53 protein-coding genes, 1 pseudogene and 1 riboswitch (1 of these 55 cut by a window edge) are annotated in these 43377 nt (G+C 61.8%); of the genes and pseudogenes, 34 read left to right on the top strand and 20 right to left on the bottom strand.

The features are described 5' to 3' along the window. Positions 1 to 53 precede the first annotated feature (53 nt). Together HY26_RS04690 and hpf are read right to left on the bottom strand one after the other, a co-directional pair. Positions 54 to 524, bottom strand: a complete 471-nt coding sequence (locus HY26_RS04690) for a PTS sugar transporter subunit IIA (protein WP_034761436.1) — start codon at positions 522 to 524, stop codon at positions 54 to 56. Between the two features lie 23 nt (positions 525 to 547). Beyond that, positions 548 to 1141, bottom strand: coding sequence for a ribosome hibernation-promoting factor, HPF/YfiA family (gene hpf, locus HY26_RS04685; protein ID WP_034761439.1), 594 nt, complete (start codon positions 1139 to 1141; stop codon positions 548 to 550). A 247-nt stretch (positions 1142 to 1388) separates the two neighbouring features. On the opposite strand from hpf, the gene HY26_RS04680 reads away from it, so the two are divergent. The 4 genes and pseudogenes from HY26_RS04680 (at position 1389) to HY26_RS04670 (ending at position 5458) form a co-directional block, all read left to right on the top strand. Next, positions 1389 to 1808 (top strand): PAS domain S-box protein, encoded by a 420-nt coding sequence (locus tag HY26_RS04680; RefSeq protein WP_112073042.1) that lies wholly within the window; start codon positions 1389 to 1391, stop codon positions 1806 to 1808. 18 nt (positions 1809 to 1826) lie between these two features. Next, a pseudogene (locus HY26_RS19350) lies at positions 1827 to 2564 on the top strand (PAS domain-containing protein); the annotation flags it as partial. Next, positions 2562 to 5102, top strand: coding sequence for a PAS domain S-box protein (locus HY26_RS19345; protein WP_370453436.1), 2541 nt, complete (start codon positions 2562 to 2564; stop codon positions 5100 to 5102). The pseudogene HY26_RS19350 and the gene HY26_RS19345, both read left to right, overlap by 3 nt. After that, on the top strand, positions 5099 to 5458 hold the full coding sequence (locus tag HY26_RS04670) for a response regulator (RefSeq protein WP_034761443.1): 360 nt from the start codon (positions 5099 to 5101) through the stop codon (positions 5456 to 5458). Before HY26_RS19345 ends, HY26_RS04670 begins: the two co-directional genes overlap by 4 nt. A 3-nt stretch (positions 5459 to 5461) precedes the next feature. Here HY26_RS04670 and pspF read toward each other — a convergent pair whose 3' ends face one another. Further along, a complete protein-coding gene (gene pspF / locus HY26_RS04665; protein WP_112073040.1) occupies positions 5462 to 6562 on the bottom strand; it encodes a phage shock protein operon transcriptional activator in 1101 nt (366 codons plus the stop codon). A 208-nt stretch (positions 6563 to 6770) separates the two neighbouring features. On the opposite strand from pspF, the gene HY26_RS19340 reads away from it, so the two are divergent. From HY26_RS19340 to HY26_RS04645, 5 genes are all read left to right on the top strand, one after another. Then, positions 6771 to 6902 (top strand): hypothetical protein, encoded by a 132-nt coding sequence (locus HY26_RS19340; RefSeq protein WP_255342720.1) that lies wholly within the window; start codon positions 6771 to 6773, stop codon positions 6900 to 6902. Positions 6903 to 6930: 28 nt separating this feature from the next. Further along, positions 6931 to 7611, top strand: a complete 681-nt coding sequence (gene pspA / locus HY26_RS04660; protein ID WP_034761444.1) for a phage shock protein PspA — start codon at positions 6931 to 6933, stop codon at positions 7609 to 7611. Between the two features lie 114 nt (positions 7612 to 7725). Next, entirely contained in the window at positions 7726 to 7983 is a 258-nt protein-coding gene (gene pspB, locus HY26_RS04655; RefSeq protein ID WP_034761446.1) for an envelope stress response membrane protein PspB, read from the top strand. Positions 7984 to 7994: 11 nt separating this feature from the next. Continuing rightward, positions 7995 to 8447 carry an envelope stress response membrane protein PspC gene (gene pspC, locus HY26_RS04650; protein ID WP_051599512.1) on the top strand — a complete coding sequence of 151 codons (453 nt, stop codon included), beginning with the start codon at positions 7995 to 7997 and terminating at the stop codon, positions 8445 to 8447. 63 nt (positions 8448 to 8510) lie between these two features. Then, entirely contained in the window at positions 8511 to 8720 is a 210-nt protein-coding gene (locus HY26_RS04645) for a hypothetical protein (RefSeq protein WP_034761447.1), read from the top strand. Here HY26_RS04645 and mnmD read toward each other — a convergent pair. Further along, positions 8700 to 10556, bottom strand: coding sequence for a tRNA (5-methylaminomethyl-2-thiouridine)(34)-methyltransferase MnmD (gene mnmD / locus HY26_RS04640; protein WP_112073039.1), 1857 nt, complete (start codon positions 10554 to 10556; stop codon positions 8700 to 8702). The genes HY26_RS04645 and mnmD overlap by 21 nt on opposite strands. Positions 10557 to 10702: 146 nt before the next feature. On the opposite strand from mnmD, the gene HY26_RS04635 reads away from it, so the two are divergent. From HY26_RS04635 to HY26_RS04620, 4 genes are all read left to right on the top strand, one after another. Then, positions 10703 to 10879, top strand: coding sequence for a CsbD family protein (locus tag HY26_RS04635; protein WP_065382698.1), 177 nt, complete (start codon positions 10703 to 10705; stop codon positions 10877 to 10879). A gap of 102 nt (positions 10880 to 10981) precedes the next feature. Next, the gene (locus tag HY26_RS04630; RefSeq protein ID WP_034761451.1) at positions 10982 to 11269 is read left to right on the top strand and encodes a GNAT family N-acetyltransferase; all 288 of its coding nucleotides are present in this window, start codon (positions 10982 to 10984) and stop codon (positions 11267 to 11269) included. Then, positions 11266 to 11541 carry a GNAT family N-acetyltransferase gene (locus HY26_RS04625; protein ID WP_034761454.1) on the top strand — a complete coding sequence of 92 codons (276 nt, stop codon included), beginning with the start codon at positions 11266 to 11268 and terminating at the stop codon, positions 11539 to 11541. The genes HY26_RS04630 and HY26_RS04625 overlap by 4 nt, the downstream gene beginning before the upstream one ends. After that, a complete protein-coding gene (locus tag HY26_RS04620; protein WP_034762356.1) occupies positions 11538 to 11987 on the top strand; it encodes a YcgN family cysteine cluster protein in 450 nt (149 codons plus the stop codon). Before HY26_RS04625 ends, HY26_RS04620 begins: the two co-directional genes overlap by 4 nt. Here HY26_RS04620 and HY26_RS04615 read toward each other — a convergent pair. After that, positions 11984 to 13198, bottom strand: coding sequence for an acyltransferase family protein (locus HY26_RS04615; RefSeq protein ID WP_112073038.1), 1215 nt, complete (start codon positions 13196 to 13198; stop codon positions 11984 to 11986). The genes HY26_RS04620 and HY26_RS04615 overlap by 4 nt on opposite strands. A gap of 78 nt (positions 13199 to 13276) precedes the next feature. Between HY26_RS04615 and HY26_RS04610 the strand changes: the two genes are divergently transcribed. Beyond that, a complete protein-coding gene (locus tag HY26_RS04610; RefSeq protein ID WP_112073037.1) occupies positions 13277 to 14176 on the top strand; it encodes a tyrosine recombinase XerC in 900 nt (299 codons plus the stop codon). Positions 14177 to 14270: 94 nt separating this feature from the next. After that, on the top strand, positions 14271 to 14795 hold the full coding sequence (locus HY26_RS04605) for a rhodanese-like domain-containing protein (RefSeq protein WP_158531420.1): 525 nt from the start codon (positions 14271 to 14273) through the stop codon (positions 14793 to 14795). 12 nt (positions 14796 to 14807) lie between these two features. Here the strand turns inward: HY26_RS04605 and HY26_RS04600 are convergent, their stop codons facing one another. Then, entirely contained in the window at positions 14808 to 15746 is a 939-nt protein-coding gene (locus HY26_RS04600; protein ID WP_112073035.1) for a nitronate monooxygenase family protein, read from the bottom strand. A 93-nt stretch (positions 15747 to 15839) separates the two neighbouring features. Between HY26_RS04600 and HY26_RS04595 the strand changes: the two genes are divergently transcribed. Beyond that, positions 15840 to 16292 (top strand): GNAT family N-acetyltransferase, encoded by a 453-nt coding sequence (locus HY26_RS04595; RefSeq protein ID WP_034761462.1) that lies wholly within the window; start codon positions 15840 to 15842, stop codon positions 16290 to 16292. On the opposite strand, the gene HY26_RS04590 is transcribed toward HY26_RS04595, so the two are convergent. Together HY26_RS04590 and HY26_RS04585 are read right to left on the bottom strand one after the other, a co-directional pair. After that, a complete protein-coding gene (locus tag HY26_RS04590) occupies positions 16289 to 17080 on the bottom strand; it encodes a DUF2189 domain-containing protein (RefSeq protein ID WP_112073034.1) in 792 nt (263 codons plus the stop codon). The two genes, HY26_RS04595 and HY26_RS04590, sit on opposite strands and share 4 nt — an antisense overlap. Before the next feature lie 176 nt (positions 17081 to 17256). Continuing rightward, a complete protein-coding gene (locus HY26_RS04585; protein ID WP_233351538.1) occupies positions 17257 to 17874 on the bottom strand; it encodes an NAD(P)H-dependent oxidoreductase in 618 nt (205 codons plus the stop codon). Between the two features lie 55 nt (positions 17875 to 17929). Continuing rightward, a riboswitch (SAM riboswitch) is annotated at positions 17930 to 18008 on the top strand. 74 nt (positions 18009 to 18082) lie between these two features. Between HY26_RS04585 and metA the strand changes: the two genes are divergently transcribed. The 5 genes from metA to HY26_RS04560 are packed head-to-tail and all read left to right on the top strand — an operon-like array spanning position 18083 to position 21153. Further along, positions 18083 to 19003, top strand: coding sequence for a homoserine O-succinyltransferase (metA, locus tag HY26_RS04580; protein ID WP_034761466.1), 921 nt, complete (start codon positions 18083 to 18085; stop codon positions 19001 to 19003). A gap of 3 nt (positions 19004 to 19006) precedes the next feature. After that, positions 19007 to 19402: a VOC family protein gene (locus HY26_RS04575; protein ID WP_112073033.1), complete on the top strand. Its 396-nt coding sequence runs from the start codon at positions 19007 to 19009 to the stop codon at positions 19400 to 19402. Positions 19403 to 19419: 17 nt separating this feature from the next. Continuing rightward, the gene (locus tag HY26_RS04570; RefSeq protein WP_051599514.1) at positions 19420 to 20313 is read left to right on the top strand and encodes a lysophospholipid acyltransferase family protein; all 894 of its coding nucleotides are present in this window, start codon (positions 19420 to 19422) and stop codon (positions 20311 to 20313) included. Positions 20314 to 20371: 58 nt separating this feature from the next. Next, the gene (locus HY26_RS04565) at positions 20372 to 20692 is read left to right on the top strand and encodes an acyl-CoA dehydrogenase family protein (RefSeq protein WP_034761471.1); all 321 of its coding nucleotides are present in this window, start codon (positions 20372 to 20374) and stop codon (positions 20690 to 20692) included. A 5-nt stretch (positions 20693 to 20697) separates the two neighbouring features. After that, positions 20698 to 21153: a YaiI/YqxD family protein gene (locus HY26_RS04560; RefSeq protein WP_112073044.1), complete on the top strand. Its 456-nt coding sequence runs from the start codon at positions 20698 to 20700 to the stop codon at positions 21151 to 21153. On the opposite strand, the gene HY26_RS04555 is transcribed toward HY26_RS04560, so the two are convergent. Continuing rightward, the gene (locus HY26_RS04555; RefSeq protein WP_233348569.1) at positions 21150 to 22166 is read right to left on the bottom strand and encodes an LD-carboxypeptidase; all 1017 of its coding nucleotides are present in this window, start codon (positions 22164 to 22166) and stop codon (positions 21150 to 21152) included. The genes HY26_RS04560 and HY26_RS04555 overlap by 4 nt on opposite strands. A gap of 245 nt (positions 22167 to 22411) precedes the next feature. On the opposite strand from HY26_RS04555, the gene HY26_RS04550 reads away from it, so the two are divergent. Together HY26_RS04550 and HY26_RS04545 are read left to right on the top strand one after the other, a co-directional pair. Next, positions 22412 to 23011: a TetR/AcrR family transcriptional regulator gene (locus HY26_RS04550; RefSeq protein WP_034761473.1), complete on the top strand. Its 600-nt coding sequence runs from the start codon at positions 22412 to 22414 to the stop codon at positions 23009 to 23011. Positions 23012 to 23015: 4 nt separating this feature from the next. Beyond that, complete coding sequence (locus HY26_RS04545) at positions 23016 to 23915, top strand: SDR family oxidoreductase (protein WP_112073032.1); 900 nt, start codon at positions 23016 to 23018, stop codon at positions 23913 to 23915. A gap of 79 nt (positions 23916 to 23994) precedes the next feature. Here the strand turns inward: HY26_RS04545 and HY26_RS04540 are convergent, their stop codons facing one another. Further along, entirely contained in the window at positions 23995 to 24396 is a 402-nt protein-coding gene (locus HY26_RS04540) for a PaaI family thioesterase (RefSeq protein ID WP_034761485.1), read from the bottom strand. Between the two features lie 154 nt (positions 24397 to 24550). On the opposite strand from HY26_RS04540, the gene HY26_RS04535 reads away from it, so the two are divergent. The 5 genes from HY26_RS04535 to rpoN all read left to right on the top strand — a co-directional run bounded on the left by HY26_RS04535 (position 24551) and on the right by rpoN (position 28792). Then, positions 24551 to 25165, top strand: coding sequence for a ribonuclease D (locus HY26_RS04535; RefSeq protein WP_034761489.1), 615 nt, complete (start codon positions 24551 to 24553; stop codon positions 25163 to 25165). 85 nt (positions 25166 to 25250) lie between these two features. Next, positions 25251 to 25940 (top strand): LPS export ABC transporter periplasmic protein LptC, encoded by a 690-nt coding sequence (gene lptC / locus HY26_RS04530; protein WP_051599515.1) that lies wholly within the window; start codon positions 25251 to 25253, stop codon positions 25938 to 25940. Continuing rightward, positions 25927 to 26454 (top strand): LptA/OstA family protein, encoded by a 528-nt coding sequence (locus tag HY26_RS04525; RefSeq protein WP_112073031.1) that lies wholly within the window; start codon positions 25927 to 25929, stop codon positions 26452 to 26454. The genes lptC and HY26_RS04525 overlap by 14 nt, the downstream gene beginning before the upstream one ends. A gap of 94 nt (positions 26455 to 26548) precedes the next feature. Further along, positions 26549 to 27283 carry an LPS export ABC transporter ATP-binding protein gene (gene lptB / locus HY26_RS04520; RefSeq protein ID WP_034761495.1) on the top strand — a complete coding sequence of 245 codons (735 nt, stop codon included), beginning with the start codon at positions 26549 to 26551 and terminating at the stop codon, positions 27281 to 27283. A gap of 18 nt (positions 27284 to 27301) precedes the next feature. Continuing rightward, positions 27302 to 28792 carry an RNA polymerase factor sigma-54 gene (gene rpoN, locus HY26_RS04515; protein WP_034761497.1) on the top strand — a complete coding sequence of 497 codons (1491 nt, stop codon included), beginning with the start codon at positions 27302 to 27304 and terminating at the stop codon, positions 28790 to 28792. Positions 28793 to 28803: 11 nt separating this feature from the next. Here the strand turns inward: rpoN and HY26_RS04510 are convergent, their stop codons facing one another. Next, a complete protein-coding gene (locus HY26_RS04510; RefSeq protein WP_051599516.1) occupies positions 28804 to 29274 on the bottom strand; it encodes a nucleoside deaminase in 471 nt (156 codons plus the stop codon). A 46-nt stretch (positions 29275 to 29320) separates the two neighbouring features. Then, complete coding sequence (locus tag HY26_RS04505) at positions 29321 to 30001, bottom strand: FMN-dependent NADH-azoreductase (RefSeq protein WP_112073030.1); 681 nt, start codon at positions 29999 to 30001, stop codon at positions 29321 to 29323. Positions 30002 to 30244: 243 nt separating this feature from the next. Here HY26_RS04505 and HY26_RS04500 point away from each other — a divergent pair, with 243 nt between their 5' ends. Beyond that, positions 30245 to 31105, top strand: coding sequence for a LysR substrate-binding domain-containing protein (locus tag HY26_RS04500; protein WP_158531419.1), 861 nt, complete (start codon positions 30245 to 30247; stop codon positions 31103 to 31105). Between the two features lie 95 nt (positions 31106 to 31200). Here HY26_RS04500 and HY26_RS04495 read toward each other — a convergent pair whose 3' ends face one another. The 5 genes from HY26_RS04495 to HY26_RS04475 all read right to left on the bottom strand — a co-directional run bounded on the left by HY26_RS04495 (position 31201) and on the right by HY26_RS04475 (position 35870). After that, positions 31201 to 31998 carry a S1/P1 nuclease gene (locus HY26_RS04495; RefSeq protein ID WP_112073028.1) on the bottom strand — a complete coding sequence of 266 codons (798 nt, stop codon included), beginning with the start codon at positions 31996 to 31998 and terminating at the stop codon, positions 31201 to 31203. A gap of 52 nt (positions 31999 to 32050) precedes the next feature. Then, positions 32051 to 32902, bottom strand: a complete 852-nt coding sequence (locus HY26_RS04490) for a ribokinase (protein ID WP_112073027.1) — start codon at positions 32900 to 32902, stop codon at positions 32051 to 32053. Then, the gene (locus tag HY26_RS04485) at positions 32899 to 33822 is read right to left on the bottom strand and encodes a nucleoside hydrolase (protein ID WP_112073026.1); all 924 of its coding nucleotides are present in this window, start codon (positions 33820 to 33822) and stop codon (positions 32899 to 32901) included. Before HY26_RS04485 ends, HY26_RS04490 begins: the two co-directional genes overlap by 4 nt. Continuing rightward, the gene (locus tag HY26_RS04480; protein WP_112073025.1) at positions 33819 to 34352 is read right to left on the bottom strand and encodes a thioesterase family protein; all 534 of its coding nucleotides are present in this window, start codon (positions 34350 to 34352) and stop codon (positions 33819 to 33821) included. The genes HY26_RS04485 and HY26_RS04480 overlap by 4 nt, the downstream gene beginning before the upstream one ends. Before the next feature lie 327 nt (positions 34353 to 34679). Further along, a complete protein-coding gene (locus tag HY26_RS04475) occupies positions 34680 to 35870 on the bottom strand; it encodes a hypothetical protein (protein ID WP_112073024.1) in 1191 nt (396 codons plus the stop codon). Between the two features lie 280 nt (positions 35871 to 36150). Here HY26_RS04475 and HY26_RS04470 point away from each other — a divergent pair, with 280 nt between their 5' ends. From HY26_RS04470 to HY26_RS04460, 3 genes are all read left to right on the top strand, one after another. Further along, complete coding sequence (locus HY26_RS04470; RefSeq protein ID WP_034761525.1) at positions 36151 to 37044, top strand: stearoyl-CoA 9-desaturase; 894 nt, start codon at positions 36151 to 36153, stop codon at positions 37042 to 37044. A 195-nt stretch (positions 37045 to 37239) separates the two neighbouring features. Continuing rightward, positions 37240 to 37935: a vWA domain-containing protein gene (locus HY26_RS04465; protein ID WP_051599517.1), complete on the top strand. Its 696-nt coding sequence runs from the start codon at positions 37240 to 37242 to the stop codon at positions 37933 to 37935. Positions 37936 to 38123: 188 nt separating this feature from the next. Next, positions 38124 to 38882 (top strand): vWA domain-containing protein, encoded by a 759-nt coding sequence (locus HY26_RS04460; RefSeq protein WP_112073023.1) that lies wholly within the window; start codon positions 38124 to 38126, stop codon positions 38880 to 38882. 120 nt (positions 38883 to 39002) lie between these two features. Here the strand turns inward: HY26_RS04460 and HY26_RS04455 are convergent, their stop codons facing one another. Further along, positions 39003 to 39551 carry a hypothetical protein gene (locus tag HY26_RS04455; protein ID WP_112073022.1) on the bottom strand — a complete coding sequence of 183 codons (549 nt, stop codon included), beginning with the start codon at positions 39549 to 39551 and terminating at the stop codon, positions 39003 to 39005. Positions 39552 to 39666: 115 nt separating this feature from the next. Here HY26_RS04455 and HY26_RS04450 point away from each other — a divergent pair, with 115 nt between their 5' ends. Together HY26_RS04450 and HY26_RS04445 are read left to right on the top strand one after the other, a co-directional pair. Continuing rightward, a complete protein-coding gene (locus HY26_RS04450) occupies positions 39667 to 40098 on the top strand; it encodes a universal stress protein (protein WP_112073021.1) in 432 nt (143 codons plus the stop codon). Between the two features lie 220 nt (positions 40099 to 40318). Continuing rightward, positions 40319 to 41371: an aspartate-semialdehyde dehydrogenase gene (locus HY26_RS04445; protein ID WP_112073020.1), complete on the top strand. Its 1053-nt coding sequence runs from the start codon at positions 40319 to 40321 to the stop codon at positions 41369 to 41371. A 62-nt stretch (positions 41372 to 41433) separates the two neighbouring features. Here HY26_RS04445 and HY26_RS04440 read toward each other — a convergent pair whose 3' ends face one another. Both HY26_RS04440 and HY26_RS04435 read right to left on the bottom strand, forming a co-directional pair. Continuing rightward, positions 41434 to 42609, bottom strand: a complete 1176-nt coding sequence (locus HY26_RS04440) for an acetyl-CoA C-acetyltransferase (RefSeq protein WP_034761542.1) — start codon at positions 42607 to 42609, stop codon at positions 41434 to 41436. A gap of 96 nt (positions 42610 to 42705) precedes the next feature. Then, positions 42706 to 43377 carry the 3' portion of a glutathione S-transferase family protein gene (locus HY26_RS04435; protein ID WP_158531418.1) on the bottom strand. Its footprint extends 417 nt past the window's final position, so the window shows 672 of its 1089 coding nt (coding positions 418-1089); its start codon lies off the right edge, out of view — the gene reads right to left on this strand; it ends in the stop codon at positions 42706 to 42708.

Raw genomic sequence — 43377 nt, 5'->3', positions numbered from 1 at the left:
AAAAAACCCCGCCGATTGGACCGGCGGGTTTCTGGTTCAGGTGCCTGGCCGGGTCAGACCGAAGGCTCGGCGGCTTCCCGGCAGACCACAGCGCGCACGTCTTCTTCGGTGTGCGCAGCGCGCAAGGCGTCGCGTACGGCGCCCTGGCGGAAGACGCGGGAGACCTGGGCCAGGGCGCGGAGGTGGTCCGCACCAGCTGATTTGGGCGCCAGCAGCATGAAGATCAGGTCGCAGGGTCGCTCGTCGATGGCCTCGAAATCAACGCCATGGTCAAGCCGCAGGAAACCGCCCACCGGCTTCTCGAGGCCCTCAATGCGCGCATGCGGGATGGCAACGCCCTCCCCAACGCCGGTTGAGCCCAGCCGTTCGCGTTCCATCACGGCGTCCTCGATCTGGCGTGCGCCAAGGCCGGTCGCCTCGGCCAGGCCTTCTGCCAGAGCGTGTATCGCCTGTTTGCGGCTCGTCGCGTCAAACGACGGCAGGATAACCCCGCCTTCAAGCAGGGAACTCAGATCGGTCGCCATGTAACTCGCTTCCGTTGGCCGCCTCAGTTTCTGGAGGCGTCTGCTGGATCCACCCAACCAATGTGCCCGTCCGGGCGGCGGTACACCATATTCAGGCGTCCATGGCCAGCATTTCTGAACATGAGTGCCGGAACTTCCTGCAGTTCCAGCTGCATTACTGCCTCGGAAACGCTCATTGTCCGAATGTGAACAGCGGTTTCGGCGACGGTCAGCGGGGCGTCGTCAGAAGCCTCCGGGAGCTCTTCATCCGTTTCGGCATCGTATGCATTTACCTGGATAACAGACTCCGCCGCCGGTTCGACGGGCATGGTGGTGTTGCCTGCATGATGGTCTTTCAGGCGGCGCTTGTAGCGGCGCACGCGCTTTTCCATCTTGTCCAGGCTGTCTTCCAGCGCCGCATAGGGGTCGCCCGCCTTGCCGGTCGATTGCAGAATGATGCCCGAGGGCAGGTGGACGTTGCAGTCCACTTCCACGAACGGGCCCTGCTGGGATACGAAAACGCGGGCATCGCCAGTTCGATTGAAATACTTACTGACCGCCGCCTCCAGCCCCGTTTCGATCCGGCCCCGAAGAGCTTCACCGAGATCCATATGCTTGCCAGTAATCTGTATCTGCACGAGCGGTCTCCTTCTTTATGGCTCGCCATTATGGCGCAGAAAATCGCACGACGCGACTCCTACTGAAGAGATGGGCGAGACTTGGGCGGGCAAAAAGAGGGTGCGGCGTTACAAACCGTCAATTCGCGTCTCAGGTGTGCATGCCCCGGAAAATTTCCCGATTTGACAGGTGCGCCGGGACATCTCACCATTTAACCAATGACTCATTCGTGGCGGGCTAAGCAATTCGAATAAAGTGTGATCGTTCATGAACAGGTCCACCGCCCAGCGGATCGATGACTCGTCCCTTCCTCCTCTCGATGAAGAAGGAATGACGAACCCGTTGGCATATGGCGCGGTCGGCATTGCCCACATCGATTCTGACGGCACGATCCTGCGGTGCAATCTGCGTTTCGCCGAAATGCTGGGTTACAAGCCGGAAGAACTCGCCGGCATGCACACCGATGCCGTCACCGATGCCGATGATCTCGAGCTGCAGATCATGCTGTTCCGGGAGATGCTCGCTGGGAAGCGGCGCTCCTTCCAGATGAACAAGCGCTATGTCCACAAGGATGGCAGCATCGTCTGGGCAATCCTCACTGTGGGCTGTGCGCGTGACGCGGATGGCCGGGTTGAGCATTTTGTCGCGATCATCAGCGACGTCACGGAGAAGCATAATGCGTCCTAGGCGCTCGCCGAGAGCGAAGCGCGTTTCCGTGCGACATTTGAAAATGCAGCCGTCGGGATGGCGCTCGTCGGGACGGATGGGTCCTGGCTGAGAGTGAACCAGCGGGTTTGCGACATTGTCGGGTACAAACCCCATGAGTTGATGAAGCTCACCTTCCAGGACATTACCCATCCGGACGATCTCAATATCGATCTCGGCCTCCTGCAGGAGACCATCGACGGCAAGCGCGATACCTATTCTATGGACAAGCGCTACTTCCACAAGGATGGCAGCCTGGTCTGGGCAAAGCTCACCGTGGGCTGTGTCCGTAATGAAGCCGGGGAAGTCGACTATTTCATCTCGGTGATCGAGGACATCACCAGCGAGAAACGCAAGGATGACGCACTTCATCAGAGTGAAGAGCGTTTCCGCGCCACATTCGAGAATGCCGCCATCGGGATGGCCCAGGTTGCTCCGGATGGAACCTGGATACATGTAAACCGTAAAGTCTGCGAAATCCTCGGCTATTCGGAAGCTGAGCTGATGCAGTGCAATTTTCAGTCTCTGACCTATCCGGAAGACCTTCCACTGGGCGTCAGTCAGATGCAGGAAATGTTCGCCGGCAAGCGCAGCTCGATGCAGATTGAGAAGCGTTATGTCCACAAGGATGGCAGCATTGTCTGGGCCAACCTTACCGTCGCCTGTGTGCGCAACAAGGCGGGCAGTGTCGATTACATGATCTCGGTGATCGAGGACATCACCGAGAAAAAGCAAATGCGCCAGGAACTGACGGCAAGCGAAGCGCGCTTTGGGGCGGTTCAGCAAACCATGCCGGACGGTTTCATGATTTTCAAAAGCGTCCGGAACGAAAGCGGTCAGATCGAGGATTTTGCGTGTGAATATGGAAACCCTGCTTCCAGCGAGCTTCTGTCGATAGACCCCAAAGACATGCCCGGTCACCGGATGTTGGTGCGGAATCCCTTGAACATCGATGTCGGATTGTTCGACATCTACTGCAGTGTCGTGAATACGGGGCGAACGGCACAGGGTGAGCTCAAGTTTCCATTCATGGACGGCACCTCCAAATGGTTCCGCTATTCGATCGTGAAAGTCGATGACGGGTTTGCGGTCACGTTTTCGGATGTCAGCACGGAGAAGAAGTCAGAAGCGGAGCTGCGGAAAAGCGAGGCGCGTTTCAGAGCGGTCCAGCAGACCATGCCGGACGGCTTCATGATTTTCAGCAGTATCCGGAACGAAGACGGGGCGATCGAAGACTTTTATTGTGAATACGGGAATCCGGCGGCCCAGAAAATCCTGTCCATCGAACCTGAAGAAATCCCTGGCTACAAGATGCTCGAGCGGGATGCCAACAGCGTACAGCTTGGTCTGTTCGACTTGTATCGCGATGTGGTGGAAACAGGGGAGACAGCTCAGGGAGAGTTGAAAATCCCGTTCCGGAGCGGCGCTATACGCTGGTTCCGCTATTCGATTGTCAAAGTCGAGGATGGATTCGCGGTCGCATTTTCTGATGTCAGCGATGCCAAGGAAGCCGAGATCCGGCTTCGCGAAAGCGAGGAACGCTTCCGGGCGGCCCAGCAGACGACGCCTGACGGCTTCGTGATGTTCCGATGTGTTTACGACGATCAGAACAATATCGCTGATTTCGTTTGTGTGTATGAAAATCCTGCGGCGGCGGCGATCATCAATCTTGCCGGTCAGAAACTTGTCGGGCGGACCATGCTGACCGGTGCGCCGCCGGATATGCGGCGTCCTCTGTTCGATGCTTACGCCAGTCTGGTGGAGACAGGCGAGCCATTGGATACGGAAATGTTCTTCCCGATTACCAATGATGGTCTCTGGCTCCGGATAGCTGCAGTCAGGATCGAGAATGGCGTCGCCGTAACCTACTCTGACATTACGGACCGCAAGAATGCAGAACTGAAACTGAGGGAAAGCGAAGCTCGTCTCCGCGCGTTCCACCAAACGACGCCGGATGGCTTTGTAATTTTCAGCAGCATTCGGGATGCTTCCGGCAGGATAACGGATTTCCAGTTTGTCTATGCCAACCCAGCGGCTGTGCGCTTGTCCGGTCTGGAATTGGAAGATCTTTCGAAATTGACCATGTTGAAGGGGGCGCCTCGACTGAAAAATATAGGTGCGTTCAGACACTTTATCGATGTTGTTGAGGGGGGCGAAGCCTGGCGCGGAGAATTCTTCTATCCGTTTGAACGTACCAGTGGCGTCTGGTACAGTGTCACTGCGGCCAAGGTCGATGATGGTGTCGCCATATCGTATACGGATATTTCAAAGCAGAAGGAGTCCGAAGCCAAGCTGCGGGAGCAAGAGGCGCGCGCCCGCGCCATCCTGAACAGCCTGATCTCTTTTGTCACGCTGCTGACACCGGATGGCATCATCCTCGACGTCAACGCCGCGGCGCTGGCCACCGCGAACCTCGACGCGTCTGATGTTGTCGGGAAACATTTCTGGGATACCTATTGGTGGTCCCATGATGCCGATGCCCGCGAGGAGCTGCGCCGGTGTGTCCTGAGGGCGGCCAAGGGAGAGCGCGTTCTTCATGACACCACTGTTCGGGTTTTGGGGGATGAGCGTATTGCAGTCGCAAACCTGCTCGCACCAGTCGTGGATGAAGTTGGCGTCGTGACAAATGTTGTTGCCTCCGGATTCGATATTTCCGACCGCAAGAAGGCCGAGCAGCATCGGGAGATGTTGGTGGGGGAACTCAGCCATCGGGTGAAAAACTCTCTGGCAACCGTTCAGACCATTGCCTCGCACTCGCTGCGTGAAGCGTCCGATCTGGACTCCTTCCGGGAGACGTTCGTCGGCCGGCTTATGGCGATTTCCAAATGCCATGACCTGCTGATCAGTTCGACGCGGAGCGACGCCGATATTTCCCAGCTCGTGCGTGATCAGGTGCTGCCGTATTCCCAGGGCGGCGTCGATCAGCAGGTGACGATGTCCGGGCCCCCATTGATGCTTGGGCCAGAAGCGGCGCACACATTCGGCCTCATCCTGCACGAACTGGCGACCAACGCGGCAAAGTATGGCGCTCTGTCGACAGACGAGGGGCGCCTCGATATCCGATGGCGGCGCGGCTCCGATCCGTCGATTGCAGACGCAGAGTTGACCTGGGTGGAGACGGGGGGGCCGCCTGTGGAGTCGCCGAAGCGCCGGGGTTTCGGCAGTGTGCTGATTGAGCAAAGCCTGTCTCATGCGCTCGGCGGGCAGGCGAAGATTGAATACCGCCCGGAAGGCCTTTGGGCCGAGTTCAGGTTCCGCAGGAGGGGGCAATCATGAGTTGTGATGAGGGTGTAATTCTCCTCGTTGAAGATGAGTTCCTGATTGCACTGGATGTGCAGATGCGCCTGCAGGAGGCGGGCTACAAGGTCCTCGATCCGGTTGCCAGTGTAGAAGATGCAATGGCCGCGCTGGACAAAACGCAGGTCTGCGCGGCGATCCTGGACATGAATATCAGCGGATCGACATCACTCCCTATTGCCCAGCGGCTGGAAAGCGAAGGCAAGCCTTTTATCTTCCTGTCAGGCAATGACACGTTCCACCTTCGGGAACGGTATCCACATCACATGGTGATGACCAAGCCGATCAATTACGAACAGCTGATCGGCGCGGTCAGGCAGATCTGCGGCGGCTGACGCTTACATTGCCGGGCGGGGGGTGCCGCTGAGGGGCGTGCCTTCCTCATCGTCTTTCGGTTTGCCGGGCTTTTTTCCGTAGTCGTGCTTTTTCAGGAGACCGCGGAACTGGTGATAGGTCAGACCCAGTGCATCGGCAGCCTGGCCCTGATGTCCCTTCGCCCAACTGAGCGCCTCATCGATCAACCGCATTTCAAAGGCTGCGACCTGCGCCTGGAAGTCGGCTGTGACCGATGGGTCGATCCTGCCGGGATCGCTCACCTGCAGGGAGGGGGATTTTGGCGCTGGAACCGGCTTTCCAGGTGATTTTTGTGGCCGCCAGGGGGATTCGAACGGATCCAGCGCTGCGGGGTCGAACACGACCGGCTCTCCCGGTGTCATGACCATGGAGCGATGGGTCAGCCGTTGGGCGAAGTTTCGCAACTCGCGCACATTGCCCGGCCAGTCATGCGCTTCGATCGCGGCAATGGCGGACGGCGCGAAGCCTGGAAAATCCTGACCCATTTCAATCGCCATCCGGCGGGCAAAGAAGTCCGCCAGCAGACTGGCATCGCCGCGCCGGGCGCGCAGCGGGGGCAGCGTAATCACGTCGAAGGCCAGGCGGTCGAGCAGGTCAGACCGGAACTCGCCAGCCTCTGCCATGGCGGGCAGGTCGGCATTCGTGGCGGCAATGATGCGCACATTGGTTGTCAGCACGCGTGAGCCGCCAAGGCGCTGGAATTCGCCATACTCGACCACGCGCAGCAATTTTTCCTGCACCTGCTGGGACGCCGTGGCGATCTCATCGAGGAAGATCGTCCCGCCATCTGCGAGTTCGAACCGGCCCTTGCGCTGCTCGGTCGCGCCCGTGAACGCACCGCGCTCATGCCCGAACAATTCACTGTCGAGCAGCGTTTCCGAAAGGGCGGCGCAGTTCACCTTGATAAAGGGGCCTTCCCACCGCTTCGACAGGAAGTGAAGGCGTTCGCCGATCAGCTCCTTACCGGTGCCACGTTCTCCGATGATGAGAATTGGGCGCTCCAGCGGTGCAACGCGGGAGACATGCTCCTGCGCACTGAGCCAGGCCGGGGACTCCCCGATCAGCTGTGTATTCTGATCAATCATTTCGTCAAAATAGCCAAAAAGGAATAATTAATCGACTAAAAAATTAGTAGAAATCGCTAAAATGTATTGCGTGTTAAGGCCCGGAAAACTTTTTTATCTATTAAAAACAAGAAGTTACAAAATTAATTTTGGTCTGGCACGGTCCTTGAAATGTGGGAAGAGCTCAGAGCGACGGGCGTTGCTCGAAACCAGAAGGACGAAACAAAACATGGAAGACCGTTACACCCGCTCAGAAGCCCGATCGGACACAGGCCGTTTTGGCCGGTGGCTGTCGACCCGTTCCGCAGAGACCTGGATGTTCTTTGCCGCGGGCGTCTTCCTCGGCGGTTTCTTCTTCTAATCCTCCCCTGACACGAAAGGACACCACAATGGGTCTGTTCTCCCGCCTCGGTGACATCATCAACTCGAACATCAACTCGATGCTCGACAATGCCGAGAACCCCGAAAAAATCGCGCGCCTGATCATTCAGGAAATGGAAGACACGCTGGTCGAGGTCCGCACCGCGGCTGCCCGTGCCATGGCCGACAAGAAGGAAATGGAACGTGACGTCGCCCACTTCACCACCGTGCGTGACGACTGGGCCAACAAGGCCGAGCTCGCCATTGACAAGGGCCGTGAAGACCTTGCCCGCGGCGCCCTGATCGCCAAGCAGAAGGCCGAAGCCGAAATCGACCGCCGCAAGAACGCGATGGCCGCTGCCGAGGAAGCCTTCGAAAAGCGCCAGGACGACCTGGCGAAACTTCAGGCCAAGCTCGACGAAGCCAAGGCAAAGCATCGTGCCCTGATGATGCGCCGCGAAGCTGCCGAACAGCGGATCCGCATGCGCAGCCAGGTCTATGACGGCCGGGTCGACGAAGCGCTTGCCCGCTATGGCAATATCGAGCGCAAGGTCGACGAGATGGAAGCCTATGCCGACCAGATCCGCGGCTCGGAGCCGACGCTCGAAGCCCAGTTCGCTGCCCTTGAGCAGGACGAAAGCATCGAGAAGGAACTCGCCGCCCTGAAGGCGAAGCGTTCCAAGTCGTCCGCCAAGAAGTCGGAGGGCTGATCACATGCTGTTTTCGCTCGCCTGCCTCGCCGGCTTCCTGACGGTGGTTTGCACGCCTGGCCTGGTGGCCATGGAACTTGAAGACCGCCGCGCCAAGAAAAATGAGGCCGCCTGATGCCCGAAGAAGTATTCGCCATTGCCATCGTCAGCATCATTTTCATCGGCTTTCCCGCCGTCATGTTCCACTACATTACCCAGTGGCGGAAACAGAAAACCCTGATGCCGGACGATGAGCGGATGATGGAAGATCTCTGGCGCTCCGCCAAAGCGATGGAGCGCCGGATCGAAACGCTCGAACGCCTGCTCGAAGCAGGGGAGGCGGAGGAACACCGTTCGCCGCCCCGCCGCTCCCGCCCCACTTTTGACGACTGAGGAATAAATAGATGTCCCGCCACTCCCGCCCATACCGCGATGCCGTTCACGGCGAAGACCGGATTTATGGCTCCCCCAATCCCAAGCGCTTTTACCGCTCCCGCGAAGACAAGGTCATCGCCGGTGTTTGCGGCGGCCTTGCCGAACGCTTCGGCTGGGAACCTGTCCTGGTCCGCGTCCTGGCCGTGCTTGCCTTCTTCTTCGTGATGGGGCCGCTCGCCCTGATCGCGTACGTCACCATCTGGATGATCACGCCGCGCCGCCCTTTTGGTCTGGCGTCGGTCTCTCCTGATGAAGACGCTTTCTGGCGCAACGTTTCAGACCGGCCGCGCGTCACCTTTGGCAATCTCAAATACACCTTCATGGACATGGACGAACGTCTTCGGAATATCGAGCGCAAGGTCACCTCGGATGAGTGGCGCCTGCGCAAGGAATTCCGTGACCTCGAACAGGGCAATAACTGATCCGTACAAAAATAAATAACGGCGGAAATACTAACTGACAGACTCCGGTAAAGGAACGGAACAATGAGTAAGGGGACCTATCTGACCAGCAACTGGCTGATTTTCGCGATTACACTGATTGTCGTGGTGGCCATGGTCGGGTTTTCAATGATGCAAGGCCATATGGCCTTCGAAATGGCGGGGCTGGAATTGTCTTTCACCCCGCATGAAGATGGCGGCCTGCGCCTGGCGGTTATCCGCACGGCCGATGCGCTAGGTGCGACCTCGCTTTAACGCCCGCAGCAGCAGCCGCGTCGGGGCAATCGCTTCCAGTGCGGACCGGCTGGCCGGGGCAGGTGCGCCGCAGAGGCGGGCGGCGAGCACAGACCCGGCCCAAGGCCCCCAGGTGAACCCGCGGGCGCCAAAGCCTGACGAAATGAAAACACGTTCCAGTAAAGGGGCGTCCGCATCAGCCGGGCGCCCCTTCCGCATTCCGGCGAAGGTTTCGAGGAAGGCATCGTGATCGGGCACTGCGCCGATCAGTGGCAGGCGGTCCGAAGTGGTCGCCCGCAGGCTGGCGCGTGAGACGATATCTGCGTTTGCGGTATCCCGGATCCAATAGGGAGAGAGCGTTTCGACGCCTTTCAAATTCTCCTCACGCGCAGCATCTGACGTGAAGGGCAACGTATCCGGCGCAACCTTGTCGAAGGTCGCGCCCCAGAGCCGTTTCGGGCCGAGCGCAAGGGCATAGGTGCCGCTTGCCATGGCAAACGGCGGCACATCGGCAGGGCCTTCGGTGAAATCGACCTGGCCCATGCGCGCCTCAAGGCCCAGCCACGGCAGCATGCCGCCCACTGCCATGCCATTGGCGAGGATGATCGCATCGAACGCGGCGCCATTCACGGTCCGGGCCGCCAGATCGACCTCCGGTGCGGCGCCATAGTGTTGTTCAACGCCCTCGAGCAGGGAAGGGATGAGTTTTGCCGGCTCCACGATCAGGGCGCGCTTGTGGAGGACGCCGCCGCCGGAAAGCGCTTCCAAGTCTTCCAGCGGCAAGGGTGGGTCGGCCAGCAATTTTTCGAACCGGGCAGTTTCTGCGTCATCTTTCGGAACCTGCCGGACGTCCGTTTCCGTGACACCCGGCCGTCCGGCATACATGTGCCGCGCGGCGAGGTAGGCATCGACCAGCAGCCGGGCCTGCGCCGTGTCACCGGCATCGAGCCGGGGCATGACGAGGCCCATCGGATTGCCGCTGCCGCCGCTGGCCGGGCCGTCTTCGGGGTCAAAAATCACCGGGTCTGCTCCGAGTTGCGCCAGCGCATGGGCCGCGCTTGCCCCGGCGATGCCGGCGCCGAGAATGGCGACGCGGTTTGTGCGGGGCAGGGGACGGCTGAGGCCGTAAACATCGGGCTCTGGGCTGGGCGGCGTCGCAAGACGGGCTTCCAAGCGCTCTCTTTTGCGGCCATGACCGGGTGCTTTGGCCACGGAAAAGCCGGCCTCGGCCAACCCGCGGCGCACGGCGCCTGCGACCGTGAAAGTTGCGGCCGGTGTACCCGGTACGCTGCGTTCACTTATCCATTTGAACAGGTCTGGCGCCCACATCGCCTCATTCTTCGCCGGGCTGAACCCGTCGAGAAACCAGGCATCGGCATGGTAAATGCTGTCCGGCAAAGACTCAGAGATATCAGCGAGGTGGAGGGTAAGCGTCACGCCGTCTTCCGGCCAGATGAAGTGGCGGACGCCGCGTACAGGACCCGGCCAGACCGCAATCAGCCGCTCCGACAGGTCCGCCAGCTCCGGCCAGGCAGACAGGGCCCGTGCAGCGTCCTCGCGAGCCAGCGGGAAGCCCTCATAGCTGACAAAATGCAGGAATGCGGTCGGGGAGGGCCGGGTTTCGCGCCAGAGATCCCACGCTGCGAGGAAGTTCAGCCCGGTTCCGAAACCGGTTTCGGCGATTGTGAAAGTTTCCCGCCCGCTCCAGGCCTCTGGCAGACTGCAGCCGGCGAGGAAAACGGCGCGCGTTTCACCCAATCCGTCCCCGGCGGTGAAATAGACATCGCCGGCTGCCCGGGCGACCGGCGTACCGTCGTCCTTCCAGTCGATTTCGGGCTGAGTCAGCAGGCGGGTCATCGACCGCTGGCCTAGCCTCGCGCGCGCGCATTGAGAAGAGGGCGGCGCAGGTCTTTCCCGCTGTCTGAAAGAATCTCGGACCTTTTCCCGCCCTCGCACGTTGATTGAGTGACCGCACAAATGCGGCAGACGAAAGGAGACGCACAATGGATAAGGAACATGTGAAAAGCGCCACCAAGAAGGCTGAAGGTACGCTCAAGGAAGCTGCCGGTAAGGCCGTCGGCGACAAAAGCCTCGAAATGAAAGGCAAGATGGACAAGGCCGAAGGCGAAGTCCGCGATAAAGTCGGCGATGCGAAGGATGCCGTGAAAAAGGTTTCGTAAGCCAATCCGGTTTTCAGCAAGCCGTCCGGAGATCCCGGGCGGCTTTCGCTTGCGTGGAAGGTTTCCGCCGCCCAGATAGGGGAGGCAGAGCAGGAGACAGTCATGGAAGCCTTCGATATCCGGAAGGAAGACGGCAAAACCGGCGGGCGCTATGTCACTGTCGTGGACGGCCATGAAGCTGAAATGACCTATTCCAAGGCCGGCACGTCCCGCATCATCATCGACCATACGGGGGTGCCGAAAGCGCTTGGCGGGCGCGGTGTCGGCGTGGCACTGGTGCAGCGCGCGGTGGAAGACGCCCGGGCGGCGGGCCTGAAAATCATCCCCCTCTGCCCCTTTGCGAAGGCGCAGATCGAGAAACACAAGGAATGGCAGGACGTTCTGGCATGAGCGAGATCACCCACGACCAAAACATGATGCGCTACTCATTTTTCGAGAATGGCATCGAAGCCTATCTCACCTATGAGCGCCCCCGCGCCGGCCATGTGCACATCACGCACACGATCGTGCCTGGCCCGCTGGGCGGCCGGGGTCTCGGCAAGCGGCTCGTCGAGGCGGCCATGGCCGATATCATCGCCAGCGGCGAGACAGTCTCATCCAGCTGCTGGTTCGCCACGGCACTGATCGAGAAAACGCCGCAATGGTCGGCCGCGCAGGCATGAGCGAACCGTTCTGGAAACAGAAAACGCTGGATCAGATGTCACGCGAGGAGTGGGAATCGCTCTGCGACGGCTGCGCCAAATGCTGCCTGCTGAAACTGGAGGACGAGGACACAGGCGAGATCGCCTATACGAAGCTGCATTGCAGGCTGCTCGACGGGCAGGCCTGTGCCTGCATCGACTATGAGAATCGCAAGAAGATCGTCGAGGATTGCGTGATCCTGACCCCGCAGAATGTGGCCGAGATCAAATGGATGCCGCAGACCTGTGCCTACCGCCTCGTGCTGGAAGGCAAGGATTTGCCGGACTGGCACTACCTCGTCTGCGGGGACCGCAACCGTGTCCACACAACCGGCAATTCCGTCCGGGGCCGGACCGTGTCGGAAGACACGGTCTTTGACGAGGACCCGGAAGACTGGATTGTCGACTGGGAGGGCAACCCGCCCTAGCGCCCCATCGTCGGCAGCTGGCTGGACTTTGTATCGTGATGCAGGATCGGCCCGGTCAGGAACCGCACAATTTGCGGAGTGCTGTCATCAACAATCCAACGGTAGGTACGCGCCATCCAATGGTCTGATTTCAGGGCCTTCATGTCCCGGAACCGGGAGTAGCCATAAGACATCAGCAGGATGACGACCATCGAGACGAAGAACTGTGTGAAGGCAGGTCCTGGCGTGTCGCCCTTCAGCGCCACGATGTAGAGATAGGCATTGCCATAGGCGAAGGTGAACAGGCTGGTGCGGCCGAAGATCATCCAGATGGAGTCCCGGGCCGTCTTCGCAATGCTGCGGATTATGCCGAACACGTCGATAAACAGGACCGTCGCAGCCACACCCGTCAGCAGGTAAAGCGGGTGATTGGCATTACGCAGGAAGGTCCGGGTTTGCGGATCTGCCATGTTGTAGCCGGCAAACACCATCCAGCCGAGGCAAACCAGAGCCAGAGCCACATAGGCGGTGCGCACACGCCAGCCCGGGCCCGACAGAAGGGCTTCTTTTCCAGGGCGAGCCTGCATGACTTTGCCGATGACCATGCCGGCGACAACAAAGCCCAGTCCGTGGATCACCGAAGGGCCGGTGTGCGTGAACAGGTTACCGCCATAGACGAAGGACGAAATGCTTTCGGCGCCCGGGAAAGTGCCAATCGGTCCGAGTTGTGAGATGAAAGGGAAGGATGCGTGAATGACCGCGACCGTCAGGACAAGCGGCCAGAGGCCGATGCGGGCGCTGGTCCGTACCAGCAGCGGTGCCAGGAACAGCTGGGCGGCGTAGAAGCGCAGAATGTCGGTATAAGGGGTGTCGCCCATGAACAGGCTGCAGCGGACGAAGTAAGCCAGAGAATAACCGTTCGCCAGGCAGAAAACGGCGCAGGTAAAGGCGTAAAGGATCCAGCACTGAAGGGCGCGGGTCCACAGGCGCTGGGTCGTTTCCGTTTCAAGGCCGGAGGCGTATTTGCGGGTATAGACCAGCTGAAGCATCGTTCCGAACAGGCAGAAGAACACCGGTGCGGAGATGGAAAGGAAGATGCGGAGCGCATCGATTCCGGGAATACCGTGTCCAATCCGCGCTGCGGCCATCGCATGGCCCATCATCACGAAGAAGATTGCTACTGACCGGGCAAGGTCAATTCCGAGATAACGCATCGTTTCCGCCTCATTCATTAGATCGGGGAGGCAAAGCAAGTTCCGGACCAGCTGCAATGAAACGCATGGTTAAGCGGCCTCTGCAATGATTGCCGGATGGAAACGCTACCTGCCTTTGTCGATTATCTCGCCCATGAGCGCCGCATGGCGGCCAAGACGGTGGACGCCTACCGCTCTGATCTGGCGGAATTCTTCAATTTCCTGCGCCATCACATGGGAGAAGAGCCGACTCCGAAGCTGCTGGGGGAGCTGAAAGCGCGCGATATCCGTGCCCATATCGCCCAGCGCCGCCGCGACGGCCTGTCGGATGCTTCGGTGGCCCGGCTGCTCTCTTCCATCAAGGCGCTGTACCGCTGGCTGAACCGGGCGTTCGACATCGAGAATGCGGAAGTCGCCTATTTGCAGGGCCCCAAACGCCCGAAGCGCCTGCCGCGACCTGTCTCGGCTGAGGCGGCAAAAGACATGATCGACGAGGCGGCCGACGATCCGGATGTTGCGCCCTGGATCAATGCGCGCGATGCGGCCGTGCTGTCGCTGCTGTACGGAGCCGGCCTGCGTATCTCCGAGGCGCTCAGCCTGACCGGTGCGGACGTACCCGCGCCTGAACGCCTGCGCATCACAGGCAAGGGCGGCAAGGTGCGGATCGTACCGCTGATTCCGGCGGTGCGGCAGGCAATCGATGCCTATGCGGAGCAATGCCCCTATGCCCTGACGCGGACGCAACCCCTGTTCCGGGGCGCGAAAGGCGGCGCACTCAACCCGCGCCTGATCCAGGGCCTTGTGCAGCGTCTGCGCGGCCTGCTGGGCCTGCCGGACACGGCGACCCCGCACGCCTTGCGCCATGCCTTCGCCACGCATCTCCTCGCCGCTGGGGCAGACCTCCGCGCGATCCAGACGCTGCTTGGTCACGCATCCCTCTCGACCACACAGGTCTATACCGGTGTCGATGCCAGCCGCCTGCGCGAGGTGCATGCGGCAGCCCATCCGCGGGCCTGAAGCAATCCAAACTCCCCACAAGGGGCCTGTCATGCCCATTTTCCTGCCTCAATTGCGAGCGATGGTTCACAGAACAGGAACTGGGAGACACGTCATGGGCGTGAAGCGGAACACAGTCATCGGCCTCCTGACCATTGCGGCCTTCATTGGTTGCGGCCTTGCGGCGAATGCGCAGGAAAGAGACTCCTTCATCGATTATGACGGCTTCCTTGGCGTCTCCGAAGAAGTTGCGGCCTATCGCCAGCTGCACCTCGTCCCGCTCGTTGAGTTCAACGAGATGAAGGATGAACCGGACACGATCATCCTCGATTCGCGCAGCGCCGAAGCCTATGCGATGGGACATATCGAAGGCGCGATCAATGTGAATTTCTCCGACTTCACCGAAGAGAAACTCGCCGCCGTGATCCCGTCAAAGGACACACGCATCCTGATCTACTGCAACAACAATTTCGAAGACGATATCGCTCCCGTCATGCTGAAGAGTGCGCCGCTGGCCCTAAATGTGCCGACCTTCATCAATCTCTACGGCTATGGCTACAGGAACGTCTTTGAGCTGAAGGGTATGCATTCACTGGAGGATCCGGAGATCCACTGGGTCAGCGACCTGCAGGCCCCGTAGGCACTCGCCCCGTCAGCGGGGCAGGGCGTCTACGACGCGGTGGTATTCCGCAATCGTCTCCTCGAAGATCTGCGCGATGGGCTTCACCTCCTTGATGCGCCCGGCGACCTGACCGGTCAGGGCGATCCCTGCCTCAAGGTTCCCGCCGAAATACACGTCCTGCGTTCCCGCAAATTCCCCGAAAATATTCTCCACACCTTCCTTCTGGATGCGGCTCGTCCGTTCCGTGCGCAGCGCGCGCAGGGCCGGGCCGGGGCCCGAGCGGTTGAGGAACACCGTGTCGGTGGAATCGGCGTCCACAATCGCGTCCTTCCAGTTCTGGTGCACCGGGCTTTCAGCCGATGACAGGATGCGCGTGCCCATCAGCACGCCTTCGGCGCCGAGGCAGAAGGCTGCCGCCATCGTCCGCCCGTCCATGATGCCGCCGGCGGCGACCACCGGCACGTCTACCGCCTCGCAGACCTGCGGGATCAGCACCATGGAAGCGACATCCTTCGGATTCTTGAAGCCGCCGCCTTCGCCGCCTTCCACGATCAGCCCGTCCACGCCTGCCTCGATGGCGCGCATCGCGCCCTGCAGCGACGGCACGACGTGAAACACGGTCAGGCCGGCCTCTTTCAGCATGCCGGTATATTTCATCGGGTCGCCCGCAGACGTGGTGACGAACTTGATGCCCTGGTCGATCACGAACTGGACGATGTCCGGATCGCGGACAAAGGCCTGCGCAACGTTCACGCCGAACGGCTTTTCCGTCAGCGTTTTCATCTTCTTGATCTCTTCGCGCACGGCATCGAGATCCCCGGAGGAGGTTTCGATGATGCCCATGCCCCCGGCATTCGATACGGCGGAGGACAAATGCGACCGGGCAATCCAGCCCATGGCGGCCTGGATGATGGGTTTCTCGATGCCCAGCATTTCGGTGATGCGGGTGTGGACAGGCTTTGCGCTCATATTTGTTTCCTCCTCCAGGGCAGAGAAGGCGGGAACGGGCCGTCCGGCAAGCCCTCGCCTAGCGTCAGAACACAATTACGTTAGATTGGCCCCATGATTCTGCGCGAACCCAAACCCGATGAACTCGCCGCCCTGTCCGGTCTTTGCCTGCGGTCAAAGGCGCATTGGGGCTATTCCGGCGACATGCTGAAGGCCTTCGAAAGGGAGCTGACCGTCACGCCAGAAGACCTTGCCGAAGACGCCATCATGCTGGCCGAGGACAAGCGCGGCATCGCGGGCCTCGTGCAGCTCTCGAAACAGGGCGACGACGCCGTGCTGGAAAAGCTGTTCGTGGAACCCGACCGGCTGGGCGAGGGGACAGGCAAGCTGCTCTATGTCTGGGCCTGCCGCGTCGCGCGGGACAATGGCGCGAAGAACCTTCTGATCGACTCAGACCCCGACGCCGCCGCCTTCTACGAAGGCCTCGGCGCCGTCCGCAGCGGCACGGCGGAGTCCGCCTCCATCCCGGGCCGCCAATTGCCCCGCCTGGTGCACCCATTGGGTTAGCCGGCTGCGGCGAGATCCCCGGCGGAGGATGGGACAAGGTCCCGGTATGCCCGCCAGCTGGCGAGGCCGATCACCGGGAAAGTGACGATCAGGCCGACAAAGCCTGTCGCGATGCCCAATACAGTCAGTGCCACGATGATGATGCCCCAGAGCAGCATCGGCAGAAAATTCCTTGCTACCGAGCGCAGGCTGGTGAGCGTTGCGACGAACACGTTCGCCTCCGTGTTCAGCAGCATGGGCGCCGAAACCACGATCAGGGAGAAAGCGAGAAAGGCGATGACACCACCGATGATCGTGCCGGTCATTACCATGTTGTGGCCTTCCGGATCGAACAGCATGAAATCCACGAGTGCCGGCAGCGTCTTGTGGAACTTGTGCGTTGACAGCCCATAGACCAGGTGCGCCATCTCCACCCAGACCGAATAGACCAGGAACAGTGCGAAGCCGAGGACGAACAGGTCCTGCCGAAGGGCCGAGCGCACGAACAGGATATCGCCCATCCGCGGGCGTTCGCCGCGCTCCAGTGTCCGACCGGTCTGGTACAGACCCATGGCCAGGATGGGGGCCACCAGCATGAAGCCGGCCGCCACCACGAAAAGGAACCGGATTGCCCCGGCCTGGTAGAGCGCAGCTGTCAGGCCGACGCTCGCCGCGACAAGGATCGCCCCGTAGGTAAGACTCGGTCCCAAGGATTTCCGGAAATCCGACCATCCGCCAGCCAGCCACCGAAACGGTGCAGACAGGCCGACGGTATTGACGTCCGGCAGACCGGTTGCAGCCTGCGTCATGTTTTCCTCCCAAACCGCCATGTTGCCCGGCGGATGAAGCAACGTTAGGGCTGCCGCGCGTGGATGGAAAGACCAATGATAATCGGCCTCTTGCCCCCTGACCGGCTGGAGAGAAGACAGGCAGGCTGCTCTATGTCTGGGCCTGCCGCATCTTGTGCATCCGCGGGGCTGGGACTCTAACTTCCGAAATCTGAAGCATGTGCTTTCAGGTGCGCATCGAACCGGTCGAAGTCCGCCGCGATCTGCGGGGCCTTGCTGACATCGTGCGCCGCAAAAGTCGGCAGGGGCGACAAGGCGAAGAAAGCGAAATTGATGTGCACCGGGGCCAGCAGTTCATCGAGGCTTCGGCCGGCGAACAGGGGCTGGGTCGGATCATTGAATGCCGCACGGGGCGCATTCAGCGTGACCGACAACATGTAGCGTTTGCCTTCAAGTTTTCCGCCGGAGCCATACTGCTGTGAAGGGTCTTTCCGCGTGCGTCCGTCGCCGCGGGCAAGGCGCCCGTCCATACCGGCCGTATAGACCTCATCGAGATACCGCTTCAGCGACCAGGGCAGGCCCATTGAATTCAGCGGGAATTGCAGGAAGATCAGGTCAGCCCAGAGCTGGTTTTCGACTTCACGCTCCAGGTCCCACGGCTCTGCCGTGCGCACCTGCCGGACGGTCGCGCCGTCTGCCTCGAAGTGCGTCTGCGCGCGGTCGCAAAAGGCCTGGTTCAGCTTGCCCGGCGAGGTCGGGAAAGGCTGGTGGCCATTGATCAGGAGGATGGATGTCACGGGGCGCATGTAGACCATGCCTGCCTCACAAGCGCAATGCAGGCCTTGCCCCGCATGCGGTCCGGGGCTAAATGCGCTTAATCGTGGTGATTTGGCCGGCCGGCTTGCAGCCACGTAAAACAAGTCGCTAAAAGGGCCGCGCGCAGGAAATAAGACCCGTTCCGCGAACCCTTTTCTCCCTTGTTTTCAAGTCCTAAGCTGGCCGATCCAAGTGAGAGTAACTTCTGTGCCGATCAAGATTCCTGACGCCCTGCCTGCCCGTGACACGCTTCTCAAAGAAGGCGTGGCGGTGATGCGCGCGTCAGAGGCGGCACGGCAGGACATCCGCCCGCTGCAGATCGGCCTCCTGAACCTGATGCCGAACAAGGTCCGCACGGAGACGCAGATCGCCCGCCTGCTGGGCGCCTCACCCCTGCAGATCGAACTGTCGCTGATCCGCATCGGCAATCACACGCCGAAGAATACCTCTGCAGACCATCTGATCAGCTTCTATGAAACCTGGGAGCAGGTGGCCGACCGCAAGTTCGACGGCTTCATCGTTACCGGCGCGCCGGTCGAGCAGCTGGACTTCGAAGACGTCACCTATTGGGGCGAGCTGAAACAGATTTTCGACTGGACACGGACGAATGTGCATTCGAACCTGTTCATCTGCTGGGGCGCGATGGCTGCGGCCTGGCACTTCCACAAACTGCCGAAATACCAGCTGGCCAAGAAGGCCTTCGGCATCTACCGCCAGCGCAATCTCGCCCCGGCCTCACCTTATCTGAACGGCTTCTCCGACGACTTCCTGATCCCGGTTTCCCGATGGACGGAAGTGCATGCCGAGGACGTCGCCGCCCGCCCGGAGCTGGACCTGCTGGTCGACTGCCCGGCCACCGGGCCGAGCCTGCTGGAGCACGCCCCCAGCCGCAGCGTCTTCATGTTCAACCATGTTGAGTATGACAGCTTCTCTCTCAAGGAAGAGTATGAACGCGACCTCGCCGCCGGCAGCGATATCGCCATCCCGTTCAACTACTTCCCGGACGACGACCCCACCCGCAAGCCGCTGAACCGCTGGCGCAGCCATGCCCACCTCCTGTTCGGCAACTGGGTGAACCAGGTCTATCAGTCCACGCCCTATGACCTCGCCGAGATCGGGAAGGCGTGAGATATGGCAGCCGCGCTTGTCCCTGAACTCTATGTCAGAGACCTCGATCGCAGCCTGGACTTTTATTGCGGCGTCCTGGGCTTCCACATTGTCTATCAGCGCTCCGGAGAACGCTTCGCCTATATCGAACGGAATGGGGCAGAGCTGATGCTGGAAGAGCCTGTCGGCAGGGTCTGGCTCGCCGGGCCGCTTGAACCTCCCTATGGCCGGGGCGTCAACTTCCAGATCGAAGTCGCCGATGCTGCCGCCTTGCGGGAGGCGGCGCTCGCTGCCGGTGCGCCGCTGGTCATGGATCTCGAAGAAAAGACCTATCTGCGGGATGATGAACCGATCCGCGTGCGCCAATGCGTGGTGCAGGATCCGGACGGCTATCTTCTCCGCTTTTCGGAACTGGTATGACGGCGTAGGACTAGGCGATGATTCCCGCCGAAGCGCCTTCACCGGAACTTTCCTACGCATCCTATTTCGAGGACCCGGTGAAGCGCCGTCTGGTGCGTGTGGTGGAACGTTTCTCTGGCCAGCCGCGCCTGAAGAAACTTTACCAGCATTACCGCGAGCACCTCGCCAATGACGTGCCCTTCTTCGAAGCCGCGATCCGCTTGCTGGACCTCGACGTCCAGTTCTCCGCCTCGCGCCTTGCCGAAATCCCGAAAGAGGGCCCGCTGGTCGTTGTTGCGAACCATCCTTTCGGCGTGCTGGACGGGCTGATCATCTGCTGGCTGGTGAGCCTGCAGCGGCCGGATTTCCGGGTGCTGACAAACTCCGCGCTCGATGGCGTACCAGAGGCGCGGGACTATCTGCTCCGCGTCGACTTCTCCGGCACGCGCGAGGCGATGGCTGCCAACGTCGCCATGCGCAAGGCCGCGCTGGACCACATCAAGGCGGGCGGCTGCGTCATCGTCTTTCCCTCGGGCGGCGTCTCCACCACGCCGCGCCCGTTCGACCGCACCGCCGTGGACGATGAGTGGAAGCCTTTCACGGCAAAACTGATCACCCATGGAAATGCCTCGGTGACGCCCGTCTTTTTCGATGGCCAGAATTCCCGCCTGTTCCAGATGGCGAGCCATCTCTCGCTGGAGCTGCGCCTCGCGCTCGTCTTCCGTGAAGTCCGCCGCCGCATGGGCAAGTCGCTGCGCGTCGAGATCGGGCAGACGCTGTCGCCGGACGACCTCGCCGCCGCCGGCAAGCGCCGCGGCCTGATGGAATTCCTTCGGGAGCGGACCTATGAGCTCGCTGGCCCCGCCCAGCACGCCCGCCTCGCCCGCGCCGGCATACGCTTCCAGCAGAGAAAGCCGCTAGTTTACCGTTGAGCCCGCGCGCGACATTCCGGAAGATCGCCTCAGAGAAAAAGGAGCAATAGGGGAGCGTATGAGCCAGAAGGCAGACAAGTCAGATCCCGTCGCCGCAGCAAAAGCCCTGCTGCCGGAACTTGCCGCCCGTGCAAACGAAATGGACGAAGCCCGCGCCGACCTCCGTCTGGCCTGTACATATGTCACCCGTACCGGCGCAGACATCTGCCGCAACCTATATGAGCTTGGCGGCGGCGCGGACCTGTTCAAAACTTCGCCCCTCCAGCGCCAGTTCCGGGATGCCCAGGCCATGACCCAGCATATCATCACCGTCCCCGCCACATGGGAGCAGACCGGCCGCATCCGCTTCGGCCTGCCAATTGACGGAGGCATGATGTGAACGAACTGCAAGTCCTCGTCGATGCCGACGCCTGCCCGGTGAAGGAGGAGGTCTACCGCGTCGCCCTGCGCCATGAGGTGCCGGTGGTGATCGTCGCGAATTCCTACATCCGCATCCTGGAACATCGCCTCATCTCCCGCCAGATCGTGACGGACGGGTTCGATGCCGCCGATGACTGGATCGCGGAGCAGGCGGGGGCGGCAAGCCTCGTCATTACCGCCGACATTCTCCTCGCCCAGCGGACGCTGGAGAAAGGCGCGCGTGTGCTCGGCCCGAATGGCAAGCCCTTTACCGATGCCTCAATAGGGAATGCGGTCGCCGTGCGCGCGATCCATGCAGACCTCCGTGCAGGTCTTGGCGAGGGCGCGCCCAAGGGTGCCGCGCCCTTCACGAAACAGGACCGCTCCCGCTTCCTGAATGCGATGGACACCGCGCTGGTCGCCCTGAAAAAGTCGCTCTAGCGCACGGCAGGTTCGAGAAGGCGGAACGTACCGGTATCCGCATCCAATTCGACAAGACCGCCTTCCGGCACGGTGAACTGGTCCGTCAGGTGGCCGATGAATGCGCCGGTAAAGGCGGGCACGCCGAGCGGCTTCAGATGGTGATCCAGCACTTCGGTCAGGGTGAAGCCGCCAATGCTGCTGCCCTGGCTGCAATCGGTGCAATTACCGACAATCACCCCGGCAACGCGGCCCAGAACGCCCGCCTGGCCAAGCTGGGTCAGCATCCGGTCCACGCGGTAGACGGCTTCGTCGATATCCTCGAAGAACAGGATCGCCCCGTCGAAAGAGGGCAGGTAGGGCGTGCCGACCAGCGCCGTCATCACAGTGAGGTTCCCGCCCAGCAGGCGCCCGCGCGCTGTGCCCGGCGTGATCGTCTGGGTACGCCATTTCCGCTGGACAAGCCGGTCTTCCGTCGCGACCGGGTTGACATAGTCGGGTGTGGCGGCATCGAACAGCAGCGGCTTGAACGTCTCCAGCGATTGCTTGCCCCAGGCGGATATGCCGACCGGGCCATGGAACGTCACCATCCCCGTTTTGGCCTGAATGGCGAGGTGAAGCGCGGTGATGTCGCTATAGCCGATCAGCGCCTTCGGGTTCAGTCCGATCAGGTCGAAGTCGAGATGCGGCAGGATCCGCGCCGTGCCCCAGCCGCCGCGCACGCTCATGATGGCATTGACGTCCGGATCGCCGAACATCTGGTTCACGCCGTCCGCGCGGGCCTTGTCGTCGCCAGCGAAATAGCCGTCGCGGTCCAGAATGTTGTGCGCCCGTTTCGACTTCAGGCCGAGATTGCCGAGGGCCTCCTCGATCAGCTGAATGGCGAAGGGCTCCCACGTTGCCGAAGCCGGCTCGATCAGGCCGACCGTGTCGCCCGCTTTCAGCCGCGGCGGCAGGAGGAGCGGCATTCCACCGGCCTTCGCTTTTGCCTGTGCCATCGCTTGCGGCCCCAGCGCCAGCATTGCGCTGGCCATCCCCAACATCTGTCTCCGGTTCATCCGCGCCTCAGATCCTTGTTCGATTCACCCCGTTGCGGCGCCAAACATAGTCGGACTTCATGCCGCCGCGCCAGCAGGCTTCCTGCTAGGATCCCGCCGGTGATCTGATCTGCCGGATTTCCGGGCGCTCACATTCTGTTGATCAGGTTTGGCGGTCTGGCCGATTGCGATTAAAAACAGACCGGTCTAATAATAACCCAACAGGCCAGAGGAGGTGCCAGATGGCCCGGACCAGGAACCAGGAAAATTACGATGCCGCGAGGGAGAAACTTCTCGAGACCGGCCAGCAATTGTTCCGCCAGAAGAGTTTCTCCGAAACCGGCATCAATGACGTGCTGAAGCAAGCCGGCGTCGCCAAGGGCTCCTTCTATCACTACTTCGACAGCAAGGAGGCATTCGGCATTGCTGTTGCCCACCGCTATTCCGAAGCGCAGGTCGATTTTGCGCGCCAGATTCTGAGCGACCAGAGCGTGGCGCCACTGGCCCGCCTCAGGAATTTCTTTGAAAGCGCACGCTCCGATATGGCGCACAGGGGGTTCGGTGAGGGCTGCCTGATGTGCAACCTCACGACCGAACTCGCCGACGAGATTCCGGCATTCCAGTCGGAACTCAAGGACAACTGGGCCGGGCTTTCGGCCGAGATCGCTGCCTGCCTGCGGGAAGCAGACCTGTCGGCGATCGGACTCTCGCATCTGAGCGCGGAAGAAGCCGCCGACTGGCTCCTCAATGCCTGGAGCGGCGCCCTGACCCGCATGAAGGCGGCCGGAGATGACGGCCCCCTCAACCTCTTTCTCAAATCAGTCTTCAAAACCGGAGTGTAGAAGCATGACCCAATTCACCGCCAAAACGGTCCTTGTCACCGGCGCCAGCCGGGGCATCGGCCTGCTGACCGCGCAGACGCTTGCGGCACGCGGCCACTACGTGTTCGCCGGCATGCGCGACATCAGCGGCCGGAACCGCGATGCCGCGCAGGCCCTGCAGAAATCCGCAGCCGAAGCGGGCCAGTCCCTGCGTGTGGTGGAGCTCGATGTCACCTCGCAGCATGATTGCACGCGGGTGGCCGCCGAAATCGAACTGGAACGCCCGCTGGACGTGCTTGTGAACAATGCCGGCATCATGCCGGTGGGCGTGACGGAGGCTTTCTCGCTTGATCAGGTCCGGGCGTGCTTCGACGTCAACATGTTCGGCCTCGCGACGATGAGCCAGGCAGCCTTGCCTGCGATGCGCAAACGCCGGGAAGGGCTGCTGATCAATATCAGCTCCTCCGCCGGGCGTCTGGCGCTTCCGTATTTCGGGGTGTACTGCGCATCGAAATGGGCGATGGAGGCCTATTCGGAAAGCCTGAACTACGAGCTCGCCCCGTTCAACATCCAGTCGGTTCTGGTCGAGCCGAGCGGTCATGCGACGGACCTTGTCAGCACTGCGCCGTCCCCGGACAGACATGTCACGCTGGACTCATACGGTCCGTATGCCGCGGGGCGGGACAAGATGCTGGGCATGTTCGAGGCGCTTTTCGCGGAAGGTCTTTCCGGAAACGACGCCCAGAACGTCGCCGACCGGATTGTGGCGCTGGTCGAGATGCCGGGCGAGCGTCCTCTGCGCACGCAGGTCGGTGACGACATGGGCGTCACCGCGATCAACGAAGCGACCGCACCGATCCAGTCAGGCCTGATCGAGCAGCTGTCCGGCGTCTATGCGGTCGAGGAGGCCTACGAAGGCACCTGACCCGAATCCGCTGCTTCCGCAAGCAGCCCAGCCCCTTTGGGCTGGGCTGACGGTGAACAGTAACCCGCTTGGGGTTTGCCTAGAGGTTCATCTGGCTCTGGGTGGTCAGGGCGACGAGCTTGCCATCCTCGCGTTCGATCCGGGTCTGCCAGACCTGAAGGCGGCGGCCGATGCTGACCGGCGTCGCCGTCGCGGTGAGGACGGAGCCGGCAGGCGCCGCCGCGATCAGGTTCGTCTTGCTCTCGGGCGTGGTGGTCGTCTTCGCGCCGTCCGGCAGGTTCAGAAAGGCGCCCAGCGCCCCCGCGCAGTCGGCCAGCGTCATCAGGAAGCCGCCATGGGCGATGCCGCCGGCGGTGCAGAGATCATCCCGGACGGTCGCCCGCGCGACGATCCTGTCCTTTCCGGCCTCGACCACTTCAAAGCCGATCAGCTTCGCAAAAGGCATCGAGGCGGCGAGGGCGGCAAGCTGGTCAGCGGTCATTTCCGGCTCCTGTACATGGTGTTTTCATTGGATTGTTCATGGTCCGGGGCGCGGACTTGTCCAACAGGCTATCCACTCGGTGGGGCAGGCCAAGACCTGCCCGCGCGGCAGCGCTCACACTTGCCCTTAACCGCTTTCATGCTAGAGCCCGTTCATGAACGGGATCACACTCCATAAGGGCGACCTGCCGACCGGGCTCGACTTCGGCCCCCTCGTCGCTATCGACTGCGAGGCCATGGGCCTCAACCTCCACCGGGATCACCTGACGCTGGTCCAGCTGTCGTCCGGCGACGGCACGGCGCACCTGGTGCAGCTTGGCCGGGATTATGACTGCCCGAACCTGAAAACCCTACTGACCGATCCGAAGGTCGTGAAGATCTTCCACTACGGCCGCTATGACATCGCCATGATGCTGCGCTGGATGGGAATCACCTGCGCGCCGGTCTGGTGCACCAAGATCGCCTCGAAACTGGCCCGCACCTACACAGACCGCCACGGTCTGAAGGATGTCGCCCGCGAAGTGGCCGGGGTCGAGCTGTCCAAGGCGCAGCAAAGCTCCGACTGGGGCACCGCGGAGCTCAGCGACGCGCAGATGCAGTATGCCGCCTCCGATGTGCTGTACCTGCATCAGATCAAGGCCGGGCTGGAAGCCATGCTGATCCGTGAGGGCCGGCTGGAAATGGCGCAGGCCTGCTTCGATTTCCTGCCCATGCGCGCCCGGCTGGACCTGTCTGGTTGGGACGAGCAGGACATTTTCTCTCATAGCTGACCGGTGGTCATGCCTTCGCCGCTTTTGTCATGGCAGGATCGCGTTTAAACAAATCAGCTGAGTTGCTTACAGGTTCGCCAACGGCATGGACGCCGCCACACACCATGATCCCGCCTCGCTCTGGGCCCCGCGCCGCCAGCTGACGCTGGCGCAGGCCCGCAAGCGATCGGAACGTGTGCGGATGCTGCGCATGCTGTTCGTCGCCTGCGCGGCGGTCTCAATCGGGTTTTTCGCCGGACATGTCATCAAGAGTGCCCTGACCAGCGATTCCCGGCCGGTCAGCGTGACCAAGGATGCGTCCGTGACCATGCTGAACCCGCGCTTCACAGGGCGGGATTCTACCGGGCAGAGCTTCCAGATCACGGCCGATGCCGCGCGCCGCCGCCGCGCGGAAGACCAGGCGGTCGACCTGGTCGCCCCTATCCTCACTGACGAGGCCGGCAGCCGGGTCAGCGCGCCGTCCGGCATGTATGACCGCGCCGCCGGCATTCTGGAACTTTATGACGATGTCAGCATCACGGACGCGTCAGGCTACACCTTCGTGTCGACGGGGGCGCGGGTATATGTCGGGGAAGGCCGGGTCGAGGGCCTGTCGCCACTGCAGGGGAAAGGTCCCCTTGGCGACATCCGCTGCGACTCGTATGAAGTTCTGGAAGACGGCAACCGCATTGTCTGCGCAGGCAATGTGCGCACAGTCATATATCCGGCGCCCGCAGAAGAGGCGCCGACTGAAACGGAAACGACGGGTGAAGGTGATACGGATGGCTCGAACTAGGATTCTCGGCGCCCTGCTGGCGGGCTTGTTTGCGGCGTTCGCTGTGCCGGCCCACGCCCAGATCTCGTCTGAAGGCGGGCCGATCTACATCAATTCCGACCGCACCGAGAGCCTGGAGCGGGAACGCAAGGTCCTGCTGATCGGCAATGTCGACATCCAGCAGGGCGATGCCCGCCTGCGCGCCGACCAGGTCACCATGGTCTTCGCCAGCAAGGAAGGTGGTGCAACCAGTACTGTGGGCGGCAGTTTCGGCCAGATCGAGTCGATGACGGCCGAAGGTGATGTCTTCTATGTCACGCCCGAATTGAAGGCGAAGGGCGACCAGGGGGTCTATGTCGCCACCACCGATACGATCACCATGACGGGCAACGTCGCCCTGATGCGCGGACGCGATGTGGCAGAAGGGGAAGTGCTCAAGCTTGAGATCACGAACCGGCGCACCACATTGGATGGCGGCGATGGCCGCACGCGCATGATGATCGACCCGGATTCCGAAACCGGATCGAATGGGTAAATTTCAAAAGGATCGTGAAACCGATCTTAAGCATGTGAAGGTATCAGTCGTTCCGGGCAACAAACGCCCGCACTGAAAGGGATTCCGGAGAAAGATGACCGAGCCGGCCGAAGGCCTTGTCGTTAAGAATATTGCCAAGTCATTTGGCAAGCGACAGGTCGTGCGGGATGTCTCGCTTTCTCTTCAGCGCGGGGAAGTTGTTGGCCTGCTTGGACCCAACGGGGCCGGCAAGACGACCTGCTTTTATATGATCATGGGCCTCATCGGCGTCGATTCCGGGGAAATCTCGATCGATGGCGAGGATGTAACCCGTCTTCCAATGTATCAGCGCGCACGCCTCGGCGTGGGCTATCTTCCGCAGGAAGCCTCCATTTTCCGGGGCATGACGGTGGAAGAAAACGTGTTGGCTGTGGCGGAACTGGTCGAAAAAGACCGCGCCGCCCGCATGGCACAGGTCGATAGCCTGCTCAGCGAACTGCACGTGGAACATCTGCGCCACCAGGCCGCCACCTCCCTGTCGGGGGGCGAACGCCGCCGTGTCGAGATTGCCCGCGCGCTCGCATCGCGTCCAAGCTTCATGCTACTGGACGAACCGTTCACCGGTATCGACCCGCTTGCCATTTCCGACATTTCCGACCTTGTCCGCTACTTGAAGCAGCGTGGCCTGGGCGTCCTGATTACGGACCACCAGGTGCGCGAGACGCTCCAGATCGTCGACCGGGCCTATGTGATGTATGATGGTGAAGTGCTTTTCAACGGCTCGCCGGACAGCGTGCTGAAGAATGAGGACGTGCGCAGGGTCTATCTGGGTGAACAGTTCGCCGCTTGATCTCAGGGGGCGCGGCTTATGGCCATGAAACAATCACTCGACATGCGCCAGGGGACATCCCTGGTTATGACGCCGCAACTGCAGCAGGCGATCAAGCTGCTGCAGCTTTCCAATCAGGAACTTGCCGAGTTCGTCGAAGCAGAGATCGAGCGTAATCCGCTGCTCCAGAAAGCTGAAGACAATGACGGCCCCGCCGAAGGCCGCGAGCCGGCCCGCCGGGAAGAGATGTCGCTCGACGACCGCTCCGGCATGGGCGAGGCGCGCGAACAGCTGGATGCCCCGGGTGAGGACGTCTACGAGCCGGGCACGGGCTCCGACAATGCGATGCCGGCCGGTGTCTCCGGTCCCTCCGCCAAGGCCGACTGGTCCGGCGTCGGGGCAGGGCCTGCCAGCGACGATTTCGATGTGGCGTCCAACACCTCATCCAATATCACGCTGAACCAGCACCTGCACGACCAGCTCCAGCTGGCCGGTCTTTCCGCGGCTGACCGCCTGATCGCAGCGCGCCTGATCGACGAGACCGATGATGGCGGCTATCTCCGCACGACCGTCGAAGAAGTCGCCAGGGATCTCGGCGCCGACGAGGCGAATGTCGAAGCCGTGCTGCATGTTTGCCAGGGCTTTGAGCCAACGGGCGTCATGGCCCGCTCCATTCCGGAATGCCTGGCGCTGCAGCTGAAAGAGCGCGGCCGCTATGACCCGGCCATGGAAGCGATGATCGAGAACCTCGCGCTCGTCGCCAAGCATGATTTGAAAACCCTGTCGGACCGCTGTGGCGTCGGCAAGGAAGACCTGATGGACATGATGGCGGAGCTGCGCCAGCTCTCGCCGAAGCCGGGCTCTGGCTACTCCTCCGACACGACCATCGCCGTCCAACCGGACGTGTATGTGCGTGAGCTGCCGAACGGCATGTTCGCCGTCGAACTGAATTCCGACACGCTACCCCGCGTGCTGATGGACAAGGCCTATTATGCCGAAGTCTCGGCGCTGAAGATGCGCGACCAGGAGAAGGAATTCATCTCCGAATGCGCCGCTTCCGCCAGCTGGCTGATCAAGTCGCTGGACCAGCGCGCCCGCACCATCCTGAAAGTCGCAAGCGAAATCGTGCGCCAGCAGGATGCCTTCTTTGCGCACGGTGTCGCGCACCTGAAGCCGCTGAACCTGAAACAGGTGGCCGACGCGATCGAGATGCATGAGTCGACGGTCTCCCGCGTGACGACCAACAAATACATGTCGACGCCGCGCGGCCTGTTCGAGCTGAAATACTTCTTCTCCGCGGCCATTCCGGCAACCGGGGGCGGGGAGGCGCATTCCGCCGAAGCCGTCCGCTACCGGATCAAGCAGCTGATCGAGAAGGAAGACCCGGAAGACGTGCTCTCCGACGATCAGATTGTGGAAATCCTGACCGGCTATGGCGTCGAAATTGCCCGCCGCACGGTTGCAAAATACCGCGAAAGCCTGAACATCCCCTCCAGCGTCCAGCGCCGCCGCATAAACCGCGCCAGCTGAGGGGGGGGCGTTCAAGCAGGCCATCGCGCTAGCATGGCCTCAGTTCCCGGCACCGGGCGATGACGAAATCCAATATCGCGCTCAAGTGCGGCTTCATCGAGAACGTGGTAGCTGGACCGGTAATCGTAACCGGCCATAGCCGCCTGGTCGCGGCTCATCGCGAAATACACGACATCCACGCCCGCATTGCGAAGCGCCATGGCGCACATGGCGCAAGGCTCACCCGATGCGATCACGGCATGACCTCGAAGGCTCGTCCGTCCGAGTCTGGCCGATGCATCGCGAAGTGCTTCGATCTCCGCATGAGCCGTCGGATCGCTACAGGCGACAACGCGGTTCACACCCTCTCCGACAACAGATCCGTTTGCGTCGACAACGAGCGCAGCGAACGGTGCGGCGCCTGCGATTGCGCGTTCGGTCGCCAATTCGAGCGCGCGCTCCATCAAGGCATCAAGATTGGGCAACTCGTGGGAGGCGGCCATCGTGTTCTTTCCCGATTGAAGGGGACGGATTACGTCGGCCCGTATTTCAGGCTGCTTGCCGTGCCGCCGTGAGACGCGCAACCAGCGCGTCGATCGACTGTTCCGCCTTGGCGAGCGAAGTCTGCAGACGCTCGTCGGCGAACTCGTCGTACTCCACGGCGATTGAGTGCATCTGCGTGATACCGATATAGGCGAAGGGTGTCCGCACGCCGGGCTCGACATGGTTGCTTTTTTCAAGCCGCTCGCCGGGCTCGTACCCGAAATCGCCGCGCGAGGAGAGAACGACCAGTTGTTTGCTTGCGGGCACCATCGGCCAATAGGGTTCGCCATCGCGGCTGCGGTCAAAGCCGAAGGTCCTGCCGACGCGCACGATGTTGTCGATATAGGCCTTGAACTGAGCCGGAACGCCGAAATTGTACATCGGCACCCCGGCGACGATTACGTCGGCGTTCAGCAATTCATCGACAAGCGTATCGCTTTCGGCCAACACCTCGTGCATCCAGGCCTCCCGCTGATCGGCCGGTGTGAAGGCGGAATGAATCCAGCGACCGGTCACCGGCGCCGGAGGGGTCTGTCCAACATCGCGGTAGAGGATCGTGTCGTGCGGCCGGATTGTGCGCCAGGCCTCGACAAATTTTGCGCTCAGACGCCGGCTATGCGAGCCGAACTGTGTTTCGTCCGAGCGGCCGGGGCGGGCGCTTGCATCGATATGCAGAATGGTGGCCATGTGAATTCTCCTGGTTCTGAGGCATGTCGCCGGTTCTCAAGGGCTATATTTTTCATTCACGGGGCCGTTCTACAAAGACATGTTTTGGACCAATGCATGAGAAAGAGTCATCTATTGATTCAATCGATCACTACCTATCGCTCAGTTTCATGCGATCTTGTCTTTGCCGAGAGAGAAATTCCAATTCGAAAACTTCTTTGATGATGAAGTTAGGCTCATGTATGAGGGGGTATGCTCCGTGCCATGCCTTCCCTCATCTCGCTGCGCGCGTTCGATGCTGCTGCCCGTCTCGGGAGCTTCAAGGACGCCGCAGGCGAACTTTCGGTGTCGCCGACCGCCGTGTCGCACCACATTCGCGGGCTGGAACAGGCGCTCGACGTACAGCTCTTCGTGCGCGAGACGCGCGCGGTGCATCTGACCGAGACCGGGCGGCGGCTGTCTGAGCGGCTGGCCTCCGCCTTCACCGAGATCGCCGACGCGCTGAGCGAGGTTCATGCCACCGAACACGAACTGACCGTAACGACCACCCCGGCCTTCGCTGCACTCTGGCTTGTGCCGCGAATGGAGGCGTTTCACGCGGCGCATCCCGATATCCGCTTGAGGCTCGAAACCGGCACGGTACCTGTGGATCTTGCGCGAGACCGGCGGATCGATCTGGCGATCCGGTACGGCGTCGATGAAGGGCCTTTGCTGGCGTGCGCGCTGCCGCCGGAGCGGATCGGCCTCTATGGGGCGCCGAACATGGTCGCGGCGCTTGGCGGGCGCTTGAATGGCGCAACAATCCTGAGCACCGAGTGGGAACAACCGGGCCTGCCGCCCATAACGCCCGAAGCGTGGATTGCGGCTGCGTCAGCCGATGACAAGCCCGAGCTGCGGCAGTTTGAGCAGGAGCACCATGTTGCACAATGCGCGATCGCCGGGCAGGGGTTGGCGCTCATCAGCAACCTGCTTGCGGGGGATCTGGTGGCGCGCGGGCTGCTGACGCCTTTCCGGCCGGACATCCAGTTGCGGGGACTCTCCTACAGCGTGCTCTGCCTTCCGGAGCGGGTCCGGGTACGGAAGATCGCGCGCTTCATTTGCTGGCTTGAGGCTTCATACGAATAGGACGGATCCGAGTTGGCCTGTCGCAGACGGTGAATCTGTTGCAACGAAGGCTTCCGTCGATCACCTGCCAATGGACAAACAGCTGCAGACGGTTTTTATTCCGCCTGTGCTACCGTTTCGTCAGCGAACATCTCGTTCAGATACGCTGCCAGCCGTACGCCCCCCTTCGACAGTTGTTGGCGCAGGAAACCGCGGGTCTTGTAGACATAGTCGTAGGAGAGGATCTGGCTGTCCGGATAGATCTGGTCACGGATGGCCGCGCTCTCGTCGGCCCACTGGCCCGGCGTTGCGGCAGACCAGACGAGCACATCCTCAGCGGTGATCTTGGCGGTCAGCCAATCGGTCCATTCGGTGTAGGAGAGTTCCTGATTGTTGATCAGCAGCTCGTCCCAGACTTCGTGCAAATTGGTCCGCTCTTCAAAGAAGTAGCAGGTGAAGAGGTTCGCGCCCCGATCTGTGCCGTTGCCGGCATGCAGCGGCTGCTGCAGATCACCGACAAGGTGGATGATGAAGCGGAGCGCCAGCTGGCGCTGTTCCAGCGGCTGGGTCTCATCGATGGCGATGGCGCGGAAATGTTCGAGCGCCGTGATCGCGTTGCCCTCCGGCGGCGGGGTGATGTCCGCATAGACCTCGCCTTCCGGGATGGTGACATAGTGCCAGGGATTTGCCTCGCGGCGCCAGAAGTCAGACGAGTCGGAGCGCATGAAATCCGGCCAGTCGGAAGCCTCTGCCATGCTCTCCGCGCCGAGGATCTCTTTCACCGCTGCGGCGGCCTCATCGCTCAGATATTCGTCTCCAATGGCGGCGACGACGCGGTGGCCGGTCTTGCCCCAGGCGTGGGCAGGCGAGGCCGCAAGAGCGGCAAGGGCGAGGCTGAGCAGCAGGCGGCGCATGGCAGGTCTCCGGCAGGGAACGGGGCGGGAAAGGGTTACCCGACTGTTGGCGTCATTTCCCGCTAAGGGCAAGCGCATCGACGTCGCGGCGATGCGGCAGGCTCGGCTGGGCGCCGGGCTTTGTGCAGGCGAGCGCCCCGGCGGTGACGGCGAAGGCGAGCGCCTCCTGCGGAGACATGCCCTCAATCAGGGCCACCGTCAGCGCGGCCGTGAACGTGTCCCCGGCGCCGACCGTGTCGACCACCTCTACCTTTGGCGGCGCGGCCCGGGCGATTTCCTGCCCGTCCTTGTAAAGCACCGCGCCCTCCGCGCCGAGGGACACAGCGACCAACGCGCCGGAGGCTTTCAGCCGGTCGCCATAGACCTCTGCCTCAGTCTCGTTGACGGAGATGAGATCCGCTTCGGCCAACAATTCGTCCGGCACGGGCAGGGCGGGGGCGAGGTTCAGGCTGACGAAACCCGTCGCCTTCTTTACCGCCGCCAGCAGGGCCGGCACAGGCACTTCCAGCACGCCCATCATGTGTTCGATCGGCAGGTGCGCGACGTCATCCGGGCGCAGAACATGGTTCGCGCCGGGACAGACGACGATCAGGTTTTCGCCTGACCGTGCATCGACGGCGATCAGTGCCACGCCCGTTGTCTCGCCATTCACATGCGCAACTTCGGAAAGGTCGACACCGCCATCCTGCAACAGTTTCAGCGCTTCGTCGGCCATGTCATCGGCGCCGACGGCCGCGACCAGACGGACCTCTGCGCCAAGGCGCCGGGCGGCCAGGGCCTGGTTCGCGCCCTTGCCGCCGGGATGGCGGGCTAACCGCGCGCCGCCGACCGTTTCGCCCGGCCGGGGCAGGGCGGGGCCGGTGCCGACAATGTCGAGATTGATCGAACCGACGACGGTAATCATGCGCGCTCCATCAGCGAGATGATGAGGTCGAAGAAGCCATCCGCATCGGCGCCTGTCACCCAGTCGTGCGGGCCGCCCGGCGCGGCGGCGAGACAGGTCTGGCCGAAGCGTTCGCCTTCCTCGGTCACGATGCTGACATGTGTCGACTTCACATCGAACAGGTGCGGCGCCAGCAGGAAGGCGACCGTGGAGGGGTCGTGCATGGGCGATTTGCGGCCTTCCTTCCACCGGCCTTCCAGCTCGTTGCCGGCTTCCAGCAGCTGCACCATGATCTGGGCGCGCTCGGTCGGAATGGTTTTCAGCCGCTCGATACGCGGCAGTTCGGCCCGCACGGTGTGGGTGACATCGAGGCTCATCACGGTCGCGCGGATGCCCGATTTGAACACGATGGCCGCCGCGTGCGGATCGGCGAAGACGTTAAACTCGGAGAAGGGCGTGATGTTGCCGCCCTCGCTGTCCGCGCCGGCCATCAGGACAAGGCGGGAAATGCCCTGCGCAATGGACGGATCTAGGATCAGGGCAGCGGCGATATTGGTCATCGGGCCGGTCACGACGAGCGTGTATTCGCGGGGGTCAGCCGCTTTCAGCGTATCGACGAGGAAGGTCACCGCATGGCCGTCGGCGAGTGGCATGTCAGGCTCGAACGGGTCGAGGCCAGCGATGCCGCTTTCGCCGTGAAAGTCCTCTGCTGTGACAGGCGCGCGCAGGATCGGGGCAGGGCAACCCGCATAGACCGGCACGTCCACCCGGCCCATCAACTGGCACATCATGCGGGCATTGCGGCTGGTCAGCGCCAGCGGCACGTTTCCGGCAACGGTCGTAATGGCGCGCACGTCGAGCGTGTCGCTCGCCAGCGCCATCATCAGCATAACGGCGTCATCGACCCCGGGATCGCAATCTATGATCAGCGGCAGGCTCATGCGTGGGACGCCCGTTCGGCCCTCAGCTCGGCAATCGCATCAAGGAATGGCTTTTCCAGGGGCGGGCTGTCCATGGGCATTCCGATTGCTTCCAGTGCCATGTCTGCTGTGACCCTTTCTTTCCCGCGCCCTTTGAGCCGCGCGATCATGCGGCTGGTGGCGACCGTGCGGCCCTTCGAAATGAAGGTATGCCGGAAACACATATAGGCGCCGTCCCAGCCGACCATACGGGTCTGCAGTTCGAATTTCTGGGGAAACTTCATGGAGCGAAAATAGGTCAGCGCTTCATGCTGGATGATCGGCACCCAGCCGCGTGACCGGAACGCTTTCATCGTGCCGGTCCGGAACATGAAATTCATGATGCCGAGATCGGTAAACGAGGCGTAGCGGGAATTGGTCATGTGTCCCATCGGGTCATGGTCGCCGAGCCAGACGGCAGAGCGGATCGTGTGCACATCCAGGATGTGGGTTTTCGTCTTTGAAAACCAGGCCGAGAGCATGATCCGGAGGAGCCGGAAAAACAGGTTCATGGGGGCAGAACGCCTCCTCGTCACAGATCCAGACACGACGGAAAGTTGCTACAGGCCTGTAGTCTTCACTACACTGCCAGGCTTCCTCCCGAGCGCGACTATGAGGCGGAGCGCGCCGATTGCAAGTCAAACACGGGCCTTTGCCGTTTGCATCGCAGCCCGCCCGGAAAAAGACGCAAAAAAATGGGCCAGTTCTTTCTGAACTGACCCAATGAGCAGGTAAGATGGAGAAGCACCAGTATTGGGACTTCGCAAGAGCTTATGCCCGCCACGGCCTGAGCGTTCCAAAAAAACTGCCAATTATAGTTAATAAAACAAGGATTTGAGTTAACCGGACCTGCGGCGCCCGTAGAGGATCAGCAGGGCGACCAGTCCAATCGATGTGCCCTGGCTGGAGAAAACCTCCAGCATCAGGGCGAAGAACCAGGAGGGGAAATTGGTGCGGGTCTGGGCCTCGGTCAGCAGGTTGCCATTCCCTTGTCCCAGCAGTTCGGCATTGGCCGCTTCGATCTTTGTCTGCAGCTCGTCGCGGCGTTTGGCGAGGCCCAGTTCGTTTTGGGCATCGCGATAGGGTTTCTGCTCCGTGCGCCCAACGCGTTCCACTTCAGAGAGATAGGCTTCCAGCCCTTCGACAGACCGGGTTTCCGGCGGAATGCCTTCCAGCTGGCGGCGCCAGTCGGCGATCTGGGATTCCAGCACGCTGCGGTTGGCATCCGCGCGCACGATTTCTTCTGCGGCGGCCGTATTGTTCGCCGCGATATAGCGCTCGGTGCCGATGATGGAGGTGCCCATGCCGGCGAGAGCGAAGATCAGCGCGCGCCAGCCTTCCTTCATGCGGTGATTGGCCGTGTGCCAGTAGAAGAAGGTGAAGCCGCCAAAAGAGATGACGGCCGCGATGACGCCGGTCCAGCCCCAGATGCCCGACTGGATCGGATCGGCGACCGAAGTCGAAAAAGCCTGGTAGTTCGCAAAACCGGAGAGGGCCGCGGCGGCCAGCCCCGCCGACAGGAAGACCAGTGCCAGGAGGGAGATGATGAACTTCTCTCCGTTGAAGGGCTTCTTTTCCTTGGGTTTGAGGTGCGGGAAACGTACTTCCAGCTTGTCCGCCTCGCTGAGGGTTTTGACCTTTGCCTCGTGTTTCGCAAGGTTCCGGCTCACCTTGGCAGGCGCCGGCGTAAAGTCGGCATCCTGAACGACAGGACGCACCGCCGGGACCGGAGCTTCATCTTCCCGGATCAGCTCGGCTTCCAAGGGAAGGGGTTGCAGTTGCTTTACACGTTGGCGGCGGACCTCTTCTTTCAGGCGGATCAGCCCTGTGAAACTGCCTTCGGAACCGCAATTCGGGCATCCAAACGTGCCGAGCCGTGGATTGAGAACCAGCGAGCTTTCCCCGCCATCGCGACAGTCCGGCGTCAGGTCGCACAGCGTGCGGACTTCGCTTTCATCCTGGCTCGACTCGAAGTCGACCCCAAGTTCCTCAAGCTGCTGGATCGCCTGCAGGAGACGTTCATCCGCCATGAAGTTCTGACCCCGTTCGCATGGCGCGAACGCGCCCCGGCACCCGGTTTGTCTATCCGAATCCCCGCGCCCCAGTCACCCCCATCTGGCACCCCCATCTGGCACCCCCATCTGGCACCCGCACCGGCTGAGCCCCAAAGTGCGGCGGCAGCGCAAGCAGAATAACGCATACGTGACGCCTGTTTCATCTTTACGGGGGCGGCGTACTCCTTAAGGATGGGCCAGCCTGCCGGACGGAAACTAATCCAGCGGGAATCTGCTTGTCATCTGGAGGAACTGAATGACCCTGCCGCGCTCCATTGCGATCCCGAAGAACTGGAAGACCTTCAATTTTGCCAGCTTTTTCTCGGCTATCGGCTATCCCGTCCTGGGTGTTGCGCTGTTCGTGACCATGGTTCTACTGGGTATTTTCCTCAGCCATCTCACTTTCCACTGGTGGTACCTGCTGATCGCGTTCGCCGTGACCGCCTTCACGATCTTCGTCTGCAATGCCGGGATCGGACCGTTGCACCGCATCCTGCAGCACCGGGCAGGGGAACTCGCCGTGCCGGGACAGGTGCTGACCATGATCAATCTGGTCATCGCCATGCAGGGCAATGTGAAGGACTGGGTGAACTATCACTCCCAGCATCACCGCTTCTCCGACAAGCCGGGCGACCCGCACAACCCGTTCGAATCCAAGCGCTGGGCCTGGGTCGGCTGGATCCTGTGGCGCGACGAAAAAGACACCCAGCGCCCGCTGGCCATGTGGCTGAAGAACCAGCCAGTCATCGTCTGGATGGACCGTTTCTACAATGAAATCAGCCTTGTGGTGCACCTCGTCATTCCGGCGGCGATCTATCTGATCGTCTGGGCGGCGGGCGGATCCCTGCTGCTGACGGCGCTGATCCATGCCAGCGTGGTGATCGGCCGGGCGATCCAGTTCCATGCGACCGTCTACGGCATCAACGTGCTGGGCCACCTGAAAACGCCAATCTGGGCAGATCACCTGATCGGTCTCCTGACCGGCGGCGAGGCCTTCCACGACCATCACCATTCCGAGCCGACCAGCGCGCTGCACCGTCCGCGCAAGGGCATGTGGAACCGGATCGTCGATTATAACGGGACGATCCTGCTTGCGATGGAGAAAATCGGCTGGGTCCGGAACCTGCGCATCGCGCCGCAATTTGCCTGATCATCGGCCTGCAAAGGCAATGAAGAACACCATGTATACACCGTTCATAGCGGCCGGCTTTGGCCGGGTGCGGACCAAAAACAAGAGACCGGGAGCGTGCGCGCCTCCCGGTCTTTTTTATTTTCTCACTTGTGCGGGCAGATCCTCTCCCCATCTCGGCTGACGGGCCGGGGGGCCAGCAGAGGAGGGACTCCCATGGCCCAGACAGACACCCAGGCCAAAATACACTCCTATATTCTTCTCGACCGCACCGGCTCGATGTCTCCCATCTGGGACGAGGCGTTGAGCTCGGTGAATGCCTATGCCGCCAGCATCGCCGGTCAGGCCGGGGACGTCGTGCCTCAGATCACGCTTGCCGTGTTTGACGCGCAGGACGGCCTGCAATTCGACGTGCTGCGCCGCAGCGTCCAGCCGGATGGCTGGCAGTCCGTCACCGACAAGGAAGCGAGCCCCCGCGGCATGACGCCCCTGTTCGATGCCATCGCGCGTCTGATTTCCATGGCGGAGGCCGACAATCCGGAAAAGGCCGTCATCGTCATCATGACCGATGGAGAGGAGAACGCCTCCCGCGAAGTGACGAAGGCCGGTGTGAAAGCTGCGCTCGACCGGGCAGAGAAACGCGGCTGGGAAGTCGTCTTCCTCGGCGCGGAGTTTGCGAACTTCTCCGACGCCGACGCGGTCGGCATCTCCGCGCGCAAGACCATGGCCATGGGCCGTGGACGGATGTCGGAATCGATGACCCGGCTCGCCCGCAAGAGCCAGGCCTATTACGCGTCGGCCGCGAGCGCGCCGGTCGAGTTCGACGAAATGGACCGGGAAGAGGCCGGCGAAGCCGATGTCCAGGAGCGGACCGGCCAGAAGCGCAAAGGCTTCTTCATGCGGAAGAAATAAGCCGAAACTGAACACATGTTCAGACTGGAAGGCCCGCCGGCATCCCGGCGGGCCTTTTACCTTCCAAACGGCAACAAGCCGCCACGAACGTGCCCCAATCCTGATTGAACTTTAATCTCAATCGGGCCGTGGGGGCTTGAGACGCACAAGGCCGGCGGTTCCGGCCACCAACTGGAAGGGACGCCAAGATGAAATCCTTCATCGCCAAACTTACACTCGGAGCCGCTGCAATTGCGCTGGCAGGCGGAGCCAACGCCAAGGTTCCACCGACACCACCAGAAGATCCGGGGGCGGTACATTCCTATATCCTGCTCGACCGGACGGGCTCCATGTCCGACATCTGGGAAGAAGCGCTTGGCTCGGTCAACGCCTATGCCGCCAGCGTTGGCGAGGCCGACGAAGGCGAAATCGACGGCGAGGATATCCAAACCGATGTCACGCTCGCCATCTTCGATTATCAGGACGGCATGCAGTTCGACGTACTGCGCGACAGCGTGAAGGCCGAAGACTGGCACAATGTCACCGATGACGAAGCCAGCCCGCGCGGCATGACGCCCCTGTTCGATGCGATCGGCCGAATGGTGAACCTTGCCGAAGCCGACAAGCCGGAAAAGGCCGTCATCGTGATCATGACCGATGGCCTTGAAAATTCCTCACGTGAACTGACGAAAGACGGCGCGAAGGCCGTTCTGGAACGGGCCGAAGCCAAGGGCTGGGAAGTTGTCTTCCTCGGCGCCGAATTCGCGAGCTTCGATGATGCCGAGAGCATCGGCATGGATGCGCGCAAGACCATGGCCGTCGGGCAGGGCAGCATGCAGGACAGCATGTCGGCGCTCGCCAAGAAATCCCGCGCCTATGGCAAGGGCGAAGAGGCCGAGATTGAATTCAATGAGCAAGACCGCGCCCTCGCCGACGAGGAAGGTGTGAAGGAACGCCAGAACCAATAGCAACCCGTCAGCCTGAACCTCCAACGGGCCGCACCGGCGAACCCCTGCACCCCTGCCGCCCGGAAAAGGAAGCCCGCCTCAGCAATGAGGCGGGCTGTTTTTGAAATATATGCCTCCGCCTTAGTAAGACTGCGCCGGTTTCACGCGAGATTCGGCGCGGTTGGCGTAGTAGCCGGCGATCAGGTCGCTGAGGGATTTTTCGGTGTCGCCATAGTCGATGCCATCCGTCCAGAGGGCGGCGGAGCAGAGGTCTGACACGAACCGTCCCATCCGGTTGCTGTCAGGATCTACGCCGTCATAGGATTCGCCCCGGATGTCATAGGCATGCGCGTTCGTCTGATGGAACGTGTCCAGCAGGCAGGCGCGTTCTTTCGGGGAGGTTGTGGCGGCCAGATCAGGCCAGTCCTCGCCCTGATACGGCTCCATCTCGCAAAGGCTGAAGACGGTCGCGGTCGTCAGGCCATCGCAGGCGGGCGGGGCGGGCAGGATTTCCGCCATCAGAGTGTTCGCGCGTTCCTGTGCTGCGCGTGCCTCTTCTTGCTGTTCAAGCACGGCGTCCAGCACACGTTGCTCGTCCGACACCTCCGCTGCGCGCTTGTTTCCGTACCAGACAAAGCCTGCGAGCCCGAGGCCGCAGATGAGCAGGATGAACGGGATCAGCGTCTTCATGGATATCCCCCTTCAGGATCGTTTTTCCGGACCATATCACGCCTTTCCTGGTGCGGCAGGTCATACGCCTGACAAACCGGGCCGGGGCCGTTAGGCTGGCCGGGAGGAGACTTTCATGACTGACCCGACCAGGCCACCCTTTCCGATCACGCAAATTCTTGTCCCCGTGGACATGCGGCACCGGGAGGCTTCGCAGCTGGCGGTGGAATCTGCCGTGTTTCTTGCGCGGCCGTCCGGGGCAAGCGTGTCGATCCTTACCGTCACGAATCCGCTCGGCACGCACCTGACGGAAATGCCTGAAGCGCTGAAGCCGGATTTCGAAGCCTTTGTCGCGTCAGAAGCAGAGCGGCTCGGCATTGCCATCACGCCCTTGTTCGAAAGCCATGAGGCTGTGAACGAGACGATCCAGAAAGTGATCAAGAAGCACGGCGTGGATTTCGTTGTGATGGCAACGCATCATCCGCGCCTGACCGATCATCTGTTCGGGTCGCACGCCTCTCAGACGGCGCTGCATGCCAATTGCTCCGTGCTCATCCTGCGGGGGTAAGCGCGTCAAAGCGCTTTACTTCTGATGGCCGTGGCCGTATTCAGCCGCCCATGCTGAAGAAACAGATTATTATTACCCCGAAAACGACCCGCCTTTGCGGGACGTTGCGGGTGTGTGCGATCTGAAACCAGCCACCCTCACCAACGTCCCGCCCAGGCGCGGGACGGCCATTCCCTGACACGGCTCTCCCGCTCTGAAGGCTCCCCAACCGGAGAATGCCATGTCACCCCGTTTCTCAAGATCCAATCCTCCCTGTGTCGGCGTTGTCGGCGCGACCGGCCTCGTCGGCAGCCTTATGCGCGAGCTGCTGGCTGAGCGGGACTTCCCGCTCGCCTCGCTGCGCCTGTTCGCCTCGGCGCGTTCCGCTGGCAGGAAAGTCCCGTTTCGTGACACCGAGATCGTGGTGGAGGACGTTGCCGCGGCGGATGTGTCCGGGCTCGACATCGTCTTCTTCTCGGCGGGCGGAGAAACCTCGCGCAAGTATGCGCCGAAATTCGCGGAAGCCGGCGCGATCGTGATCGACAATTCCTCCGCCTGGCGGAAGGATCCGGATGTGCCGCTGGTCGTGCCGGAGGTGAACGCACATGCGCTCGCGAACATCCCGAAAGGCATCGTCGCCAACCCGAATTGCACGACCATGGCGGCGATGCCTGTGCTGAAGCCGCTCCACGATGCCTGGGGGCTGACGCGCCTCTTTGCCTCGACCTACCAGGCCGCTTCCGGGGCAGGGGTGGCCGGATCGGAAGAGCTGACCGCGCAGGTGGCGGCAGCGGCCGCTGGGGACATGGCCGGCCTTGTCGACAATCCGGCGGCGGTGGACTTCCCGGCACCGAAGAAATGGGCCGTGCCGCTCGCCTTCAACGTGGTGCCGATGAACTATGTTCTGGGGGAAGACGGATACACTGACGAGGAACTGAAGCTGCGCGACGAGAGCCGCAAGATCATGGGGCTTCCGGACCTGAAAGTCTCCGGCACCTGCGTGCGCGTGCCGGTGATGACCGGGCACAGCCTGTCGATCCATGCCGAGTTCGACCGGTCGGTGTCGGCAGAAGAAGCCGAAACCATGCTGAGGAAGGCGCCGGGCGTGCAGGTGGACCTGGTGCCGAACCCGCTGGAAATGACGGGCAAGGACAATGTCAGTGTCGGGCGTATCCGCAAGGACAGCGCGCTGGACAATGGCCTTGTCCTGTTCGTGGTTGGCGACAATCTCCGCAAGGGTGCGGCACTGAATGCCGTGCAGATCGCCGAAGCCCTGCTGGACATGGCAGATTAGGCTCAAAGAAAAACGCCGGACCCGCAAAGGTCCGGCGTTTCGTATTACGTTGAAGGCCTGGCTTACAGCGCTTCGATGATGGTGACGTTGGCGATACCGCCGCCTTCACACATGGTCTGCAGGCCATACTTCTTGCCCCGGGCACGCAGGGCGTAGATCAGCGTCGTCATCAGCTTGGTGCCCGAAGCGCCGAGCGGGTGACCGAGCGCAATGGCGCCGCCATTGACGTTCAGTTTCGCCGGGTCTGCGCCATGATGCTTCAGCCACGCGATCGGAACCGGCGCGAAGGCTTCGTTGACTTCATAGAGGTCGATGTCGTCGATCTTCATGCCGGCGCGCTGCAGGGCGCGGTCGGTGGCGAACAGCGGCTCTTCCAGCATGATCACCGGGTCACCGGCGGTGACGGTGAGGTTGTGGATGCGGGCCAGCGGCGTGAGGTTGTGCGCCTTGATGGCAGCTTCGGACGCGACCATCACGCCGGACGAACCGTCGCAGATCTGGCTGGCATTGGCGGCGGTCATGATGCCGTCATCCATCAGGATTTTCAGCTTCGCCATGCCTTCCATGGAGGCGTCGTAGCGAATGCCTTCATCCTTGTCGTGCATCACTTCGTTGCCTTCCGGATCGCGGCCCTTGAGGGCGACGATCTCATCCTTGAAGGCACCAGCCTTGGTGGCCTCGGCGCCGCGCCTGTGGCTTTCCACCGAGAAGGCGTCGAGCTCTTCCTTGGTGTGGCCATGCTTCTTGGCAATCATCTCGGCACCAACGAACTGGCTGAACTGCTTGATGCCGAACTTGTCCTTCACCGATTGCGGCGTCGGGTCCGTCGGCACTTCGAACAGCTTGCCGGCGCGGGCGTTGATGCCCATCGGGCAGCGGGTCATGCTTTCAACGCCGGCGGCGATGACAAGGTCCTGCGTGCCCGACATCACGGCCTGGGCCGCAAACTGGAGGCTCTGCTGCGAGGAACCGCACTGGCGATCGATCGTCACGGCGGGAACGCTCTGGGGAAGTTTCGAGGCCAGGACAGCGGTCCGGCCGATCTGGGCGGCCTGCTCACCCGCCTGCGAGACGCAGCCCATGATCACGTCCTCGATGGCCGCCGGATCAATGCCGGTTTCGTCCACGAGCGCGTTCAGGACTTGCGCGCCAAGATCGCCCGGATGCCATTCGGCGAGGGCGCCGCCGCGGCGGCCGCCGGCGGTACGTTTTGCTGCTACGATATATGCGTCTGCCATGTCACGCGTTCCTCTTCCAATATTGTCGGGGCATTTATACGCCCGGTGACCGGCTGCGCCAGCACTCTCCCAACGGCACCTGCCGCAAGGAGACTGTCAGTTATGGATCTCTGCAAACACCGGCAGCGACTGGCCGAAGGGCGCAGTGGCCGCATTGGCATAGCCGCTGTCCACCTCCGGCAGGCGCAACAATGGATCGATCACGCCGCTGGATTGCAGGACCGGGTCAAGGTCGGCGCGGGCCGCGTCGTCCAGCGCGTGATAGTGCGCCTGCAGCTTTTCAAGGCACCAGACCCGGTACTGGGACGTTTGCAGATCACGATAGGCGGTGCCCTGAATGGTCATGCCATGGCGCGCACCGCCTGCCCGCCAGGCGAGGGCGTTGGCGTTGAGCGCTTCCAGATGTGTTTCCGCGAGTTCACGCAGCAGGGGCAACAGATCGTCCGGGATGCCGCGGACAAGGCCACCGCTGGTGCGGGAGCCGCGGGCATTCCAGACGCGGTAGACCCAGGCCATCACGCCGGAGGCATTTTCCCGCATGATGATGCCAGGCACGGGGTCCATCGCGAAGTGGCGGAAGAGTGGCCCCATCAGTCCGATGTCGGCCAGCGTTGGCCGGTCACCCAGCAGGAAAGGCCGTGCCTGAAAGACGGGTTCCAGCAAGTCGAGCAGCTTGAGATAGCTGCCTTCCACATGCGCGCGCGTGTCCGGGGTGACGCCGTCGCGATCGACGAAATTATGCTTCTGGCGTTTCTCCGTCCGCCGCCG

Source organism: Hyphomonas sp. GM-8P (assembly GCF_003263315.1).
Lineage (GTDB): Bacteria > Pseudomonadota > Alphaproteobacteria > Caulobacterales > Hyphomonadaceae > Hyphomonas.
The sequence above is the reverse complement of the archived record's forward strand: the minus strand, read 5'-3'. Positions and strand labels throughout refer to the sequence as shown.

Bases quoted from the DNA above. Each gene is read 5' to 3' on its own strand.
- HY26_RS04595 (WP_034761462.1), top strand. From the start codon at position 15,840: ATGATTCTGCGCGAACCCAAACCCGATGAACTCGCCGCCCTGTCCGGT.
- HY26_RS04475 (WP_112073024.1), bottom strand. From the start codon at position 35,870: ATGGCGGATGAACGTCTCCTGCAGGCGATCCAGCAGCTTGAGGAACTT.
- HY26_RS04510 (WP_051599516.1), bottom strand. From the start codon at position 29,274: ATGGCCGCCTCCCACGAGTTGCCCAATCTTGATGCCTTGATGGAGCGC.
- HY26_RS04500 (WP_158531419.1), top strand. From the start codon at position 30,245: ATGCCTTCCCTCATCTCGCTGCGCGCGTTCGATGCTGCTGCCCGTCTC.
- HY26_RS04635 (WP_065382698.1), top strand. From the start codon at position 10,703: ATGGATAAGGAACATGTGAAAAGCGCCACCAAGAAGGCTGAAGGTACG.
- pspC (WP_051599512.1), top strand. From the start codon at position 7,995: ATGTCCCGCCACTCCCGCCCATACCGCGATGCCGTTCACGGCGAAGAC.
- HY26_RS04465 (WP_051599517.1), top strand. From the start codon at position 37,240: ATGGCCCAGACAGACACCCAGGCCAAAATACACTCCTATATTCTTCTC.
- HY26_RS04450 (WP_112073021.1), top strand. From the start codon at position 39,667: ATGACTGACCCGACCAGGCCACCCTTTCCGATCACGCAAATTCTTGTC.
- HY26_RS04605 (WP_158531420.1), top strand. From the start codon at position 14,271: ATGGGCGTGAAGCGGAACACAGTCATCGGCCTCCTGACCATTGCGGCC.
- HY26_RS04575 (WP_112073033.1), top strand. From the start codon at position 19,007: ATGGCAGCCGCGCTTGTCCCTGAACTCTATGTCAGAGACCTCGATCGC.
- HY26_RS04485 (WP_112073026.1), bottom strand. From the start codon at position 33,822: ATGAGCCTGCCGCTGATCATAGATTGCGATCCCGGGGTCGATGACGCC.
- mnmD (WP_112073039.1), bottom strand. From the start codon at position 10,556: ATGACCCGCCTGCTGACTCAGCCCGAAATCGACTGGAAGGACGACGGT.
- pspF (WP_112073040.1), bottom strand. From the start codon at position 6,562: ATGATTGATCAGAATACACAGCTGATCGGGGAGTCCCCGGCCTGGCTC.
- rpoN (WP_034761497.1), top strand. From the start codon at position 27,302: ATGGCCATGAAACAATCACTCGACATGCGCCAGGGGACATCCCTGGTT.
- HY26_RS04585 (WP_233351538.1), bottom strand. From the start codon at position 17,874: ATGGTCTACATGCGCCCCGTGACATCCATCCTCCTGATCAATGGCCAC.
- lptB (WP_034761495.1), top strand. From the start codon at position 26,549: ATGACCGAGCCGGCCGAAGGCCTTGTCGTTAAGAATATTGCCAAGTCA.
- HY26_RS04610 (WP_112073037.1), top strand. From the start codon at position 13,277: ATGGAAACGCTACCTGCCTTTGTCGATTATCTCGCCCATGAGCGCCGC.
- HY26_RS04690 (WP_034761436.1), bottom strand. From the start codon at position 524: ATGGCGACCGATCTGAGTTCCCTGCTTGAAGGCGGGGTTATCCTGCCG.
- HY26_RS04550 (WP_034761473.1), top strand. From the start codon at position 22,412: ATGGCCCGGACCAGGAACCAGGAAAATTACGATGCCGCGAGGGAGAAA.
- HY26_RS04440 (WP_034761542.1), bottom strand. From the start codon at position 42,609: ATGGCAGACGCATATATCGTAGCAGCAAAACGTACCGCCGGCGGCCGC.
- HY26_RS04525 (WP_112073031.1), top strand. From the start codon at position 25,927: ATGGCTCGAACTAGGATTCTCGGCGCCCTGCTGGCGGGCTTGTTTGCG.
- HY26_RS19340 (WP_255342720.1), top strand. From the start codon at position 6,771: ATGGAAGACCGTTACACCCGCTCAGAAGCCCGATCGGACACAGGCCGT.
- HY26_RS04625 (WP_034761454.1), top strand. From the start codon at position 11,266: ATGAGCGAGATCACCCACGACCAAAACATGATGCGCTACTCATTTTTC.
- HY26_RS04495 (WP_112073028.1), bottom strand. From the start codon at position 31,998: ATGCGCCGCCTGCTGCTCAGCCTCGCCCTTGCCGCTCTTGCGGCCTCG.
- HY26_RS04490 (WP_112073027.1), bottom strand. From the start codon at position 32,902: ATGATTACCGTCGTCGGTTCGATCAATCTCGACATTGTCGGCACCGGC.
- pspB (WP_034761446.1), top strand. From the start codon at position 7,726: ATGCCCGAAGAAGTATTCGCCATTGCCATCGTCAGCATCATTTTCATC.
- HY26_RS04555 (WP_233348569.1), bottom strand. From the start codon at position 22,166: ATGGCCAGCGCAATGCTGGCGCTGGGGCCGCAAGCGATGGCACAGGCA.
- HY26_RS04460 (WP_112073023.1), top strand. From the start codon at position 38,124: ATGAAATCCTTCATCGCCAAACTTACACTCGGAGCCGCTGCAATTGCG.
- HY26_RS04615 (WP_112073038.1), bottom strand. From the start codon at position 13,198: ATGAATGAGGCGGAAACGATGCGTTATCTCGGAATTGACCTTGCCCGG.
- HY26_RS04600 (WP_112073035.1), bottom strand. From the start codon at position 15,746: ATGAGCGCAAAGCCTGTCCACACCCGCATCACCGAAATGCTGGGCATC.
- HY26_RS04480 (WP_112073025.1), bottom strand. From the start codon at position 34,352: ATGAACCTGTTTTTCCGGCTCCTCCGGATCATGCTCTCGGCCTGGTTT.
- HY26_RS04545 (WP_112073032.1), top strand. From the start codon at position 23,016: ATGACCCAATTCACCGCCAAAACGGTCCTTGTCACCGGCGCCAGCCGG.
- HY26_RS04620 (WP_034762356.1), top strand. From the start codon at position 11,538: ATGAGCGAACCGTTCTGGAAACAGAAAACGCTGGATCAGATGTCACGC.
- HY26_RS04630 (WP_034761451.1), top strand. From the start codon at position 10,982: ATGGAAGCCTTCGATATCCGGAAGGAAGACGGCAAAACCGGCGGGCGC.
- pspA (WP_034761444.1), top strand. From the start codon at position 6,931: ATGGGTCTGTTCTCCCGCCTCGGTGACATCATCAACTCGAACATCAAC.
- HY26_RS04455 (WP_112073022.1), bottom strand. From the start codon at position 39,551: ATGAAGACGCTGATCCCGTTCATCCTGCTCATCTGCGGCCTCGGGCTC.
- HY26_RS04645 (WP_034761447.1), top strand. From the start codon at position 8,511: ATGAGTAAGGGGACCTATCTGACCAGCAACTGGCTGATTTTCGCGATT.
- lptC (WP_051599515.1), top strand. From the start codon at position 25,251: ATGGACGCCGCCACACACCATGATCCCGCCTCGCTCTGGGCCCCGCGC.
- HY26_RS04535 (WP_034761489.1), top strand. From the start codon at position 24,551: ATGAACGGGATCACACTCCATAAGGGCGACCTGCCGACCGGGCTCGAC.
- HY26_RS04565 (WP_034761471.1), top strand. From the start codon at position 20,372: ATGAGCCAGAAGGCAGACAAGTCAGATCCCGTCGCCGCAGCAAAAGCC.
- HY26_RS19345 (WP_370453436.1), top strand. From the start codon at position 2,562: ATGCGCCAGGAACTGACGGCAAGCGAAGCGCGCTTTGGGGCGGTTCAG.
- HY26_RS04540 (WP_034761485.1), bottom strand. From the start codon at position 24,396: ATGACCGCTGACCAGCTTGCCGCCCTCGCCGCCTCGATGCCTTTTGCG.
- HY26_RS04590 (WP_112073034.1), bottom strand. From the start codon at position 17,080: ATGACGCAGGCTGCAACCGGTCTGCCGGACGTCAATACCGTCGGCCTG.
- HY26_RS04445 (WP_112073020.1), top strand. From the start codon at position 40,319: ATGTCACCCCGTTTCTCAAGATCCAATCCTCCCTGTGTCGGCGTTGTC.
- HY26_RS04670 (WP_034761443.1), top strand. From the start codon at position 5,099: ATGAGTTGTGATGAGGGTGTAATTCTCCTCGTTGAAGATGAGTTCCTG.
- HY26_RS04680 (WP_112073042.1), top strand. From the start codon at position 1,389: ATGAACAGGTCCACCGCCCAGCGGATCGATGACTCGTCCCTTCCTCCT.
- HY26_RS04505 (WP_112073030.1), bottom strand. From the start codon at position 30,001: ATGGCCACCATTCTGCATATCGATGCAAGCGCCCGCCCCGGCCGCTCG.
- HY26_RS04470 (WP_034761525.1), top strand. From the start codon at position 36,151: ATGACCCTGCCGCGCTCCATTGCGATCCCGAAGAACTGGAAGACCTTC.
- HY26_RS04570 (WP_051599514.1), top strand. From the start codon at position 19,420: ATGATTCCCGCCGAAGCGCCTTCACCGGAACTTTCCTACGCATCCTAT.